Source organism: Pseudomonas sp. 13B_2.1_Bac1 (assembly GCF_025466155.1).
Lineage (GTDB): Bacteria > Pseudomonadota > Gammaproteobacteria > Pseudomonadales > Pseudomonadaceae > Aquipseudomonas > Aquipseudomonas aylmerensis.
Genome location: NZ_JANLOH010000085.1, coordinates 55,972 through 112,186 on the forward strand (window position 1 = coordinate 55,972; position 56,215 = coordinate 112,186).

The window sequence follows — 56,215 nt, forward strand, 5'->3', positions numbered from 1 at the left end:
TTTTCCGATCCATGGGCAAATCGCTGGTCATTGTGGAATCCCCGGCTAAGGCCAAGACCATCAACAAGTACTTGGGCAACGAGTACGTGGTGAAGTCGAGTATCGGCCATATCCGAGACCTGCCCACCAGCGGTTCGGCTAGCGCCAGCAAGGAGCCAGCCGCCAAGCGCGGCAAGGCAGCTGCGGGCGAAGGTCCGGTGCTCAGCCCTAAGGAGAAAGCGCGCAAGCAGCTGGTCTCGCGCATGGGTGTGGACCCGGAACATGGCTGGAAGGCCAAGTACGAAATCCTTCCAGGCAAGGAAAAGGTCATCGAAGAGCTGCGCCGGCTCGCCAAGGATGCTGACACCATCTATCTCGCGACGGACTTGGACCGCGAAGGGGAAGCCATTGCCTGGCACCTGCGGGAAGCCATCGGCGGCGACGACAGCCGCTACAAGCGCGTGGTGTTCAACGAAATCACCAAGAAAGCCATCCAGGAAGCCTTCTCCAAGCCGGGCGAGCTGGATATCGACCGCGTCAACGCCCAGCAGGCCCGGCGTTTCCTCGACCGCGTCGTCGGTTACATGGTTTCGCCGCTGCTGTGGGCCAAGATTGCCCGTGGCCTGTCCGCCGGCCGTGTGCAATCGGTCGCGGTAAAGCTGGTGGTGGAGCGTGAGCGCGAGATCCGTGCGTTCAACCCCGAAGAATACTGGGAAGTCCATGCCGACCTGGGGACTGCCAAGGGCGCCAATGTGCGCTTTGAAGTGGCCCGTGAGAAAGGCGAGGCCTTCAAGCCGCTGAACGAAGCCCAGGCCATGGCCGCGCTGGAGAAGCTCAAGGCCTCCAGCTACAGCATCGTCAAGCGCGAAGACAAACCGACCAGCAGCAAGCCGTCGGCGCCGTTCATCACCTCCACCCTGCAACAGGCCGCGAGTAACCGCCTGGGCTTCGGCGTGAAGAAAACCATGATGATGGCCCAGCGTCTGTACGAAGCCGGCTACATCACCTATATGCGTACCGACTCCACCAACCTCTCGGTGGACGCGGTTGCGATGGCGCGTACGTATATTGAAAGCGAATTCGGCAAGAAGTACCTGCCGGAGAAGCCAAACGTCTACAGCAGCAAAGAGGGCGCCCAAGAGGCTCACGAAGCGATTCGTCCTTCCGACGCGAACACCGAGCCGAGCAAGCTGAGCGGCATGGAGCGCGATGCCGAGCGGCTCTACGAGCTGATCTGGCGCCAGTTCCTGGCTTGCCAGATGCTGCCGGCGCAATACCTGTCCACCACCGTCAGCGTGGGTGCTGGTGACTTCGAGCTGCGTGCCAAGGGCCGTATCCTCAAGTTTGATGGTTACACCCGCGTCATGCCGCAGATCGCCAAGCCGGGCGACGACGATGTGCTGCCGGACATGGCCCAGGGCGACACGTTGAAGCTGATCAAGCTCGACCCGTCCCAGCACTTCACCAAGCCACCGGCGCGTTATTCGGAAGCCAGCCTGGTAAAAGAGATGGAAAAACGCGGTATCGGTCGTCCGTCGACCTACGCCGCGATCATTTCCACCATCCAGGACCGTGGCTACGTCGCGCTGCACAACCGTCGTTTCTATTCGGAAAAGATGGGCGATATCGTCACCGAGCGCCTGTCCGAGAGCTTCTCCAACCTGATGGACTACGGCTTCACCGCCGGCATGGAAGAGAACCTCGATGACGTGGCCCAGGGCGAGCGCGACTGGAAAAACGTGCTCGACGAGTTCTACGGCGACTTCAAGAAAAAACTCGAAGTGGCCGAAAGCCCCGAGAACGGCATGCGTGCCAACCAGCCGGTGATGACCGACATCCCGTGCCTGACATGCGGCCGCCCGATGCAGATTCGTACCGCGTCTACCGGTGTGTTCCTCGGTTGCTCGGGCTACAGCCTGCCGCCGAAAGAGCGCTGCAAGGCGACCGTCAACCTGGTACCGGGCGATGAAATCGCCGCCGACGACGAGGGTGAGTCCGAGTCGCTGGTATTGCGTGGCAAGCACCGCTGCCCGATCTGCAGCACGGCGATGGATGCCTACCTGCTCGACGAGAAGCACAAGTTGCACATCTGCGGTAACAACCCGGATTGCGACGGCTACGAGATCGAGGAAGGCAGCTACCGCATCAAGGGCTACGAAGGCCCTAGCCTGGAGTGCGACAAGTGCGGCAGCGAGATGCAGCTCAAGACTGGCCGCTTCGGCAAGTTCTTTGGTTGCACCAACCCGACGTGCAAGAACACCCGCAAACTGCTGAAAAGCGGTGACGCGGCGCCGCCGAAAATGGACCCGGTGAAGATGCCTGAACTCAAGTGCGAGAAGGTCAACGACACCTATATCCTGCGTGACGGCGCTTCGGGGCTGTTCCTGGCCGCCAGCCAGTTCCCGAAAAACCGCGAGACCCGAGCGCCGCTGGTGCTGGAGATCGTGCCGCACAAGGACGAGATCGATCCTAAGTACCACTTCCTGTGTGAAGCGCCGAAGAAGGATCCCGACGGTCGTCCGGCCGTGATCCGCTACAGCCGCAAGACCAAGGAGCAGTACGTGCAGTCCGAAGTGGACGGCAAGCCTACCGGCTGGAAAGCGTTCTACGACGGCGGTAAGTGGAAGGTCGAAGACAAGCGCCAGGGCGCTTGATCGACGTGGTCGAGTAATACGAAGGTCGCCTGAAACAGGCTGAAAGCAAATGCCCCGACTTGTCGGGGCATTTGCTTTTGTGGTTATGCAAAAGGACTTTCCATTCAAGACACGCAGGTTAGCTGTCAGAGAAATGAGTGACAGGTGACGGAACGTTCCCCATAAAGCTGACCCCCTATTAGCCGGGTATTAGCCCGTCAATTATCTATAGAGCGCCATGTGAATGGGATTGGAAACGCTGGTGATGCCTGCAATTAAGGGCGCTGATGAGAAAGAAGGTGTGCACCATCGTAGATAGTGTCTAAAGAGGGGGAGTGGTCCGCCCTCTACTCCACGCTTGCAGTGTGGGCGGTTGATCCGTGACACTGTTAAGCCAGCATCACGCTTTTTCGTTGTGGAGACTGCCGTTATGGCCAACGAACTCTATACCCGTACCAACCAGAAAATTTACTTCGCGGGCTTATCCCTGGAAGCCCTCGGCCGCGCCGAGGAAGGGAAGGAGATGAATGCCATCGCGCTGGTCCAGGCGGGGCGTGAGGCGGCGTTGTTCCACCTGTACGGCGCGTTGCTGGGGCTGTGCCATGAAATCGCCGGGTTCTATCGCTTACCTCAGGCGGGTTCGCCGCGCGCGGAAATGATCATGAACCGCGAAGTGCTGGAGGCCATGGCTATTCCTGAGCTGGCCGAGCTGGTGGAAATGGCCCAGAGCCCTGATAGCTGGGTGGCGCGCCTGCTCAAGGCGCATGCGGACATGTTCCAGCCACCGCGAATTCCCCACGTGCCCAAGGGTGACGTAACTCAGCCGTTGATCGTAGCGGTTGCGCTGGAAGAGGAAGAGCCCAAGCCCCTGAGCCGGGAAGAGCTGGAAGGCTGGCGCCAGGAGCTGAAAAAGATGGCCCTGCGCTTTCGTGAAGGCCTCAACGAGTGCTGAGGCGGCGTCACTGATTTACACCAGGGCGGGCTTGCTCGCGAAGGCGGAGTGCCAGGCGTTTATAGAGCACTGATACAGTGCCTTCGCGAGCAAGTCCGCTGCCGCATTTTAACCAAGGCATACCGGCACCATTCATCAAGCCGCAAAGAAACCTGGCCAGATCCTCAGCGATTCCGGGTGGATGACTGATATAATCCCGGCCTTTCGTGGAGAACAGACTTTTATGCCAACGTCCTTTCTGGAAATTGTTGAGTTGCCTGACGGCCGAATCGAGCTGCGCCGGGCTGAGGACGAGGGTTCTCTGGTTATTCTGGATTTTTCCGAGGACGCCAAGGTGTTCCTCCAAGGCCAGCACGTGGAAGTAGCTAAAGCCATGTTGAGCGTGGGCGTGCAGATGGCTGGTCGCCTGGCGGAAGGCGAGCCGGAGAAAGAAGACGGGCCGCGAGTGCTTCACTGAGTTCTGTTGTTAGCAGGCTTGTTGTGGCGGAGGCGGGTGTCTTGAGGGGCGCCAGATCTCTTGAGGTGAGTCAGGCTTGCTTTGGCGAGTAGGCTTGTTGAGGTGAATCGGCTTGCTGGTTAATCGGCGTGTTGTGGTGAGCTGGCTTGTGTGGCGAGCGGGCTTGCCCCGCGTTGGGCTGCGAAGCAGCCCTAGATGGATTCAACGCGATGTATCAGGTATTCCACGGTGCTTGGTTTGGGGCCGCTTCGCAGCCCAACGCGGGGCAAGCCCGCTCGCCACATATAAGCCCGCCCAGCACATATAAGCCTGGTTGCCACATAAGCCTGCTTGTCATAACAAGCCCGCCACTCATAGAGGCCGGCTCTTAAGATAGGCCCGCTCCTCACCAAGCTGGGTCTTCGTGTTATCCCAATCGAATATTCAAACTCTGCGCGTCGCCTGTGCGCGCTGCGCTGATCAGCTGTTGCTTGGCGGTGGCATTCAGTGGGTTCAGCCAGCTCACCACGGTGTGGCTGCGGCCCAAGCGCAAGGCTTCACAAGTCAGTTGCTGGGCGCTTTGCGTACCGCGTGGCTGCAATAACAGGATGCGCTCGCGGTTGAGGCCCGCGTCCCGCAGCCAGGCCTGGGTCAGGCTGGCGGGCGGGGCGATCAGGGTCAGCCAGCGCGCGTCCTGTTCTTCGCTCAATTCGCGAAGGATCGGCGCCAGCAGGCTCAGGCAGCTCCCAGCTGCACCGCGCAACGACAATTCACTGAACGCCTCGGGTTCGGCACTCCAGGGCGCCTCGACCGCTTCCTTGAGGATCGGTGCAAGGGGTTGGGCCATGAAGGCCTCGAACAGCGACAGTTGTGTGTGTTGGGGGGTGTGCACGAGCTGCATGATGCCTCCTTTAGCGGCGAATGACGCCGACACTCAAGCCTTCGATCACCAGGTCCTGATCTTTCAGGTTCACTTCAATCGGGGCGAACTCAGGGTTCTCGGCCAGGAGCCAGACCTTGCTGCCTTCGCGCTTGAAGCGTTTGACGGTGACTTCATCGCCGATACGGGCGACGACGATCTGGCCATTACGGGCTTCGCGGGTGGTGTGGACGGCGAGCAGGTCACCATCGAAAATACCCACGTCCTTCATGCTCATGCCGTGCACCCGCAGCAGGTAGTCGGCGCGAGGGTGGAAGAAGGTGGGGTTGATGTTGCAGGATTCCTCGACGTGCTGTTGCGCCAGGATCGGCGCACCGGCAGCGACGCGACCGATGATCGGCAGGGTCGATTCGTCGGCCTTGGCTTCGAAGCCAGGGATGCGAATGCCGCGCGAAGCACCCGGGGTCATCTCGATCGCGCCTTTGCGAGCGAGGGCCTTGAGGTGTTCCTCGGCGGCGTTGGGGGACTTGAACCCCAGTTCCAGCGCAATTTCCGCTCGTGTCGGCGGGTAGCCGTTGTCATCGAGGCAGCGCTTGATAAAAGCCAGAATCTCAGCTTGGCGTGGCGTCAGTTTTAGCATGTTGATCGCTCTGTCTTTTTATACAGTGACTGGGATTATATACAGTGAACTGCGCTTGGCAATCATCCTTTTCGGGCACTCCGCTGGACGGTCATTCGTCACCCGTCCTACAGGGCAGAGATAGCGCTGCCTACAGACAGGTAGGGATGTGATTAAATAGCGACGAAATAGATGACTGCCCGGCCGGAAAGCGGACCCGCAGGCTTGACAAGGCACACCCTGAAACGTATGTTTCAAACAAGTGTTTGTCAGGCGGAGTAGCCATGGCCCAGTCGGAAACCGTTGAACGCATTCTCGATGCTGCCGAGCAATTGTTCGCGGAAAAAGGATTTGCTGAAACTTCATTGCGGCTGATCACCAGCAAGGCTGGGGTCAACCTCGCCGCCGTGAACTACCATTTCGGCTCGAAAAAGGCCCTGATCCAGGCCGTGTTCTCGCGCTTCCTGGGGCCGTTCTGTGCCAGCCTCGACCGTGAGCTCGAGCGCCGTCAGGCCAAGGCCGATCACAAGCCAACCCTGGAAGACCTGCTGGAAATCCTGGTCGAGCAGGCCTTGGTGGTCCAGCCGCGCAGCGGCAACGACCTGTCGATCTTCATGCGCCTGCTGGGGCTGGCATTCAGCCAGAGCCAGGGCCACTTGCGGCGTTATCTGGAAGACATGTACGGCAAGGTGTTTCGTCGCTATATGTTGCTGGTCAACGAGGCCGCCCCGCGTATCCCGCCGATCGAACTGTTCTGGCGCGTGCACTTCATGCTCGGTGCGGCGGCGTTCAGCATGTCCGGGATCAAGGCCCTGCGTGCGATTGCCGAGACCGATTTCGGCGTCAACACGTCCATTGAGCAGGTCATGCGCCTGATGGTGCCTTTCCTGGCCGCCGGCATGCGCGCCGAAACCGGTGTGACCGACCCGACGATGGCCGCCGCGCAATTGCGCCCACGCAGCAAATCCGCGCCGACCGTCGCCAAGGTTTGACCGCTCCGGGTGTGCGTGGCCGCTTGCATCCGCTAAGCTAGCCGCCATGCCGAATTCAGCTATTTACTCGCAACCCGTTGAGCTCACCGCGCCAGTCGCGCCGCGTGAGGTCAATGGGTTGTGTGCGTTATTTAAGGAAGGATTATGAGTGTTGCGCTGCAAGGTTCTTTGATGGTCGACGTGGCCGGTACCTGGCTCACGGCCGAGGATCGCCAGTTGTTGCGCCAGCCCGAAGTGGGCGGCCTGATCATTTTTGCGCGCAATATCGAGCATCCACGCCAGGTGCGTGAGCTGAGCACGGCGATTCGTGCCGTGCGTCCGGATCTGCTGTTGGCGGTCGACCAGGAGGGTGGTCGTGTACAACGCCTGCGCCAGGGCTTTGTGCGCCTGCCGGCCATGCGAGCGTTGGCGGATAACCCCAACGCCGAGTACCTGGCCGAGCAATGCGGCTGGATCATGGCCACCGAGGTGCTGGCGGTCGGCCTCGACCTCAGCTTCGCCCCCGTACTGGACCTGGACTACCAGCGCAGCGCCGTGGTCGGCACCCGTGCGTTCGAAGGCGACCCCGAACGTGCTGCGGTACTTGCCGGGGCCTTTATCCGTGGCATGAACAGCGCCGGCATGGCCGCCACCGGTAAGCATTTTCCGGGTCACGGTTGGGCTGAGGCGGATTCCCACGTCGCGATTCCCAATGATGAACGCAGCCTGGAACAGATTCGTGCGAATGACCTGGTGCCTTTCGCACGCCTGAGCCAGCAATTGGCGGCGGTGATGCCCGCGCATGTCATCTACCCACAGGTTGACCCGCAGCCGGCCGGTTTCTCGCGTCGTTGGCTGCAGGACATTTTGCGCGGCGAGCTGCAGTTCGATGGAGTGATTTTCAGCGATGACCTGTCGATGGCCGGGGCGCATGTGGTCGGTGATGCAGCCAGTCGCATCGAAGCGGCCCTGAGCGCCGGTTGCGACATGGGCCTGGTGTGCAATGACCGCGGGGCGGCGGAGCTGGCGCTGAGTGCGGCGCAGCGCATGAAGGTGACGCCGTCGGCGCGGATTGCGCGGATGCGTGGGCAGGCGTTTGCTTCGACGGACTACAAGCAGGATCCACGTTGGTTGGCGGCGCTGAGTGCGCTGCGGGATGCTCAGTTGATTGATTGAGACAGCCGGCTTGCCGGCGATGGTCATCTGACCGTCAACGCTTCTCTTGCTTGTTGGGCAACGGCGCAAACAGCGCCTCGATGTCCTCGTTGCCCAGCTGCCAATCCCCGGTCGTACGCCCATCCAGCACGCCCGCCGCCAGGTCGGATTTCTCCTTCTGCAGGTGTTGGATTTTCTCCTCTACCGTGCCCCGCGCGATCATCTTGTACACGAACACCGGCTTCTCCTGGCCGATCCGATACGCACGGTCGGTGGCCTGGTTTTCTGTGGCCGGGTTCCACCAAGGGTCATAGTGGATCACGGTGTCGGCTTCGGTCAGGTTCAAGCCCACGCCACCAGCCTTCAGGCTGATCAGAAAAATCTGCAGTTTGCCGCTCTGGAAATCCTTCACCGGTGTGCGCCGATCACGGGTCTGGCCGGTCAGCAGTGCGTAGGCAACACCGCGCTTTTGCAGTTCGACTTCAATCAGGCTCAGCATTGAGGTGAACTGGGAAAACAGCAGGATCCGCCGGCCCTCGGCAAACAATTCCTCGAGCATCTCCACCAGGCTGTCCAGCTTGCCCGAGCTGCTGCCACGCGCGGGCAGGGTGGCGTCGTTGACCAGGCGCAGGTCGCAGCACACCTGGCGCAACTTGAGCAGTGCTTCAAGAATGATGATCTGGCTGCGTGCCACACCTTTGCGGGTGATCTCGTCACGGACCTTTTTATCCATGGCCAGGCGCATGGTTTCGTACACGTCGCGCTGGGCCTCGTTGAGGTCGACCCAGTGGATGATCTCGGTCTTGGGTGGCAACTCGGTCGCCACCTGTTCCTTGGTGCGGCGCAGCAGGAACGGCTTGATCCGACCGTTGAGGTGCTGCAATCGCACATCACTGGCGCGTTTTTCGATCGGCACGCGGTAATCGCGATTGAAGCTTTTGACGTCACCCAGCCAGCCCGGCAACAGGAAGTGGAACAACGACCATAGCTCGCCCAGATGGTTTTCCAGCGGGGTGCCGCTCAGGCACAGGCGCTGCCGGGCATTCAGCTCGCGTGCCGCCTGGGCGGCCTTGCTCGTCGGGTTCTTGATGTACTGGGCTTCGTCCAGGATCAAGACGTGCAGGGGCAGGGCGGCGAGTATTTCGATGTCCTTGGGCAGCAGCGCATAGGTGGTCAATAGCAGGTCATAGTCCTGCAGGTTGGCGAAATGTTTCTTACGTCCGGCGCCGTACAACGCCAGCACTTTGAGCTGCGGGGTGAAGTGCGCCGCTTCGTCCAGCCAGTTGGGGATCAGGCTGGTGGGCATCACCACCATGCATGGCCGATCCAGGCGCCCGGCGGCTTTTTCAGTAAGAATATGCGCCAGGGTCTGCAGGGTTTTGCCGAGGCCCATGTCATCCGCAAGAATTCCGCCGACATCCAGCTGGCGCAGTGACTGCATCCAGCTCAAGCCTTCCAGCTGATAGGGCCGCAGCGTGGCGTTTAACCCTGCAGGCGCGACGCTGGTGAAATCCTTGATGTCGCGCAGGCGCTGGGCAAAATTGCGGATCTTTTCACCGCCTTGCCACTGCAGCGGCAAGTCATCCAGCGGGTTGAGGCGGATCGCATCGGCCTTGGCCAGGCGCAGCGTGGTGGTGCCGGGTTCCTGCAGATAAAACTCGCCGAGGGTGGCCAGGACCGGTTTCAACCGGCCATAGGGCAATGCCACTTGCAGTGGGCCATGGCCGCCATTCGGCAAACCGGGGATATTCACCAGGATCAGTTCATCATCGCGGCGCCGCGCGAGTTTCTCCGGGTTGAGGATTTCGGTGTGGGAGCGCATCAGGTTGAGCAGGATCGGCAGCAGGCTCAGGCGCTCGCCATTGACGATGATCCCCAGTTCGAGGTCGAACCAATCGCGTTCGGGCCCTTCGTCGACGGTGGCATACCAGTCGTCCACCGGGCTCAGGTCGAAGCCGAAATCTTCATCGATCTGCAGCTCCCAGCCCTCGGCGCGCAGGGTGGGCGAGGCGTTGAGGGTGAAGTTCAGCCAGGCGCTGTCATTGACCATCTCGAACAGTTCGCCGGCGCTTTCCGGCAAGGCCTTGCTCTGGCGCGTGGCGATCTTGAAGCCCAGCAGGCGCAGTTGCTCGCGATAGGGTTGCTCCAGCTCGGGATGGCGCTTGATGCGCAGGCTCTGGGTTTCCTGGCGCACGATGATGTCGGCGTTCTTCTGCCCGCTGACATAGTTGCCCAGGTAATTGAACGACAGCGCCGCGCGGTGCTGGATATAGCGCTGCATTTTGCCGTTGCGCGGTTCAAACGCGCTGAACTCGACACTCGCCAGCCACAGGCGTGGCACCGGCGGCACGTCTTCCATCACCACCTGCGGTACCACCACGCGGTTATCCAGCACGGCCTGCAGCTTCTCGAGCAGCTCGGCATCCTGGGCGGCGGCCGGGTAGGCGAGGGTTTCCTGGACCTTGAGCAGTACTGCCGCGATGTGTTTGCAATTGGTGTGCACCGGGCAGGTACAGCGGCTGTCGACCAGGATCAATGTACCCTTGGCCGATTCGCGCAACGAGATGGTCTGCCGATACACGTTGCCGCCCGAGCCTTCGCAACTGGCCACGATGGTGCTGTCGCCGGACTCGACGATGCGCACGCGGTTCTCCAGCGCATAACGCCGCCCGCGCTCCAGGCTCTGCTCTTTGAAGCGGTTGGCCCACGAAGGGGCCAGGGGTTTGGTCAACGACGACGTCAGGGGCATGGCGCTGGATCAGTCCTGAATGTCGGGCGGCGGCGGGCTGGGGGGCTTGGCGGTCAGCGAGGTGATCTTGATCAGCAGCGCCAGGTGGCCGCCGTCGAGGTAGTTGAGTTGGTTGTTCTTGGTGCGCACGTCGTGCTGGCTCAGGTGTTCGCTGGCAATCACGCTGCCGTTGGCGTCGAATTGATTGATCCAGAAATCCGCGTCTATATCGGTGAAACGCCCCAGTTGCAGGTTCAGCACGCCCTCGATGGGAAACTGGCCGAACTGCTCCTGGCCGTCGCTGATCGCGATCTTCACGGGCTGCTCGCCGAGGTTCTGCTCCCAGGCCTTGTGCGCGAGCACGGTGTAGCTTGAGTCGGCGCTGAGCTTGTCGACGATATTGCCCAGGCGTGGCGGGCTCATCCGCTCACCCAGCCGCGCGGCGCCGGCATCCCAGTTTTCCGGCGCGGGGCGGCTGTTGATCACCGGCTCGGCGTTCTGTCGCACCAGGATCATTTCCACCAGGTACGGGCTGTCGGCAAACGCCGAAGGTGCGAGTACCACCAACAACAGGCTCAGAATGCGGAACAGGCGCATGGGGGCGTCCTTCAAGCAGATTTCGGGATGAGGCGCTCAAACAGCGCCTCCAGGGTATTGAAGCGTTCTTCGGCACGTTCCATCGGCACCATGAACTTGAACAGCGTAGCCCCTTCGAACTTGTAGCGGTTGGGCTGGCCCTGGATCAGCTTGATCAGTACCAGCGGGTCGACCGGCGTCTGCGCCTCGAACTCGATACGCCCGCCCTGCGGCCCGGCGTCGACCTTCTTGATGCCCAACTGCTCAGCCTGCAATTTGAGCAGGGTCAGGCGCACCAGGTTCTTGGTCGGTTCGGGCAACAGGCCGAAGCGGTCGATCATCTCTACCTGCAGGTCCTTGAGGCCTTCTTCGTCGGTGGCCGAGGCGATGCGCTTGTACAGGATCAGCCGTGCATGCACATCCGGCAGGTAGTCCTCGGGAATCAGCGCCGGCAAGCGCAGGTTGATTTCCGGACCGCCGCCCAGGGGTTGGTCGAGGTTCGGTTGTTCGCCTTTGCGGATGGCTTTCACCGCGCGCTCGAGCATCTCCATATAGAGGGTGAAGCCCACGGCCTGGATCTGCCCGCTCTGGCCGTCGCCGAGCAATTCACCGGCGCCACGGATTTCCAGGTCGTTGGTCGCGAGCACAAAGCCGGCGCCGAGGTCCTGGGTGTTGGCGATGGCTTCCAGGCGCTTTTCGGCGTCGCCGGTAATTTGCTGGCGCGGTGGCGTCAGCAAGTAGGCATAGGCCTGGTGGTGACTGCGCCCGACCCGGCCGCGCAACTGGTGCAGCTGCGCCAGGCCGAACTTGTCGGCACGCTCGATGATGATGGTGTTGGCGCTCGGGACGTCGATGCCGGTCTCGATGATGGTCGAGGCAATCAGCACGTTGAAGCGCTTGTGGTAGAAGTCGCTCATCACCTGTTCGAGTTCGCGTTCGCGCATCTGCCCGTGGCCGATGGCGATACGCGCCTCCGGCACCAGTTCGGCGAGGTCGGCGGCGCATTTCTCGATGGTCTTCACGTCGTTGTGCAGGTAGTACACCTGGCCGCCGCGGAGCAATTCGCGCAGCAGTGCTTCCTTGACCGTGCTTTTGTTCTGCTCCATCACGAAGGTGCGCACAGACAGTCGGCGCGCCGGCGGCGTGGCGATGATCGACAGGTCGCGCATGCCCGACACGGCCATGTTCAGCGTGCGCGGAATCGGCGTGGCGGTGAGGGTGAGGATGTCGACTTCACTGCGCAGGGCCTTCAGCTGTTCTTTCTGGCGCACGCCGAAGCGGTGTTCTTCGTCGATGATCACCAGGCCCAGGTTCTTGATCTTCACATCGTCGGACAGCAGCTTGTGCGTTCCGATCACGATGTCGATCTTGCCTTCGGCGAGGTCGGCGACGGCGGCATTCACTTCCTTGGCGGACTTGAAGCGGCTCATCACCTCCACGGTCACCGGCCAGTCGGCAAAGCGGTCGCGGAAGCTGTTGTAGTGTTGCTGGGCGAGCAGGGTGGTCGGCACCAGGATCGCCACTTGCTTGCCGCCGTGCACCGCGATGAAGGCGGCGCGCATCGCCACTTCGGTCTTGCCGAAGCCGACGTCGCCGCACACCAGGCGGTCCATCGGCTTGGGCGCGAGCATGTCGGCGCGCACCGCTTCGATGGTGGTTTGCTGGTCCGGGGTTTCTTCGAAGGCGAAGCCGGCGCTGAAGGTGGCGTAGTCGGCCTTCGGATCGGCGAAGGCGTAGCCCTCGCGTGCGGCGCGGCGTGCATAGATGTCGAGCAACTCGGCGGCGACATCGCGCACCTGTTCCGCGGCCTTGCGCTTGGCTTTCTGCCAGGTCTCGGAGCCCAGGCGGTGCAACGGCGCCAGCGCGTCGTCGCTGCCGGTGTAGCGCGCGATCAGGTGCAGGTTGGCCACCGGCACGTAGAGCTTGGCGCCCTCGGCGTATTCCAGGGTGAGGAACTCGGCAGCCTGGTTGTCGATCTCCAGCGTCTGCAGGCCCAGGTAGCGGCCGACACCGTGGTCGATATGCACCACCGGCGCGCCTTCACGCAGCTCGGTGAGGTTCTTGATCACGGCGTCGTTGTTGGCGTCGGCGCGTTTTTCACGGCGCCGACGCTGCATCACGCGCTGGCCGAACAGTGGGCTCTCGGCGATCAGTGCCAGGGCTGGGTCATCCAGCAGCAAGCCTTCATCCAGCGGGGCGATGGTGATCGCCAGGCGGTCTTTGCCGGCGACGAAGTCTGGCCAGCTGTCGACGGTTTTCGGCCGCAGCTTCAAGCGTTCCAGCAGCTCCAGCAGCACTTCGCGACGCCCGGCGGATTCGGCGGTGAACAGCACGCGGCCGGGGAAATCACCGAGGAAGTTGGACAGCGCCTCCAGTGGTTGCGTGGCTTTGGCCTGGATCGCCAGATCCGGCAGCGTGCCTGCGGGGAAACGCTCGCGGCCACTGCCGGCGTCCACGTCCTGTTGGCTGGCGACCACGCGCGGCCAGTTTTTCAGGCGCGCGAAGCAGTCTTCTACCGGCAGGAACAGTTCGGCAGGCGGTAATAAAGGACGGGAAGGGTCGACGCGGCGCTCTTCATAGCGGTTGCGCACGTCGTTCCAGAAATTCTCGGCGGCCTGCTCGATGCCGGGCAGCGAGAACACTTGAGTGTCCTGGGGCAGGTAATCGAACAGGGTCGAGGTTTCGTCGAAGAACAACGGCAGGTAGTACTCGATACCGGCCGGGGTAATCCCGCTGCTCAGGTCCTGGAAGATCGGGCAGCGGCGGAAGTCGACGTCGAAGCGTTCACGAAAGCGCGCCTTGAAGCGCGTGACCGCATCTTTTTGCAAGGGGAATTCACGCGCCGGCAGCAGCTTGATCGACTCGACTTTATCGATGGAGCGCTGGTTTTCCGGATCGAAGGTACGCAGGGTTTCGATTTCGTCATCGAACAGGTCGATGCGATACGGCAACTTGCTGCCCATCGGAAACAGATCGATCAGCGCGCCCCGCACGGCAAACTCGCCGTGCTCGTACACCGTATCGACGCAGCGATAGCCGCTGGCTTCCAGGCGCGTGCGCATCTGCTCGACATCGAGCTTCTGGCCGATATCCAGCACCAGGCTGCTGCCCAGCAGGAACTTGGTCGGCGCCAGGCGATGCAGGGCCGTGGTGATCGGCACCACCAGCACGCCGTGGGCCAGTTCCGGCAGGCGGTAAAGGCTGGCGATGCGCTGGGAAATGATGTCCTGGTGCGGCGAGAACAGATCGTAGGGCAGGGTTTCCCAGTCGGGAAAATGCAGCACCGGCAAATCGGGGGCGAAGAAGCTCAGCTCCTGCTCGAGTCGCTCGGCACTTTGGCTGTCGGCGGTGAGCAGCAGGGTAAAGCGCTTGGCTGCGCTGGCAGCCTCGGCAATGGCCAGGCTCAGGGCGGCACCGGGCAGGTTGCCCCAGTGCTGTTTACCTGCCGCGGCAGGGAGAAGCGGTAGACGCAGAACGGGCACGGAAGGTTGAGCTCCAAGCGTTGCGACAAAGTCGGTAATTGTAACGGCCCGAGGTGCCGCCTGTCAGTTGCTGACTGAGCCTATTACGGTTTGTAGGAAATGTAGTGGCTAAGACAAACAATGGCGTGTTTTGACTCAATATGTAGTGCCATTTCGCGCGTATGTTTCGGAGGGTTACGGACAAGTCGGCGTTGCCGGCGAATAGGTGGCCTTCTGGAACCCGCGTATTTACTGGGCTGCAGCGCGGTGTTGGTTTTTGGCAAGCACTTTTTGTTGCCGGGCGCGCATTGCTCCGAGGGCGGTCGGGCGGCATAATGTAGCCCCTTTTTTCTGCCCCTACATGTGGAAGGTTCCCGTGACTCAGAAGCCCGACCAGTGTCTTGGTGAATGGATCGACCGTGAAGCACTCGCTGAAGCGATGATTCCGCTTATCGGTCAGCTGTACCGCAATAACAATGTGGTGAGCTCGATCTATGGCCGCAGCCTGATCAACCAATCAGTCATCGCGATTCTCAAGGCGCATCGCTTTGCTCGCCATCGCTCTGCCGACGACAGCGAACTCTCCGTCCACGAAACATTCCCCCTGCTCAAGGCCATGAGCGAGCTCAAGCTCGGCGCGGCTTCGGTAGACCTGGGCAAGCTGGCCTATAAATTCCGCAAGGAAGGTGCCGGCCGCAGCGCCGAGCAGTTCGTGCGTGAAGAAATGGCCGAAGTGGTTGGCCAGCAAAACGCCGCAGCCCGCAAAGGCACCGACGTCGTGCTGTACGGCTTCGGTCGTATCGGCCGCCTGCTGGCGCGCATCCTGATCGAAAAAACCGGTGGCGGCGACGGCCTGCGCCTGCGTGCCATCGTCGTGCGCAAAGGCGCGGAGAACGACCTGACCAAGCGCGCAAGCCTGTTGCGTCGTGATTCGGTACACGGTCCGTTCAACGGCACCATCGTCATCGACGAAGAAAACAACACCATCACCGCCAACGGTAACCTGATCCAGGTGATCTACGCGAAGAACCCGTCCGAGGTGGACTACACCCAATACGGCATCAAGGACGCCCTGCTGGTGGACAACACCGGTGTCTGGCGTGATGCCGAGGGCCTGGGCCAGCACCTGGCCTGCCCGGGTATCGATCGCGTCGTCCTGACCGCTCCGGGCAAGGGCAAGCTGAAGAACATCGTTCACGGCATCAACCACGCTGAAATCACCGCTGACGACAAGATCGTTTCCGCCGCTTCCTGCACCACCAACGCCATCGTGCCGGTGCTGAAGGCTGTGAATGACAAGTTCGGCATCGTCAACGGTCACGTCGAAACCGTTCACTCGTACACCAACGACCAGAACCTGATCGACAACTTCCACAAGGGCGATCGCCGTGGCCGTAGCGCCGCGTTGAACATGGTGATCACCGAGACCGGTGCTGCCACCGCTGCTGCCAAGGCCCTGCCTGAGCTGGCCGGCAAGCTGACCGGTAACGCGATCCGTGTGCCGACGCCGAACGTGTCGATGGCGATTCTCAACCTGAACCTTGAGAAAGCCGCCACCCGTGAAGAGATGAACGAGTACCTGCGCTACATGGCGCTGCACTCCGACCTGCATAAGCAGATCGACTTCGTCAATTCGCAGGAAGTGGTGTCCACCGACTTCGTCGGCTCGCGCCACGCCGGTGTGGTGGACGCGGAAGCGACCATTACCCAGGACAACCGCGTTGTGCTGTACGTGTGGTACGACAACGAGTTCGGCTACAGCTGCCAGGTGGTTCGCGTGATGGAAGACATGGCTGGGGTCAACCCGCCTGCATTCCCGCGCTAAGCCTGTGCGCTGAATGAAAAAGCCCCGACTGGTTCGGGGCTTTTTTGTGCCTGCGAGGGCCTCTTCGCGAGCAAGCCCGCTCGCACATTCGACCGGGCGTCTTCAGGGCGCGCGCGGTTAAATGTGGGAGCGGGCTTGCTCGCGAAGGCAGTCGTTCAGCCAGCGCAAATCTTCAATTGAGCAACTGGGTACGCAAGCGTTCTGACAGCCCGTTGGGCGCCAGCCAGAGGCTCAGGTAAGCCCTCGCCAGCTCATCATTACCACTGCTGAACACCACCTGCCCATTGATCTCCAGGTTCAAGCCTCGCCCCGGACGAAAATCCAGGGCATACCGATCGCCGCTGCGGATATCGCGAAAACTGGCGTGCAGTTTGTCTATCTCGGGCTTCAGTCGGGCGCTGGCCTGCTGGCGCTGCAGCGTGGCAGTCGCGGCTTTGATCACGTCGTTGCGGTCGATGTCGCGAAAGTAATACAGCGTCAGGCGCAACGCTTTTTGTTGTGACCAGGCCTGCTTGGCGCTCAGGTCGGACGGTGCATATAGCGCCGCCGCGTAGACATCCGCCCACAGGTAGGTAAGCACCGCCTGGTTTTTCAGCGCCAGTTCATGGGATTGCAGCGGAAAATCGGCTTGCCGGAGCCGATCCGCCTCACTCGCCTGCGCCGCCAGCGAAAAAATCATCATTAAACAGAAAACGACATGCCGCATAATGGCTCGTCCTGCAAAGGTGCGTGCCAGCAGTGTAATGCCTGTTTCGTGTTTCTGTAGTAAAGGCAAGACTGGCCTACGACGCGACCAAGGGTTAATGTGCGCGGCGTTGAGCCTTATATAGACTGTGCCCCGGTTCACACACTTGAGCCAAATTGTCCTTCATGACCGCTGGCCGCGGCATGATTTAGCCAGGCGTTCAACCGTGCGCCTGGCCTGTTCTGAGGAGTACGCATGGCTGTCTACAACTACGACGTGGTGGTACTGGGTTCCGGCCCGGCTGGAGAAGGTGCGGCGATGAACGCCGCGAAGGCAGGGCGCAAGGTGGCGATGGTCGATAGCCGTCGCCAGGTCGGCGGTAACTGCACCCACCTGGGTACCATCCCGTCCAAGGCCTTGCGTCACTCGGTGCGCCAGATCATGCAGTTCAACACCAACCCGATGTTCCGGGCGATTGGTGAGCCGCGTTGGTTCTCGTTCCCGGACGTGCTGAAAAGCGCCGAGAAGGTGATCTCCAAGCAAGTGGCTTCGCGCACCGGTTACTACGCCCGCAACCGTGTCGACCTGTTCTTCGGTACCGGCAGCTTCGCCGACGAGCAAACCATCGAGGTGGTATGCCCCAACGGCGTGGTCGAGAAGCTGGTGGCCAAGCACATCATCATCGCCACCGGTTCGCGCCCGTATCGCCCGGCGGATATCGATTTCCACCACCCGCGTATCTACGATAGCGACACCATCCTCAGCCTGGGCCACACCCCGCGCAAATTGATCATCTACGGCGCCGGCGTGATCGGCTGTGAATACGCCTCGATCTTCAGCGGCCTGGGTGTACTGGTAGAACTGGTCGACAACCGCGACCAACTGCTGAGCTTCCTCGACTCGGAAATTTCCCAGGCGTTGAGCTACCACTTCAGCAACAACAACATCACTGTGCGTCACAACGAAGAGTACGAGCGGGTCGAAGGCCTGGACAACGGGGTGATCCTGCACCTCAAGTCCGGCAAGAAGATCAAGGCCGACGCCTTGCTGTGGTGCAACGGCCGTACCGGCAACACCGACAAGCTGGGCATGGAAAATATCGGGGTCAAGGTCAACAGCCGTGGCCAGATCGAGGTGGACGAGAACTACCGCACCTGCGTGGCGAACATCTATGGCGCCGGTGACGTGATCGGCTGGCCAAGCCTGGCCAGTGCCGCGCACGACCAGGGCCGTTCGGCCGCTGGCAGCATCGTCGACAATGGCAGCTGGCGTTATGTGAACGACGTGCCGACCGGGATCTACACGATTCCCGAGATCAGCTCGATCGGCAAGAACGAACATGAGCTGACCAAGGCCAAGGTGCCTTACGAAGTGGGCAAGGCGTTCTTCAAGAGCATGGCGCGTGCGCAGATCGCCGGTGAGCCGCAAGGCATGCTAAAGATCCTGTTCCACCGCGAGACCCTTGAGGTGCTCGGCGTGCACTGCTTCGGCTATCAGGCGTCGGAGATCGTCCACATCGGCCAGGCCATCATGAACCAGCCGGGTGAACTCAATACCCTCAAGTATTTCGTCAACACCACGTTCAACTACCCGACCATGGCCGAAGCCTATCGGGTAGCGGCCTACGACGGCCTCAACCGGCTTTTTTGAGCGGCTCCGGCCGGTGGCCTGAGCCGGCCGGGGAGACCGATTTCAGTAATTCTCGAGGGTGGCAGTGGCCAAACCGGGAAAGTCTGTAATCAGGCTATCTACGCCGAAGTCGGCGAGCCTGCGCATCAGCGCGGGTTCGTTGACTGTCCACACGGACACGTGCAAGCCCTGGCGCTGGGCTTTTTCCAGACGCTCAGGGGTGCACAACGTCCAGTTCAATGCCAGAAACTCACAGCCATAGTTCTGCGCGACCTTCAGCGGGTCGAGCCAGGCGTATTCGGCGACCAGGCCGCGTGACAGGTCCGGGGTCAGTTCAACCGCTGCCTTCAGCACTTCCCGCGAGCTTGAGGTCACGGTGACCTTGTCCATCAGGCCAAAGCGCACCGCCATTTCGCGGATGGCCAGTACGGTGGTTGCGGCGCGGGTGCGCGAGGCACTTTTGACTTCCAGTTGCCAGTGGTCGAAGTCGCACTGCTCGAACAGCTCTTCCAGGCGTGGGATCGGGCACGGCTTGACCCAGCCGGGGCCGCCTTTGCGCGCGTCCATCTTCACCAGGTCCGCCGCCGAATACTCGACGACCTTGCCGCGCCGGTCAGTGGTGCGCTTGAGCGTCGGGTCGTGGATGACCATCAGCTCGCCGTCCATGGACAGGTGCAAATCCAGTTCGCAGCGGCGTACACCGTGCTTGAGGCACTCCTGGAAGCTGGTCAGGGTGTTTTCCGGTGCTTCGCCTTTGGCACCGCGGTGGCCGTAAATCAGGGTCACAGTTGCTCCTATGCGCCAGGTCTGCTGGCGGGGTGATACGAATTCAGGTGTCTTGGGCGTCGCTCTGTTCCCGCGCCAGGCGCCGTTCCTGGGCTTGTTTCTGCAGGATATAGCGCGCGAGCAGCTGGCGTTGGGCATCGGTCATGGACTCGAATTCCGTGCCCACATCAAAACCTGCGCCCTTGGGATCGCAATGGGTGACCCGCGCGCGTAGCAACAGGCCGAGCGCCTGGGGCATCAGCACCAGCTTGACCGCCAGGTGCGCGCCGGTCGGCAGGGGCGTGGGGTGCTGGAAGTCGATGCCGCCTTCGGAAATGATCACCGGCTGCGGCGCGCCGACTTCATCCAGCAGGCCGCGCGCCATGATCTGGCTGAGCAGGTCCAGGCGTTTGTTCTGCACGCGCAGGAAGGCGGCGAGGGTGCGGTCTTTCTCGCTGAGCTGGCGTAACAGGTGCTGGGCTTCGAACTCGCTCAGGTGCAGTTCACTGAGCAGATTGAACAGCGGGGAATCATCCAGCAACACTTCTTTGCTCGCCGCTTCGGGGGCAGACAGGCTTTTGATTTGAAGTGCGATCATGTCGTCGATACGGTAGTATTCGCGGCGCTCTTCTTCATCTAATGTCGACATGGCGAACCCCAGGTAACGGTAATGGTCTGAGTGTAAAGCTGCTTACCAGACCCCGCCACCGGGACGTCTTCTTTTCCTCCGAACAAGCCCCGACATGTTCAGACCTCTCTTCGTATTTATCGGCACGCGTTATACCCGTGCAAAGCGTCGCAATCATTTTGTGTCGTTCATTTCCCTGACCTCGATGATCGGGCTCGCCTTGGGCGTGGTCGTGATGATCGTGGTGTTGTCGGTGATGAACGGCTTCGATCATGAGATGCGCACCCGCGTGCTGGGCATGGTGCCCCACGCGACCATCGAGGGCGATGCGCCCATCAGCGACTGGCAAAGCCTGGCCGCCAAGGTCAAGCAGAACCCCAAGGTGGTGGCCGTAGCGCCGTTTACCCAGATGCAGGGGCTGCTGACCAATGACGGCAAGGTGCAGAAAATCCTGCTCAATGCCATCGACCCGGTCCAGGAGCGCAACGTCTCGATCATCGACAAGTTCATGCTGCTGGGCAAACTCGACGACCTCGCGCCCGGCAGCTTCGGCATCGTCATCGGTGACAAGGCCGCGGCGAAGCTCGGCGTCGGCCTCGGCGACAAGCTGACCTTCGTCGCCCCGGAAGTCACCGTGACCCCGGCCGGGATGTTCCCGCGCATGAAGCGCTTCACCGTGGTCGGCACCTTCCACGTCGGCGCCGGCGAGATCGACGGCTACCTCGGCCTGACCAACCTCACCGACCTGGCGCGCCTGCACCGCTGGCAGCCGGACCAGGTGCAGGGCCTGCGCCTGAAGTTCAACGACCTGTTCGACGCCCCGCGCGGAGCCTGGGAAATTGCCCAGCACCTGGGCGAATCCCAGTACTACGCCCGCGACTGGACTCGCACCCACGGCAACCTGTACCAGGCCATCCGCATGGAAAAAGCCATGATCGGCCTGCTGTTGCTGCTGATCGTTGCCGTCGCTGCCTTCAACATCATCTCCACGCTGGTGATGGTGGTGAATGACAAGAAAGGCGATATCGCCATCCTGCGCACCCTGGGCGCCACGCCGGGGCAGATCATGGCGATCTTCATGGTGCAGGGCACCGTGATCGGCGTGGTCGGCACCTTGATCGGCACGGCCGTGGGAATCCTGGCCGCACTGAATGTGAGTGCGGCGATCGCCGGCCTCGAAACCCTGATCGGCCACAAGTTTCTCAACGCCGACGTCTACTTCATCGATTACCTGCCGTCCCAGGTGCAAACCCAGGACGTGCTGATGGTGGGTGGCGCCGCGTTGGTCCTGAGTTTCCTTGCCACCCTGTATCCAGCCTGGCGCGCGGCACGTACCCAGCCAGCACAGGCCTTACGTTATGAGTGAATCGGGCATGAGTGAAAAAGCAATCCTGAGCTGCCGCAACCTGGGCAAATCCTATGAGGAAGGCCCGGAATCGGTGGTGGTGCTGTCCAACCTGCAACTTGAACTGCATCCGGGCGAGCGCGTGGCGATCGTCGGCAGTTCCGGCTCCGGCAAAAGTACCTTGCTCAACCTGCTGGGCGGCCTCGATACGCCGTCCCAGGGCAGCGTCTGGCTGGCCGGTGAAGAGCTGTCGGCCCTGGGTGAAAAAGCCCGTGGCCAGTTGCGCAACCGTTCGCTGGGCTTTGTGTACCAGTTTCACCACCTGTTGCCGGAATTCACTGCGCTGGAAAACGTGTGCATGCCGCTGCTGATCGGCAAGACTGCGATCCCGCAGGCGCGCGAGCGTGCCAAGGCGTTGCTGGAGCGCGTCGGCCTTGGCCATCGCCTGGAGCACAAGCCGGCCGAATTGTCCGGCGGCGAGCGCCAGCGTGTGGCGATTGCCCGTGCCCTGGTGAACAACCCGGGCCTGGTGATGCTCGATGAGCCGACCGGCAACCTCGACTCCCACACCGCCCAGGGCATCAAGGACTTGATGCTGGAACTGAGCACCCAGATGCGCACCGCGTTCCTGGTGGTGACCCATGACATGAGCATGGCCCGCCAGATGGACCGTGTGCTGCACCTGCAGGAAGGTCACTTGGTCGCCATCTGACCCGTTTCAAGCCCGGTGCCTATAGCGCCGGGTTTTTTCATTTTTTCAACGGTGCCCGCGAATGTTCAGACCGTTATCGATTTTCATCGGCACGCGCTATACCCGCGCCAAGCGCCGCAACCGTTTTGTTTCGTTTATCTCGATGACCTCGATGATCGGCCTCGCCCTGGGCGTGCTGGCAATGATTGTGGTGCTGTCGGTGATGAACGGCTTCCAGCGCGAAATGAGCTCGCGCATCCTCGGCATGGTGCCCCACGCGACCATCGTCGGCGTGAACCCGATCGATGATTGGCAGCCGGTAGCTGCGGCGGCGATGAAAAATCCAGAAGTCACCGCCGCTGTTCCGTTCACGCAGATGGACGGCATGTTCTCCTACAAGGGCGCGATGCAGCCGATCGAGATCAGCGGCGTCGATCCGGCGCAGGAAGGCAAGGTGTCGATCGTGGCCCAGCACATCGTGCAGGGCAAACTCGACGACCTGAAGCCCGGCGAGTTCGGCGTGGTCGTCGGTGAAATCACCGCGCGGCGTTTTCGCCTGAGTGTGGGCGACAAGCTGACCCTGATCGTGCCGGAAATCAGCAGCGCTCCGGGCGGTATCACCCCACGCATGCAGCGCTTGAATGTGGTCGGCATCTTCAAGGTCGGCGCCGAGCTGGATGGCTCCATGGCCCTGATCCATATGGCTGACGCTGCCGAGATACAGCATTGGCAGCCGAACCAGGTGCAGAGCGTGCGCCTGGCGGTGAAGGACCTGTACGCAGCGCCCAAGGTCTCGACGGACATCGCCGGCAGCCTCGGTGCAGCCTACAAGGCGGACGACTGGACCCACACCCAGGGCAGCCTGTTCAGCGCGATGAAGATGGAAAAGACCATGATCGGCCTGCTGTTGCTGATGATCGTCGCCGTGGCGGCGTTCAACATCATCGCGACCTTGATCATGGTGGTGAACGACAAGGGCGCAGACATCGCGATCCTGCGCACCATCGGTGCCACGCCTCGGCAGATCATGGCGATCTTCATGGTGCAGGGCACGGTGATCGGCATCGTCGGCACCTTGATCGGCGGCGTGCTGGGGGTGATTGCGGCGCTGAATGTCAGTGAGCTGGTGGGCTGGCTGGAGCGCGTGACCGGGCAGCATATCTTCAGTTCGGATGTGTATTTTGTCAGCAACCTGCCGTCGGAGCTGCAGGGTGGGGATGTGTTGCTGATTTGCTCGGCGGGGTTTGTGTTGAGCTTCTTGGCGACCATCTACCCGGCGTATCGCGCAGCGAAGATTGAGCCGGCGCATGCCCTCAGATATTCGTAGCCGTTAACACCGCGATCGCAGGCAAGCCAGCTCCCACATTTGAATGTATTCACAAGCTGGCTTGCCTGCGATAGGGTCCGCCAGCTTGCCTCAATCCTCCTGCGGCAACTCAATCACAAACCGCGTCCATTCTGCCTGCGACTCACAATAAATCCTTCCGCCATGCGCTCGCACGATCGACTGGGTAATCGCCAGCCCCAGCCCCGCATGCTCGCTGCTGCCTTCGCGGCGCGCCGGGTCGACTCGATAGAAGCGATCAAACAGGCGCGGTAACAGCGCCGGTGCAATACCTTCACCGCTGTTCTCCACGGTCAGCGTCACCCCGCGAGCACCTTCTGTCATCCGTACCCGGACTTCGCCACCCGCCGGGGTAAACCGCAGCGCGTTATCCAGCAGGTTCGACAAGGCCCGGCGCAGCATGCTGCGATCGCCGCGTGTATGGGCAGCGCCTGCGCACACCAGGCTGACCTGCGCGTCTTCGGCCAGCAGCGTGAAGAACTCCAGTAACGCGTCGACTTCCTCCGCCAGCGCCAGCGGTTCGCGCGTGGGCACCAGCAAGCCGTGGTCGGCCTTGGCCAGGTAGAGCATGTCGTTGACCAGTTGCGCCATCCATTGCAGCTCTTCCAGGTTGCTGTGCAGCGCCTCGCGGTAGTCCTCCAGCGGGCGCGGCTGGGTGAGGATGACCTGGGTGTGGGTCAATAGGTTCGACAGCGGCGTGCGCAGTTCGTGGGCGATATCGGCGGAGAAAGCCGAAAGGCGCTGGAACGCGTCATCCAGGCGACCGAGCATCGCGTTGAAGACCTGCGCCAGTTCCGCCAGCTCTGGCGGCATGTGCTGTTCGGGCAGGCGCTGGGTCAGGGAATGCGCGGAGACGCTGGCCGCCACATCGCCCATGCGTCGCAAGGGCCGCAACCCACTGCGCGCTGCCCAGGCGCCGAGCAATGCGGTGGCCAGGGCCGAGAGGCCGACGGTCAACCAGATCAGGTGCTGCATGCGCTGCAGGAAGTGCTGGTGGTGAGTGATGTCGAGTATCAGGCTCAGTTGCGGGGAGTCCGGTTGGCTTGGCGCCAGTGGCACGTTGTACACGCGGTAGTCGGTGCCGGCGTTCTGCAGGCGGTGCAAGCCCGGTGCCTCGGGCAAGCTCATGCCCGCCGCGCCGTCAAACCAGCGCTGGTCAGCGGCGCTGATGCGCAGCGTCAGGTCGGGTTGGCGAGTGAGTTCGGTGCGCAGTTGCGCTTCGCGCTGGGCAAACAGCTGCGGCGTGTCGACGCCTTGCAAGGTACTGCGCAAGGCGACTAGTTTGCCGTCGAGCAGTTGCTGGTCCAGCTCGATAAAGTGCGTTTCGCTGGCATGATTGAACAGCACGCCGGCCAGCAGCGACACCACCGCAGTACAGCCGGCAAACAGCAAGGCCAGGCGGCTGGCCAGGGACAGGCGCGAGATCAATTGCACCGTGCCTCCAGCACATAACCCATGCCGCGCACGGTGTGGATCAGCTTGGTGGGGTAGTTGTCGTCGACTTTCAGGCGCAACCGGCGGATCGCCACTTCGATGATGTTGGTGTCGCTGTCGAAATTCATGTCCCAGACCTGGGAGGCAATCAGCGACTTGGGCAGCACTTCGCCCTGGCGGCGCAGCAACAGTTCCAGCAGCGAGAACTCCTTGGCGGTGAGATCGATGCGCTGGCCGTCCCGTTCGACACGGCGGCGAATCAAATCCAGGCGCAGGTCGGCCAACTGCAAGGCGGTTTCCTGCGGGGCACTGCTGCCACGGCGCAACAGGCTGCGCACGCGTGCCAGCAGTTCGGAAAAGGCGAAGGGTTTGACCAGGTAGTCGTCGGCGCCGAGTTCCAGGCCGTGCACGCGGTCTTCCACGGCGTCCCGGGCGGTCAGGAACAGCACCGGAATATCCAGGCCGGCGCCGCGCACCGCTTGCAGGATTTGCCAGCCGTCGCGGCCGGGCAGCATCACATCGAGGATCAGCAGGTCGTAGTCGCCGGTCAACGCCAGGTGCTGACCGCTGGCGCCGTCGGCCACCCATTCGGTGGTAAAGCCAGCCTCGGCCAGGCCCTGGCGCAGGTATTGGCCGGTTTTGGGTTGGTCTTCGACAATCAACAGTTTCATGGGCAGCTCTTGGCAAACAGGGCACGACCGGCTTTATACCGTGGGGGCCGGGGTAAGGGCGCAACCTGACAAAGTTGTAATCTAGCAGTCAGCTGGCTGGCAGCGGCGTCATCTTAGAGTGCTGATCCTGCGGTTTACATAGTTTCGGAGAAGAGAGATGGCGTTGCGTACTCCCCTGATGTTGGCAAGCTGCCTGTTGGCGCTGAGTTTCGGTGCGGCGGCTGACCCGGCTCACACTTACGCGTTCGGCCAGCCGGCGCCGGCGAACCAGGCCACGCGCACCGTGCAAGTCACGCTGCAGGATATTTCCTTTTCACCCAAGTCCTTGGACGTCAAGGCTGGTGAGACGGTGCGCTTTGTACTCGTCAACAAAGGCCAGTTGCTCCATGAATTCAACCTGGGTGACGCGGCGATGCATGCCGAGCACCAGAAGGAAATGTTGCAGATGCAAGCCAGCGGCATGCTTACCGCCACCGGTATGGGCAAGATGGATCACAGTGCGATGGGCCATGGCGACATGGGCGGCATGAAGCACGACGACCCCAACAGTGTGCTGGTGGAGCCGGGCAAAACCGCCGAGCTGACCTGGACCTTTACCAGGGCTACCGGGCTTGAATTCGCGTGCAACCTGCCGGGGCATTACCAGGCGGGGATGGTCGGCAAGCTGACCGTCGAGTAAGGCGGTTCTTAGAGGCGGGATCAAAGGCTGGTAGACTGGCGGGGTTTATTTAGCCAGGTTTCCGCCATGCATCCCGCAGCCGAACATTCGCCGCTGGGCAAGTCCAGTGAATACATCTCCACCTACACCCCCTCGTTGCTGTTCCCGATTCCGCGCGCCGCCAAATGGGCCGAGCTGGGCCTGAGCGCCGAGACCCTGCCTTATAAAGGCGTGGATTTCTGGAATTGCTTCGAATTGTCCTGGTTGTTGCCATCGGGCAAGCCGGTGGTGGCCATCGGTGAATTCAGCATTCCGGCCGATTCGCCGAACATCATCGAATCCAAGTCATTCAAGCTGTACCTCAATTCGCTCAACCAGAGCGCGTTTGCCGACGTACACAGCCTGGAAGCCACCCTGCGCACCGACCTCAGCGCGGCTGCCGGCAAGCCTGTGAGCGTGCGCGTGCGCAGCCTGGCCGAGGTTGAAGCCGAAGGCGTGCAGGCTTTGCCGGGTGTGTGCATCGACGATCTGGATATCAGCGTCAGCAACTACGAACACCCGCGCCCCGAACTCTTGCGCTGCGATGCTTCGCGTGTGGTCGAGGAGAGCGTGCACAGCCACTTGCTCAAATCCAACTGCCCGGTGACCAGCCAGCCAGACTGGGGCAGCGTGGTGGTGGACTATCGCGGGGCAGCACTCGATCACGCCAGTTTGCTCGAATACCTGGTGAGCTTTCGCCAGCATTCGGACTTCCATGAGCAGTGCGTGGAGCGCATCTTCCTGGACCTGCAGCGCTTGCTCAAGCCAGAGAAACTGACGGTGTATGCGCGGTATGTGCGGCGTGGCGGGCTGGATATCAATCCGTACCGCAGCACCGAGGATGTGGCGTTCCAGAACGTGCGCCTGGCTCGCCAGTAGCTATCACGCCAATCAAATGTGGGAGCTGGCTTGCCTGCGACGGCGGTGTATCAGTCACCTTATGGATGACTGAATGATCGCGATCGCAGGCAAGCCAGCTCCCACATGGGTTTCTGCGCTTGCCTTGGGGCTTGGTTCAGATCCCGATGTTGCCCAGGGTGATCATGATATTGCGCAATGTCCCGGAAATGACCGGATGATCGGCATCGAACTCTATGGCCGCTTGGTTCACATCATCGGAAATACTCGGCGTCTGAGTCGCCGGTTCAAGTTCAAGTTGTAATTCAAACTTGGCAATCAAGGCTTCCAGCGCTTCGCGTTTTTCTTCCGGCAGCGGCGGTTCCTGTTCCAACTGCCCGCGCAGGATCTCGACCTGTTCTTCCAGTTTTTTGCGATCAGGCATGACGTGGTTCCTTTTATCGATAGGCACTGCCATAGACCACGGCACGCCGAGAAAGGTCTACGAGCTGACCTGTAGATTAATCCACTGGCGCCCTCCGTGCATGATCTCGATCAGGGCTTCTCGCCCTTGAGCTGGCGCAGGCTGATGTCGGCCAGGCAACTGCCGAGCTCGCCCAGGTGGTCGATCACCGAGTGCACGCCCAGGCCATAAAGGGCGACGGTGGCCTTGCCGCGCTTGTACTCGCGTTCCTGCTCGCTCAGTGCCTGCCATTGCTCGGGGGCCATGCCGCACAGCGAGCCGCACGAGGCCAGACCGATGGTCCACAGGCCAGCGTTCAGCCCCGATTGCAGCAAACGCGGTTCGCCGCTGACCAGCACGCAGCCTTCCAGGCGTTCAATATTCAGTTCCATCAAGGCTTGCCAGCACGCGTGGGGCGCAGGCCAGCGGATGGAGGAGGGCGATGCAGCCTTGAGCCACTCGGGGAGTGAGGCCGACAGCGCGGTGGTCACCGGGGGTGGCAATTCATCCAGCCAGGCGCAGGGCACGCCTTGATCCTTCAGGCTGCGCAGGATTTTCAGGGCGCCGGGCGTGGCATGGGAGCCAAGCGGGGGGGAATCGGTGCGTGCCCGGGAACCGAAGTCCACCAGGCAGCCACTCAGGCCAAACAGAACTGCAGTCAAGGCAGGCGCGCTGGCGATGGCAATCTCGGCGTGAGGCATTTCAACATCCCTGAAATAGCCCTGACGCTAACGGGTCACGATGACAAGCCGATGACAGCAGGGTTAATTGTAGGAATTTTGTGCATTTCCCGTATGTCGTTTCCTGCATGCTGCCTAATTGGACACTTCCGTCATATACTGGCCGTCTTATTCAGGGCATAGCGCCCATGACAGACCATTCAAGGAGCAAAAGCTATGCGCTGGAGCCACTACTTCGCTCAGCTGTCGGTGTGTGCCACTGTGCTGCTGGCGCCGTTCGCCGCACAGGCCGCGTCCGAAGACGATCCATGGGAAAGCGTCAACCGCCCGATCTTCACCTTCAACGACACCGTGGATACCTACGCGCTCAAGCCGTTGGCCCAGGGCTATCAGTTTGTGACCCCGCAGTTCGTGCAGGACGGCGTGCACAACTTCTTCCGCAACATCGGCGATGTCGGCAACCTGGCCAACAACGTGCTGCAACTCAAGCCGCATGCGGCGGGTGTGGACACGGCTCGCCTGCTGATGAACACCACCTTCGGTGTGCTGGGCTTTATCGATGTCGGCACCAAAATGGGGCTGCAGCGCAGTGACGAAGACTTCGGCCAGACCCTCGGCTACTGGGGCGTCGGCAGCGGGCCTTACGTGATGCTGCCGTTGCTGGGCCCGAGCACCTTGCGTGACGCGCCGTCCAAGTACGTGGACAGCTACACTCAACCGTACCGCTACATGAACGATATCGGCTGGCGCAACAGCACCTTCGGCCTGAATATCGTGGACACCCGTGCCAGCCTGCTCGACAGCGAAAAGCTGATCACCGGCGACAAATACACGTTTATCCGCAACGCCTACCTGCAGAACCGTGAGTTCAAGGTCAAGGATGGCAAGGTCGTCGACGACTTCTAAGCCGTGACGTTTTGAAATGAAAAAAGGCGACCCTGGCGGTCGCCTTTTTTTGTGCGCACTTTTCAGTGCATTTTCAAGATCTTGAGGCCCAGTTGCTGCTCGTCACCGGTGGTCCTGGTCCAGACCACTTCGGTGTCCGCCTCCAACCCTTTGAGTGCGGCGTGCTCCGATTCGATGCGCACCGTCAGGTGATCGCCTGCGTTGAATTGGCGAGGCGCCTGGACCTGCATTCCGGCGCTTGAAAGGTCCACGCACACCCCGGCAATCTCCTGCCCGGCGTGGATAAGAGACACATCGGCATCCACGCGCATGCGGATGAAATCGCGTTTTTCGGCGTAGTCGCGCTCGTGTTCGCTCATGGGTTCCATCCTTACTTTGTGTTGTGGTCGTGCCCGTTCTTATAACTCCCGGTGATTTGCGGTGTAAAGACGCCCGGCGACCATCGGCATGAGCTTGAAACCCCTGGCGGATGGGAGTACCGTCTGCGCCTTAGAAGGGCACCTCTGCTTTACCGTTGTGCGTGGGCTAAAATCCCGTATGTTGTAGGACAGAGAGGCTAGAAAGCGAATCCAGTACGTGCGCCCGGCCATTGCCGAGCCACCTACGCCAACCTAATTCTGGCGCCGTTTGCCCACATGCAAAAAACCAGTGCCACGCTGCTGATAATCGATGACGACGAAGTAGTGCGCGCGAGCCTCGCGGCCTATTTGGAAGACAGTGGCTTCAGCGTCCTGCAGGCCAGCAATGGCCAACAGGGTCTCCAAGTGTTCGAGCGCGACAAGCCCGACCTCGTGATCTGCGACCTGCGCATGCCCCAGATGGGCGGCCTCGAGCTGATTCGCCAGGTGACCGAGCTTGCCCCGCAGACGCCGGTGATTGTCGTGTCCGGTGCCGGGGTGATGAACGATGCCGTCGAGGCCTTGCGCCTGGGCGCTGCCGACTACCTGATCAAGCCCCTGGAAGACCTGGCGGTGCTGGAGCACTCGGTACGTCGCGCCTTGGACCGTGCACGCCTGTTGTTGGAAAACCAGCGTTACCGCGAAAAGCTCGAAACCGCCAACCGCGAACTCGAAGCCAGCCTGAACCTGCTCCAGGAAGACCAGAATGCCGGTCGCCAGGTGCAGATGAACATGTTGCCGGTCAGCCCGTGGACCATCGACGAATTCCAGTTCGCTCACCAGATCATCCCGTCGTTGTACCTGTCGGGTGATTTCGTCGACTACTTCCGTGTTGATGAGCGGCGTGTCGCGTTTTACCTGGCCGATGTTTCCGGCCATGGCGCATCCTCTGCTTTTGTAACCGTGTTGTTGAAGTTCATGACCACACGGCTGTTGTTCGAATCCAAGCGCAATGGCACCTTGCCGGAGTTCACCCCCTCCGAGGTGTTGGGCCACATCAACCGGGGCTTGATCAGCTGCAAGCTGGGCAAGCACGTGACGATGGTAGGCGGCGTGATTGATGAAGAAACCGGTCTTTTGACCTACAGCATCGGCGGTCACCTGCCGATGCCGGTTTTGTACACTCCCGACAGTGTGCGCTACCTGGAAGGGCGTGGCCTGCCCGTAGGCTTGTTCAATGAAGCGACCTACGAAGACCACATCCTGGAGCTGCCGCCGACGTTCAGCTTGACGCTGATGTCCGATGGCATCCTGGACCTGCTTCCAGAGCCTACACTCAAAGAGAAAGAAGCCGCCTTGCCCCAAAAGGTCAAGTCGGCGGGCGGCAGCCTGGATGGCCTGCGGCAGGTTTTTGGATTGGCCACGCTAGGGGAGATGCCGGATGATATCGCCCTATTGGTGTTGAGCAGGAATCTTTGATGAGTACCGGAAGAATCCAATTCGCCGAGCAAGACGGGACCTTCGTCCTGAAATTTGTCGGTGAAGTGCGCCTGACCTTGTGTTCGGCGCTGGATGCGACGATTGAGCGGATTTTCACAGCGTTGAATTTTTCGGCGATCGTGATTGATCTGACCGAAACCCGCAGCATCGATAGCACCACCCTTGGGTTGTTGGCCAAGTTGTCCATTCTGTCTCGGCAGAAGGTCGGCCTGTTGCCGACGGTCGTCACCACCCATGAAGACATCACCCGTCTGCTGCAGTCCATGGGTTTTGACCAGGTGTTCAACATCGTTGATCGCCCGATCCCATGCCCAGAATGCCTGACCGACCTGCCTTCCCAGGATCAGTCCGAGGAAGTGGTGCGGGTCAAGGTGCTGGAAGCGCACAAGATCCTGATGGGCCTGAACGAGTCCAATCGCGAAGCGTTCCACGACCTCGTGAATGCCCTCGAACGCCACTGACCTGAATTCCAACGGTAGGCGCTGGCTTGCCAGCGATGGCGGCGCGTCAGTCAGCCTATCTGTTGCTGCCGCACCCGTGAGCAAGCGTGCTCCTGCAGCTTGAACGGTGGCCGGCTCAAGATCGATGAAACACAAAAAAGGGCGGTACCCGCGAGGGTGCCGCCCTTTTTGCTGCCGCCGCTTTTACAGCTTGGCAGTCAGCAACGCCTCCAGCTTCTCCTGGTCGCGAGCAAACTGACGAATCCCCTCGGCCAGCTTCTCGGTGGCCATCGCATCCTCGTTGGACTCCCAACGGAACTGCGCTTCTGTCAGATGCACACGGGTTTCACCGGCATGGCCTGGCGAAAGCTTGCGCTCCAGCTTGCCTTCATCGGCTGCCAGCTTCTCCAGCAGGTCCGGGCTGATGGTCAGGCGATCACACCCGGCCAGCTCTTCGATCTGGCTCAGATTGCGGAAGCTCGCTCCCATCACCACGGTCTTGTAGCCATTGGCCTTGTAGTAGTTGTAGATGCGCGTTACCGACTGCACCCCTGGGTCTTCGGCGCCGGTGTAGTCATTGCCATTGGCCTTCTTGTACCAGTCATAGATACGGCCCACGAACGGCGAGATCAGGAACACGCCGGCTTCTGCGCACGCTACGGCCTGGGCGAAGGAGAACAGCAGCGTCAGGTTGGTCTGGATGCCTTCTTTCTCGAGCTTCTCCGCCGCGCGGATACCTTCCCAGGTGGAGGCGATCTTGATCAGCACGCGATCACGGCCAACACCAGCCTTGTCGTACAGGTCGATCAGGCGATGCGCACGCTTGAGCACGGCGTCGGTATCGAATGACAGGCGCGCATCCACTTCGGTGGAGATGCGCCCAGGCACCACTTTCAGGATCTCCTGGCCGACGGCCACTGCAAACCGGTCGCTGGCCAGGCCGACATCACCGTTGCAGTCCTTCACGCACTCATCCAGCAGCTTGGCATAGCCTGGAATCGAGGCGGCCTTGAGCAGCAGGGAAGGGTTGGTGGTGGCGTCTTGCGGCTTGAGCTTGGCGAGGGTTGAGAAATCGCCGGTATCGGCTACGACAGTGGTGAATTGCTTGAGTTGTTCCAGCTTGGAAGTCATGGGCGTGCTCTGTCCTATGGGTCTGATGACATTACCCGAGCGCTGGCAGGCGCTCAAGGGCGCAAATGCGTTCGATCGTTTGCGAGGGTAACAACCTGAAAACAGCCGTTTGAATGACTGATCGAGCTGCTAAATAGGAGGGCAAAACGGCCGGCAGGTTCAACCCAACTGCCTTTCGGGCAGCGCAGCCAGTGGAAGCCGTCTCCCTGTGGCGAGCAGGCTTGCCCTGCGTTGGGTCGCGCAGCGCCCCTAAAACCTATGAACGCGTTCCAACTGAAAAATCGCATCAGTCCTACTGGGGGCGCTTCGCACCCCAACGCAGGGCAAGCCTGCTCGCCACAACAGTCCAGCCACTCAACAGTTCCCTGACACGCAGCCCATCAGCGCCCCTCCAACAACTCCCCAGCCTGGTCCAGCAACGCCAAAGGGGCCGTGGCTTTATGAATGTCCACCGACAACAACTGCCGAAACTTGCGCGCCCCGGGGAAACCCGTGCCGAGTCCCAGCACATGCCGCGTGATGTGATGCATCGAACCGCCCGTGGCCAAGTGCTGCGCAATATAAGGCCGCAACTGCGCCAGCGCCTCAGCCCGGCTGATCACCGGCTGCGAGCTGCCATACAACTGCTGATCCACCTCTGCCAGCAAATACGGATTGTGATAGGCCTCGCGGCCGAGCATTACGCCGTCAAATGTCTGCAAGTGCTCGTGGCACTGTTCCAGCGTCTTGATCCCGCCATTGAGGATAATCTCCAGCTCGGCAAAATCCTGCTTCAACTGCGCCGCCACGTCATAACGCAACGGTGGAATGTCCCGATTCTCCTTGGGCGACAACCCCTCCAGAATCGCAATCCGCGCATGCACGGTAAAACTGGTGCAGCCCGCGTCCTTGACCTGCCCGACGAAATCACACAGCTCGGCGTAACTGTCCCGGCCGTTGATCCCGATACGATGCTTCACAGTCACCGGAATCGACACCGCATCCCGCATCGCCTTCACGCAATCCGCCACCAACGCCGGGTGCGCCATCAGAATCGCGCCGATCATATTGTTCTGCACCCGGTCGCTCGGGCAGCCGACGTTCAGGTTCACCTCGTCATACCCCGCAGCCTCAGCCATGCGCGCGCACGCAGCCAGATCCGCCGGCACACTGCCGCCCAACTGCAACGCAAGCGGGTGCTCGGCTTCGTTGTGACGCAGGAAGCGTTCGTGATCGCCGTGCAGGATTGCGCCGGTGGTGACCATCTCGGTGTAAAGCAGGGCGTGCTTGGAGAGCAGGCGCAGGAAGTACCGGCAGTGGCGGTCGGTCCAATCCATCATAGGGGCGACGGAAAAGCGGCGGGACAAGGGTTGCGATAAAGCGCTGGTCAGGGACATTGGACAATCTGAGTGGGTAAGGCAGAGGGGGCGAGTTTATCAGGAATCAAGGGCAGGATTCGTGCTCTGCCTGCCCTGGTCCAGGATGCCCGGCTTCAATCACCCCGAAACGACAGTCCTTTATGAAAAATCTCGAGACTGGCGCGGCGGTGAAGGTTGCGCCTGCATGCCAGTCGACCGAAGAGAGGGGATCTCCTCGCCCCCGACACCGCAAAAAGTCATTGTGAAAAAAGAGTGGCGCAGTGCAGTAATGGCTCCAGGCTATCACCGTCATATGCTATGTATTAATCTCATCACCAACAAACGTGAATAATTCCTTTTTGTTCTGGTGGGTGTTTTTTGAATCGACTGCCCGCGTATTGATTGCAGCCTGAACCGCAGCTGTCATGTAGAGAAACTTCATGATGCCTGGCAACCCACAGGCATAGGATCACCCGCACGACACATTCGTTCACGCTTCAGCCGCCAGGGATCTGAAAAATGCGCTTGAACCTGATAAAAACCATGCTTATTGCCGGTGTTGTGCTGCTCAGTGGTTGCGCGGGCGTCAGCACCAGTACATGCCTTTCCGAAGGCTGCCAGTCGTTCGATGGTCATGGCGCCGCAAATGCGACCAAGGTGAACATTGGCGGGAGCGGGTTGGGCAGTAGTTTCAGCCAGTACAGCTCAGGCTTGCTGCACGATTAAACCCGTGATCGGGGCAGGGTCGCCTGCCCCTTTTTCGTTCAATGACCGCCCTGCATCCGTCGCGCGATCAGGTAAACGCCCAGCCCGACCAGCGCCGTGGCCGCGCCGATATAACCGGTGCTGGTCCATCCCAGCCCCGCTGTAATCGCCATGCCGCCAAACCACGGGCCCAGCGCGTTGGCCAGGTTGAACGCGGCATGGTTGGACGCAGCCGCCAGGCTCGGCGCTTCGTGCGCGATGTCCATCAGGCGGATTTGCAGCGGTGCCGCCAGTGACACCATGGTGCCGACCAGGCCGATGCCCAGCAGCACGCCCCAGAGCGACCCGGCGGCGAATGGGAAGAACAGCAGCACCGCCATCGACCACACCAGAATCAAACCCACCGCCCGAAATTGCAGGCGATCAAACAGTTTGCCGCCGGCAATGTTGCCGATAATTCCGCCGACGCCAAAGGCGGCCAGCCCGAACGGAATCCATTGCGGTGACACCTTGGTGACTTCAAGCATCGTCGGCGCCAGGTAGCTGAACACGCAGAACATCCCGGCAAAGCCGATGGCGCCAATGGCCAGGGCCATCCACACCTGGGGTTTGGTGAAGGCGCGCAGTTCCTTGCGCGGGTCGCTGCGCGGTTCATCGCGGCGATCGGGGACGTAGCGCCAGACCAGCGCAATCGTGCACACGGCGATGGCACTGACCAGTGCAAATGCCGAACGCCAGCCCAGATACTGGCCGAGGAAGGTGGCAATCGGGTTGCCCAGCAGCATCGCCAGGGTCAGCCCCATCATTACCCGCGCGACGGCGCCGGCGCGTTTGTCGGTGGGCACCATGCTGGAGGCGACAACGGCCGCGATGCCAAAGTAGGCGCCGTGGGGCAGGCCACTGATAAAGCGGAAAGCCACCAGTGAACCAAAGGTCGGGGTGAACGCCGTGGCCAGGTTGCCCAGGGCATACAGCCCCATCAACAACAGCAACATATGTTTGCGCAGCAGTTTGGCGCCGAGGATTGCCAGCAGTGGCGCGCCGACCATCACGCCCAGCGCATAGGCACTGATGGCGTGGCCGACCTGGGGTTCGCTGAGGTTGAGGTTGTGGGCAATGTCGGGCATCAGGCCCATGATGGCGAATTCGCCGGTACCGATAGCGAAAGCGCCCACGGCCATGGCCGCTTCCATTTTGGCGGCACTGCGCGCGGGCAGCACGTGCCCGGGAGTTTGGTGGATAGACATGGATCGCTCTGTTTGGATGAATGGCACGAAGGAGAGCCGCCGATGCTACGCAAGCAGCGACGAAGGTGTCTAGAACAGCCTTTTCCGGCAGAGTTCCATCGCCCTGGCTACCCTGTGACCCCACGTCGCGCCCATCGGGCTTGACAGTAAAGCGTTAAAACCCGCGTTTTAGAGCTGTCAATTGGCCAAACAGCGCATAACCGCTGTTTGGCGTGATATTCTGCGCGCCGTCTTGGTCTAGTCTTTCCCCGGTGCGTACACCCGTATACGTCCCGGTGATTGGCTGTCGCCCAGGTAGCTGAAGCCAATAATGATAAGAAGTCAGCGCAGAAGGGACATAAAAGTGAGGTCGACACGTCGGCCTTGTGTGCCCACCCTGCGGTCCCCGAATGAATGTGCACACCCCACGATGCGTTGCCTGGCGCAGCGTGATTGAGGGGTGCCCATGATCCGGATCGGCAGGGCGGATGGCGTTTTATCATAGGTGCTACTGATGTTTAAAAAAGTAAACACTGCCCTGCTGGGGCTGGCTTTGTCGCTGGGGATAACGTCCGTTCACGCGGAAGAGGCAAAGAAAGTCGATGTGCTGCTGATCGGCGGCGGCATCATGAGTGCGACCCTGGGTGTATGGCTCAATGAGCTGCAGCCGGACTGGTCGATGGAAATGGTCGAGCGCCTCGACGGCGTGGCCGAAGAAAGCTCCAACGGCTGGAACAACGCCGGTACCGGTCACTCGGCCCTGGCTGAGCTGAACTACACCCCCGAAGACAAGAACGGCAACGTTGAGATCCCTAAAGCGGTCGAAATCAACGAAGCGTTCCAGATCTCCCGTCAGTTCTGGTCCTGGCAGGTCCAGCAGGGCGTGCTGAAGAACCCGCGTTCGTTCATCAACTCCACGCCGCACATGAGCTTTGTGTGGGGCGATGACAACATCAAGTTCCTCAAGAAGCGTTACGAAGCACTGAAAGCCAGCCCGTTGTTCGCCGGCATGCAGTACTCCGAAGACCCGGCGCAGATCGCCAAGTGGGTTCCGCTGATGATGGAAGGGCGTGACCCGAACCAGAAAATCGCGGCCACCTGGACCCCGATCGGCACCGACGTGAACTTCGGCGAGATCACCCGCCAGTTCGTCGCTCACCTGCAAACCACGCCGAAGTTTGATCTGAAACTGTCGAGCGAGGTGCAGGACATCACCAAGAACGCCGACGGTTCGTGGCGCGTCAGCTACAAAAACCTGAAAGACGGTACCAAGACTGAAACCGACGCCAAGTTCGTGTTCATCGGCGCTGGCGGCGGTGCCTTGCACCTGCTGCAGAAGTCGGGTATCCCGGAAGCCAAGGAATACGCCGGCTTCCCAGTGGGTGGTTCGTTCCTGGTGACTGATAACCCAGCCATCGCCGAGCAGCACTTGGCCAAGGCCTACGGCAAGGCTTCGGTTGGCGCGCCACCGATGTCGGTTCCGCACCTGGACACCCGCGTGCTTGATGGCAAGCGCGTCATCCTGTTTGGCCCATTCGCGACCTTCTCGACCAAGTTCCTGAAAGAAGGCTCGTACCTGGACCTGCTGACCAGCACCACCACCCACAACATCTGGCCAATGACCAAAGTCGGTATTCGCGAATACCCACTGGTCGAGTACCTTGCCGGCCAACTGATGCTGTCGGATGACGACCGCTACAACGCGCTGAAAGAGTACTTCCCGAACGCCAAGAAAGAAGACTGGCGCCTGTGGCAAGCCGGTCAGCGCGTGCAGATCATCAAGCGTGACGAAGAGCAGGGCGGCGTCCTGAAACTCGGTACCGAAGTGGTCAGCTCCGCCGACAACACCATCGCAGGCCTGTTGGGTGCATCGCCAGGCGCGTCCACCGCGGCTCCGATCATGCTGACCGTGCTGCAGAAAGTGTTCAAGGACAAGGTCGCGACCCCTGAGTGGCAGGAAAAACTGCACCAGATCGTACCGAGCTACGGCACCAAGCTGAACGACAGTCCTGAGGCTGTTGCCAAGGAATGGGCGTACACCGCCGGTATCCTGCAACTGACCCCACCGCCTGCGATTCCGCAGCTCACCGCTCCAAAGGCCACCGAGGCTGCCAAGCCTGCGGCTGAGCCGACCAAGCCGGCTTCTGACCTGGCGCTGTAAGCCAAGTACCGAGCCTGTGTAAAAAGCCCGCTGAACCGGTAACGGTCAGCGGGCTTTTTTATGCGCAGTGCTACACCTTGAAGTGCCTGACCTGCTCATGCAGGTGCAACGCCAATGCATTGCCGGTATCGCAGAGGAGGTACAGGTGCTGCGCCGACAGCGGCGGCAGTTCCGTCACGTGTTTCAACCCTTCGCCCATGCGGCTTTTTTCCATCAGGCCTACCGCCACGCCACTGCGCACACAGGCTTCAACCGCTGATGAGTTGGGGCTCTCCAGCAACACACGGTGGTAAACCCCGTGATCCTTCAACGCCTGCAAGGCCGCCGCGCGGTAGGGGCAGCCGGCGACAGGCACGGTGATCGGCAATGCCCCGTTCGACGCACAGCTAAAGCCCTCGGCCGCAACCCACAACGGTTGAACCGACCCCAGGCGTTCACCCTGTGCCAGCGGTTGTGCGCTCACGGTAATGGCCAGGTCCAGCTGGTTTGCCATGAATAAATTCAGCAGTTCACCACTGGTACGTGCTTCTACTTCCAGTTCGAGCAGCGGGTTGTCGGCGATCAAGTCGGGCAGGAATTCCTGCATGAATGCCGGTGCGTAGGTGTCGGGAATGCCCAGGCGGATTTTGCCCTGCATGCGCTGGGGCATCAGCGTGATCAGCAGGCGGTCGTGGCTCTTGAGAAATTCGGTGGTTTCGCCGAGGAGTTTCAGGCCGTACAGCGTCAGCTCCACACCCTGGTTGCTGCGGCTGAACAAGCGTTGGCCGACTTGGTCTTCGAGTTTTTGAATCTGCGTGGTCACGGTCGACGCGCTGCGGTGCACATGTTCGGCCGCCTCGTTGAAGCGCCGAAAGCGCGCCACGGCGTGGAAGGTGCGTAACAAGTCGATATTCAATTGTCTGGCCATGATTCCACTATTGCGGATTGATAGTGCAGGTTATTCAAATATACAGAATCATGCGTGGCCCTTAGCCTTTCAGTCAACGTGCACTGACCGGAGGCTTCATGACGCGATCAACCTTAAAGCGGCTGCTGTTGCAGGTGGCGTTCGTGCTGTCGTGGAGCTCAGGCTATATCGGCGCCAAATTGGGCACGCAGGGTAGTGGTGCGTTCAACTTGCTGTTCTGGCGTTTTCTGTTGGTCTCGGTGTGCCTGGGACTGTTCCTCAACGTGAGGTTGTTGCGGGTCTCGTGGGCACAGGTTCGCCATTACGCCGTGATCGGATTTCTCTCGCAGTTCCTGTATCTGAGTTGTCTCTACGTCGCGATCCAGAATGGCTTGCCTCCCGGCATCGCGGCGATCATCGCCGCGTTGCAGCCGTTGATGACGGCGGCATTGTCGACCGGCAGCGCTACCGAGCGCAGTGGGGGCTGGCAGTGGATCGGCCTGATGATCAGCTTCGCTGGGGTTTCCATCGTGATAGCTGGGCAGCATGGCAGTGATGCAGGCAGCGTCGGCTGGGTCATGTACGTGTTGCCACTCGCCGCGGCGCTGGGGCTGACGCTGGCGACCCTGTATGAGCGCCGCACGGTGCAGAAAACGGACGCTGGGTTGGTGTTGCCGCTGTTCATCCAGTCGCTGCTGACCTTGATCGGCTTTACCGGCGCCGTGCTCTACACCGACACGCTGAGTATTCCCCACGACCCTGACGTGTTGATCTCAATCGTCTGGCTCACCGTGTTCTCGACCTTCGTCGCCTATTTGAGCCTGTGGATGCTGCTGCGCGTGATGACCGCGACCCACGTGGCCGCGCTGGTCTATCTGGAGCCGCCGGTCACCCTGGTGTGGGCGGCACTGATGTTTGGCGACGTGATCCATGCGCCGACCTACGCCGGCATTGCCGTGGTCGCCGCCGGGCTGCTGTTGGTGCGCTTGAAACGACCGACCGTCGCGTGCAGCGCTTGAGGGCGGCGGGTTCAGCAAGCTGACAGACATCACCTGTTAAAAAGTACCCAGGGCCAAGCAGGAGCGTGGCTGCAACAAGGGGGCATTTTTCAGCGATGCAGGTACTGGGCGCCAGCGCCCGAGGATTGTTTATGTGGCTACGTTATGCGGCACTGGCGGCCATGGTCGTCGCGGCATCCGGGTGTGTGCAAGAACGCGTTGTGCATGAGCGCAGGCCGGTGCAACGTGAGTATGTCGAAGTCGTCGCGCCGCAACCGCCGCCGGTGCAGGTGATTGAAGTCGAGCCGCCGGTTCGCTACGGCTATATCTGGTCACGCGGTTACTGGCGTTGGGAAGGCGGGCGCTACGTCGCGGTGCACGGCCACTGGGAGCCGGTGCGCGAAGGTTATCGCTATGTGCATCCGCATTGGGTGCAGCGCAATGATGGGTATCACTGGCAGGCGGGTGGTTGGGTTCGCTGACCCCGGCTGAATCGGTAGCGTTTTTGCAGGCGTAAGCTTGCGCCTGCAAAAAACCTTAAATCGGCTTCTGGGTCCCCAGCAGCCGAACTTCCCGCAACAGCGCCGCGCCCAATTGATCGGTGCCCAACTCCCTATAACCCACCGCCTTGACCTCGCCATTCTCCTCTGCCTGGATGAGGATCACTGGGGTTTCCTTGCCGGTGGCTTCGTCGATGTGCATGGCGTACTGGGGAATATCCAGCTTGATCGGTGTACCCGCCGCCTGGCCTTTCACGTTGATCAGGAAGGCGGCGCAACCGGTATCGACATCCATGCTGGTGGCGGAGCGGCCGCTGACAAAGCAGCTCTTCGGCAGGTCGGGCCAGGTGATGGTGTCGGCCAGGACGAGGGTCGGGGCTATGGCCAGGGCGGCGAGTAGAAACGTGCGCACGTCAGTCTTTCTCTCGAAAGGTAAAAGCGGTTTGTACCAAAGCCCGCCCGCAGTCGCAACGCTGTGGTTCAGCCCAGGCGTTTCATGCCCGTTGTCTTGATCGCGTTGAGATCGAAGGTGGCCGTGTACTTGCAACCGGCGGCATGGGCGCAGCGTTCGATCAGGCAGTCTGCAAAATCGGCCTTGTTCGCCACAAACTTGCGCAGTGCCTGCCAGATGATCTCCCCATGCGCCACGGTCAATTCGCGGGTCCGTAGCAGGGTTTCCAGTACCGTCACCACATCGCTCTTGGCCGACTGGTAGCAGCTTTGCAGCACCCACACCAATTCCACGATCGACACCATGCTGACAAAGCCGGGCGAGGCGGTGGTCAGCGATTCGATCAGCTCGGATGCCTTGGCGGATTGAACCGGATCATCCTGGGTGACGTAGCGCACCAGCACATTGGTATCCAGTCCGATCATCCGGCTTTTGCCCCCTGTGCTGCGATGGCCTGGTTCATCTCCTCGATGGAAACGGCCTTGGCAGGTTTGCGGATCAAGCCCTTGAGGTCCTGAACCCTGTGGCTCGCGGCAATGATGTAAAACTGCCCGTTTTCCATTTCAACAAACTCGACCCGGTCGCCTGTTTCCAGGCCAAGGGCTGTCCTGACTTGGACAGGAATGGTGATTTGACCTTTCGAGGTCAGTGTGGCGGTCGCCATAGTGAAGATCTCCATCGTTATATTCCTTACCTTAGGGTAAGGAGTGACAGAGGACAATATCCGTTGGTCCATAGGTCGCTCATCTGGTGTGGGTTAGTCGGAACAGGTAAAACACTAGTCCGAACTGTTCCCGCCCACAGGGTTTAAAGAGATACAAACCATGACCGACCGCTTTCTCATCATTCCCCCTTCCATGCACCCCATCGTCGAGCGCGCCGGCTACGTGCCCGCGGTCAAAGTCGGCAAGACGTTGTACTGCGCAGGCCAGGTCGGGCGGACGGCTGCATTGGCGGTGATCGAGGACCCCGAGGCGCAGTTCGTCGCGGCCTGGGAGAATCTGCGGGAGGTTCTGGAGGAGGGCGGCTGCACCTTCGATGACGTGGTGGACATGACCACCTACCACGTCAACATGAGCCAGCACATGGCGGTTTTTCGCGAGGTGAAAAACCGTCTGTTCCCACGCGGGCATTGCGCCTGGACCACGATCGGAGTGTCGGAACTGGCACACCCCGGTCTGCTGGTGGAAATCAAATGTGTGGCGGTACAACGCTAATTCATTGCACCACGCGGTAGCACGGTACGTACGCCGCGCCGCCCGGTAACTTCATGCGGTGCTGGGCGACGAAAGCCTGCAACAGCTCGTCCAGCGGTTTCATGATGGCCGGGTCGCCGTGGATTTCATACGGACCGTGCTGCTCGATCAGGCGGATGCCCTTGTCCTTGACGTTGCCTGCCACGATCCCCGAGAACGCGCGGCGCAAGTTGGCGGCGAGTTCGTGGGGCGGCAGCGCGTGGCTCAGTTGCAGGCTGGCCATGTTGGCGTGGGTCGGGTCGAACGGGCGCTGGAAACCTTCGTCGATTTTCAGCAGCCAGTTGAAATGGAACGCGTCATTGCGCTCGCGACGGAACTGTTTCACCGCCTTGAGACCCGCGGTCATCTGCCGCGCCACTTCGGCCGGGTCGTCGATGATGATCTGGTAGTGCGCCTGTGCGGCCTCGCCCAATGTAGCGCCGACGAAGGCATGCAGTTGTTGCAGGTACGGCGCGGCGTGCTTCGGCCCGGTGAGGATGACCGGGAACGGCAGGTCGCGGTTGTCCGGGTGCATGAGGATGCCCAGCAGGTACAGGAACTCTTCGGCCGTGCCGGCGCCGCCCGGGAAGATGATGATGCCGTGGCCGACACGCACGAACGCTTCCAGGCGCTTCTCGATGTCCGGCAGGATCACCAGTTCATTGACGATCGGGTTCGGCGCTTCGGCGGCGATGATGCCCGGCTCGGTCAGGCCCAGGTAGCGGCCGCCGGTAATTCGTTGTTTGGCGTGGGAAATGGTCGCGCCTTTCATCGGACCTTTCATCACGCCAGGGCCGCAACCGGTGCACACATCCAGGCTGCGCAGGCCGAGTTCGTGGCCGACTTTCTTGGTGTATTTGTATTCTTCGGTATTGATCGAGTGCCCGCCCCAGCACACCACGATTTTCGGCTCGACACCCGGGCGCAGCGTGCGCGCATTGCGCAGCAGGTGGAACACGTAGTCGGTGATGCCCTGGGAGTTGCTCAGGTCGATGCGCTGGCTGTCCAGCTCGTTCTCGGTGTAGACGATGTCGCGCAGTGCGCTGAACAGCATCTCGCGGGTACTGGCGATCATCTCGCCATCGACGAAAGCGTCGGCCGGTGCGTTCAGCAGCTCCAGGCGCACGCCGCGATCCTGCTGGTGGATGCGTACTTCAAAGTCTTTGTAGGCGTCGAGGATGGTCTTGGCGTTGTCGATATGCGCGCCGGTGTTGAGGATCGCCAGGGCGCATTGGCGGAAGAGGGTGTAGATGCTGCCGGTACCGGCTTCGCTCAGTTGCTGGACTTCACGTTGCGACAGGGTTTCGAGGCTGCCCTTGGGGCTGACGGAGGCATTGATGACTTGACGTTGGGGCATTCTGATTCCTTGAAAGCACAGCCACCGCGCCCGATAGAACTACGCGATGGCTTGAGAATGATGGGCGCCGAAAACGGTCGCACGAGACGATTATTTACCTCAGGCATGCCGCCGAGTGCAAACACCGTCCAGCACCATCATGCCGCAGAAGTTACTGAATCAGCTTCCAGTTTTTGTAGAAAACCCGACGCAGGGTAAAGACCAGCCCGGCAAACCCCGCGATCACGGCGTTCAATACTGAAGGCAGCGGAGTCGGCCGTACGATATCGATAAACAGGCAATAGCGTTTTGCATCATTCTTGTTAAAGGACGCGTGCATCAGCGTGTCATCGAAGATAAACAGCGGGTCGTCGTGCCAGTAGTGTTTGTGCGTGCCCACCTGGATGTAGACGCCGTCGTGGTGGGGCGCCGGTGCCATGTTGTAGAGCACGCGAAACATCATACGCAGCGGGCCGAAGTGGAAGGAGGTCGAACGGTTTTCGTTGAACACCGATACGCCGATAGTCTTCACGAACGGCAGCTTCTCCCGCAGTTGCGGAATGTTCAGCGTGGTTTCGATCGGCCGTCCGTACCATTGGAAAAACAGCATGCCGCGCTTCTTCTCGGCCATGCGTTCATCCAGGTAACCGATGATTTCATCCTTGTGAGCCATGGCATCACTGATCACCTGCTGCAGGTCTGCGCGCCAGGCGGGCGGCAGGTCGGCCATCGTATACACATGACGGTTGCGCGAACTCAGCAGGTCGAACAGCGTGTTGAACGGCGCCAGCAGCCAGGTGTTACGACCGCTGCCGATAAAGTATTTCCTGATGGTGGGCGCGTCATACAAGCCATTGCGCAGGAAATCGTAGATGCCGCAGACCAGCACCAGGCCGAGAAACACCAGGGTGGTTTCGGGGAAGAGCGCAATAATCAGCAGTACGCCCAATACCCAGGCGATCGATACGGCCTTTTTATGCAACGCAGACTTGTTCATGACACTCAGCTCCAGCAGGACGCCATTCGACAGGTCCGGATCCGTGGCCGCGAGTGGTGGGGGTTTGAAACATATTGAAACAACTACGTCATGATAAGGCGTTCAGTGCCGGAGAGGCGTTTTAAATCGTGCAAAATTGTGAAGGCTCTACACCGTTTTTAACCTTTGCCACGCGTGAGTGGATTGGATTTTGTAAACGGAAGATTTGCGACTATCGTGACGCTTCGGTTTTTCAGGCGTCATAGACCGGTACGATTGAAGTTGAATGGCCACCATTGGCCTTCGGCACCTTGGAAGAGGCAGAAATTTTATGATCATCAAACCGCGGGTTCGTGGCTTTATCTGTGTGACCGCTCACCCTGTTGGCTGTGAGGCGAACGTCAAGGAACAGATCGACTACGTCACCCAACACGGCGCCATCGAAGGCGGCCCGAAGAAGGTGCTGGTCCTCGGCGCTTCCACCGGCTACGGCCTGGCCGCGCGCATCAGTGCTGCGTTTGGCTGCGGCGCCGATACCCTGGGCGTGTTTTTTGAAAAAGAAGGCGAAGAAGGCAAGCTCAGCTCTGCCGGCTGGTACAACAGCGCCGCATTCGAGAAGTTTGCCGTCGAAAAAGGCCTGTACGCCAAGAGCATCAATGGCGATGCGTTCTCCGACGAGATCAAGCGCCTGACCATCGAAACCATCAAGAAAGACCTGGGCAAGATCGACCTGGTCGTCTACAGCCTGGCCGCGCCACGTCGCACCGACCCGCAGGGCGTGGTGCACAACTCCACCCTCAAGCCGATCGGCAAGGCCGTGACCCTGCGCGGGATCAACACCGACAAGGGCGTTGTGGTCGACACCACGCTTGAGCCGGCGACCCAGGAAGAAATCGACGGCACCGTGAAAGTCATGGGTGGCGAAGACTGGCAGCTGTGGATCGACGCCCTGCGTGACGCCGACGTGCTGGCCGAAGGCGCCAAGACCACCGCGTTCACCTACCTTGGCGAGAAGCTGACCCAGGATATCTACTGGAACGGCTCCATTGGCGAAGCCAAGAAAGACCTCGACAAGAAAGTCCTGACCCTGCGCGACAACCTCGCCGCACTGAAGGGCGACGCCCGCGTTTCGGTGCTCAAGGCCGTGGTCACCCAGGCCAGTTCCGCGATCCCGATCATGCCGCTGTACCTGTCGTTGCTGTTCAAGGTGATGAAAGAGCAGGGCACCCACGAAGGTTGCATCGAGCAGGTCTACGGCCTGTTCAAGGACAGCCTGTACGGCGCCGAGCCTAAGCTGGACGCCGACGGTCGCCTGCGCGCCGACCTGGCCGAGTTGGAGCCAAAGGTCCAGGACGCGGTAGCCGCCCTGTGGAACCAGGTTACCGACGACAATGTCAACGAGATCAGCGATTTTGCCGGCTACAAGGCTGAATTCCTGCGCTTGTTCGGCTTCGAGATCGATGGCGTGGACTACGACGCCGATGTAAACCCTACCGTGAAGATCAACGGCTTGATCCAAGCCTGAAACACGCGCTAGACATCTAAGAGCTGGTTAATGTGGGAGTCGGGCTTGCCCGCGATAGCATCACCGCGGTGTAACGCATACACCGAAGTGATTGCATCGCAGGCAAGCCAGCTCCCACATTTTTTTGCGCCACGCCTTCCTTCTAGGAACCCTCCTACAAGACATCGTGCTCCCGCGACGGCCCTTAATCTGCCAGACTCCTGCGGCTATCGAACCACGCAAACGGAGGATCAGATGACCATTCGTGCAGTAGTTTTTGATTTCGGCGGAGTCCTGTTCGACTGGAACCCGCAGCACCTCTACCGCCAGCTGATTGCCGATGATCACGAGCGGCAGCACTTTCTCGACACTGTCTGCACCCAGGCCTGGAACACCGAGCAGGACGCCGGCCGCAGCCTGGCAGAAGGCACTCGCCACCTGGTCGAGCAATACCCCGAACACGAACCCTTGATCCAGGCCTATTACGCCCGTTGGCACGAGATGCTGCGTGGCTCGTTGCCAGAATGCGTGGCGATTCTCGAAGCGCTGCATGCCGCCGATATGCCGCTGTTCGGACTCACCAACTGGTCCGCCGAGACCTTCCCTTATGCGCGGGCCAACTATCCGTTCCTGCAACGTCTGCGCGATATCGTGGTGTCGGGAGAGCTGAAGCTGATCAAGCCGGATGCAGCCATTTATCACGCGAGCTTCGCCCAGGTGCGGGCGCATCTCCCGGATATCCAGCCCGGTGAGGTAGTGTTTATCGACGATGTTGCCAGCAATATCGACGCTGCGGTCGCCTTGGGCTGGCAGGGTATTCACCATGTGTCGGCCGAGCGCACAGCAGCGCGCCTGCGCGAGTTGGGCGTGAGCTTCTAGCGCGCCCATTTTTCCATGGCGAAATCCACAAAGGCGCGCAGTTTGGGCAGGCGGTAGCGATCCTGTCTGTAGAGCAGGTGCATGGGGCGCGAGGGCAGTTGGTAGCCGGGTAACAGGGCCACCAGCTTGCCGCTCTCCAGGTCCGGTTGTACCAGCGCGTCGGCCAGCATGATGATGCCCATGCCGTTGACGGCGGCCTGGCGCAAGCCTTGCGAGCTGTTGATGGTCAACGAGCCGGACACCGGCACCTCCACCTCGCCTTCCGCACCGGTCATGCGCCAGAGTTTGTCGGTGTCTCGCCAGTTGTCGCTGGCCGGGTAGGCGAACGCCAGGCAGTCGTGCTGCTGCAGGTCTGCGGGTGTCTGCGGCGTGCCGCGACGCGCCAGGTACGCAGGTGATGCACACAGCGTGAGGGTGTAGGCCTGCAGGGGCCTGGCGATCAGGCTGGAGGTTTCCAGCTCGCCGAGGCGGATCGCCACGTCGAAGCCGCTGTCGACCAGGTCCATGCGCTCGTTGCTCAGCACCACGTACAGGTTGATCAGCGGGTAACGTTGGGCAAACTCGCTCAGGGCGGGCGTCAGGCGTTCGGTGCCGAACACCGGTGGCGCAGTGATGCGCAGGCTGCCTTTGGGGATTTCGCTGTGGGCCTGCTCCGCCAGTAGCTCGGAGTCGGCCACCAGGCCCAGCACCTCCAGGCAGCGCTGGTAATACTGGCCGCCAAATTCCGTGAGGCTTTGCTTGCGGGTGGTGCGCTTGAGCAGGCTGACGCCCAGCCGCTGCTCGAGGGCGCGCAGGTGATTGCCGACCATGGTGGTCGACATCCCGCATTCGTGCGCGGCGGCCGTCATGCTGCCGGTCTCCACCACTTTCACGTACACCGACATTGCCTGGAACAGATCCATTATCAAGCCCTGGTTTAAAGTTATTGCAGAGTTGCGCAGTTTATCCAGCTCAGATGGCTAACGATACTGCAGGCATCCCAACGATGCACTGGAGCCCGCCACCATGACTGCCGCCTGCCTGATGACCACCTACCAACCCATGGCCCTGAGTTTTACCCGCGGCCTGGGTACGCGCCTGTGGGACCAGCAGGGCCGCGAATACCTGGACGCGGTGGCGGGTGTGGCAGTGACCAATGTCGGGCATTCCCACCCCAGGTTGGTGGCGGCCATCAGCGAGCAGGCCGGTTTGCTCTTACACACGTCCAACCTCTACAGCATCGACTGGCAACAACGCCTGGCCCAGCGCCTGACCCAGCTGTCGGGTCTGGATCGCGCGTTCTTCAACAACTCCGGCGCCGAAGCCAACGAGACAGCGCTGAAGCTGGCGCGGTTGCACGGGTGGAAAAAAGGCATTGAAGAGCCGCTGGTGGTGGTGATGGAGAACGCTTTTCACGGCCGTACGCTGGGGACCATGGCCGCGAGCGATGGTCCGTCGGTGCGCTTGGGTTTTCAGCGTTTACCGGGAGATTTCCTCAAGGTGGGCTTTGGGGACCTGGCGGCGCTGGAGGCGATCACCCGGACGTTTGGGGCGCGTATCGCGGCGGTCCTGCTCGAGCCGATCCAGGGCGAAAGTGGCGTACTGCCGGCTCCCACCGGCTATCTGCAAGCCCTGCGTGATCACTGCACACGCCATGGCTGGCTGATGATGCTCGACGAAATCCAGACCGGCATCGGCCGCACTGGTGCCTGGTTTGCGTTCCAGCATGAAGGCATCGTGCCCGATGTCATGACCCTGGCCAAAGGTCTCGGCAACGGAGTGCCCATCGGCGCCTGCCTGGCCCGCACCGCAGTGGCCCAGCTGTTTACCCCGGGCAGTCACGGCAGCACGTTTGGTGGCAATCCACTGGCCTGCCGGGTGGGCTGCACCGTGCTGGACATCATCGAAGAGCAGGGGTTGCTGCAGAACGCCGCACTTCAGGGCGAACGCTTGCTGGCACGGTTGCGCGTGGAGTTGAGTGAACACCCGCAGGTGCTGGCGATTCGTGGGCAGGGCTTGATGATCGGGATCGAATTGGCGACCCCGTATCGCGACCTGTCGCAGCGGGCGGCCCAGGAGCATGGCCTGCTGATCAATGTCACGCGGGGCAAGGTCATTCGCCTGCTGCCGCCGCTGACGCTGGACGCCAAGGAGGTCGAGATGATCGTGCGCGCCATCAGGCGGCTATTGGATTGAAACGAGATCCGCTCTTTTAGGAGCGGGATCTTCATCATCCTCAGAGGTCGTTTCCGTTCAGCCACTCCTGGTTCATCGTTTCGGTATCTCCCAGGTATTCCAGCAACCAGGCCATGGCCGGCGACAGCTTGCCCTGTGCCCAGGCCACGCACGACGGGCTGGCCGGGAAGGGCCGCGACAGGTGCAGCGCCACCAATTCACCCCGTTCGATCCACGGCAGTACCTGATGCGCGGGTGCCATGCCGACGCAGAGGCCGTCGCGCAGGCAATCAATGGCGGAGGCCCAGTTGGGCACCACCAGGCGGCGTTGGTTATCCAGGGTCCAGGTGTCGCGCTTGGGCAGGTTGCGAGAAGTGTCGGTCATGCACAATGAGGCGAATGGGCGCAGTTGGTCGTCATTGAGCAACCCTTGCATGGCCGCCAATGGATGTTTCGCGCTGACCACACACAGCCAGTTCAACAAGCCCATGTCGCGAAAGGTGAAGTGACTGGCCACCGGCACCGCGCTGGTGGCACCGATGACGATATCGGTGCGCTCATCCGCCAGGGCATCCCACACGCCGTTGTACACCTCGTACTCCAGCAGCAATTCCACTTCAGGAAATTGCCGGTAGAAGTCCAGTACCAGTTGCCGACAACGCTGGGGTTTGACGATGGAGTCCACGGCCACCTTCAACTGGCCGCTCCAGCCATTGGCAACCTGCTGGCACAAACGCCGGGTGCCGAGCATTTTTTTCATCACGCCGCGAGCTTCGTCGATAAACAGGCGGCCGGCGGGGGTCAGCTCGACGTCACGGTGACGCCGTACAAACAAAGGGACTGCCAGCCACTCCTCAAGCTGACGCACCGTATAGCTGATGGCCGACGGCACGCGGTGCAGTTCCTGGGCGGCGGCACTGAAGCTGCCGTGGCGCGCTACGGCATCGACCACATCCAGGGAATATTCGGACCACATGGTGGTTGCCTTCAAAAATATTGATAAGAGTGTCCAATTATTATCGCTTCACACAAAAACTGTCAGCTTCATAATGGGCGCCAGTCAGCAAATAGTTTGATGGCAGGACCTACAAGGCTTCAATGAAAAATTCTTTTGGTTTTACCGGGTATCTGGCGGGGCTGAGCATGCTCGGCTATCTGGCCATGGACATGTACCTGCCGGCGTTCGGCGCCATGGGCGAGCAGCTGCAGATCAGCGCAGGCGCGGTCGGCGCCAGCTTGAGTATTTTCCTCGCGGGCTTTGCGCTGGGGCAATTATTGTGGGGGCCGTTGTCCGATCGGCTGGGGCGCAAGCCGATCCTGCTCGCGGGCCTGAGCCTGTTCGTGCTCGGCTGTGCGGGGATGTTCTGGGTCGAAACGGCGCCGCAGTTGCTGGCCTTGCGGTTTATGCAAGCGGTGGGTGTGTGCGCCGCTGCCGTCAGTTGGCAGGCGCTGGTGATCGACCGCTACCCGGCCGACAAGGCTCACCGCGTGTTCGCCAGCGTCATGCCGCTGATGTCGCTGTCGCCGGCCCTGGCGCCGCTGCTGGGTGCGATGGTACTGAATCACCTGGGGTGGCAGGCCATCTTCGGCGTATTGCTGGGGGTGTCGGTGTTGTTGCTGGTGCCGACCTTGTTCCTGCGCAGCCTGCCGGAACGTCCGATAGAAGAGGGCGAACCTACGCGTCTGGGGTATGGGCAATTGCTCACGTCCCGCGTGTTTACCGGCAATGTGATGATCTTTGCTGCGTGCTCGGCCAGCTTCTTCGCCTGGCTGACCGCTTCGCCGTTCATCCTTGGGGGCATGGGCTACAGCCCGAACGATATCGGCCTGAGCTACGTGCTGCCGACCCTTGCGTTCCTGATCGGCGGCTACAGCTGCCGCAGCGCCCTGCAACGCTTCCAGGGCAAGACGCTGTTGCCGTGGCTGCTGCTGGCTTATTGCATCAGCATGGTCGCGTTGTACCTGGTCGCGACATTCACCGTGCCGACCCTCACCACGTTGCTGATTCCATTCTGCCTGATGGCGCTGGTCAACGGTGCCAGCTACCCGATTGTGGTAGCGAATGCGCTGATGCCGTTTGCGGAAAACTCCGGCAAGGCGGCGGCCCTGCAAAACACCCTGCAACTGGGCCTGTGCTTTCTCAGCAGCCTGCTGGTGTCGTCGATGATCGATGAGCCGCTGATGATCACCGTGATCGTAATGCTGGCGACCGCACCGTTGGCGGTGCTGGGTTACTGGCTGGCGCGGCCGAAAACCGTCCATTCAGCGCTGGCGCCGGATCTGGAGTGACACCCCGGTCAAGCTGTAGGCGCTGGCTTGCCTGCAATGCGGACGACTGGGTGTATCAGGTACACCGAGCCGATGCGGTCGCAGGCAGGCCAGCGCCTGCCGTCAGAAGGTGATTTCCAGATTCACCGTCGGCGTTGACGTGCGGCTGCCCCGGCCGCCGTCCACGCCGAACTTGTTATGCCAGTACTCGTAACCCACCCCGAGGTACAGGTTCGGCTTCACGCTTTTGCCCGGTCGCACCGCCACCATCAGTGCAGTGCGCATCAGCGCTTCCGGTGCCGTGTCACGGCCATGGTAGTCCTCGCCTTTTTCCCCGACGTAATTGATGAACCCCTGGAATTTCGCCGCGTGGTTGGCGATCTCGAAAGGACGCATCCACGTCAGGTTGAGCATGTAGGTGTCATCGAAGGTGTGGTTGGACTCCTGCGCGCCGGGGATGCCGGTGTGATTGCGTTCCTTGTAGTACATCAAGCTCAGGTCCAGCACCCCCACGGTGTTGAATTTCAGGGTCGGGCCGATCACCAGCGCACGTTTTTTCGCCGACGCGAAGTTGTTGTTGCGGTTGGCGTCGAAGCCCAGGGTCAGCGCGTAGTCCTTGATCAGGCCAGTGCCCAGCGGCCTATCGAACACCCGTGATGCATACAACTGGTGCCGGTACACGGCGTACACCTCGCTGCCCCCGTGGTCGGTACCCTTGCGCGGGTCGCGGCTGTCGGACAAGAACACATCCAGGTTCAGAAAATTACTGCCATACGTGTAGCCGCTGGCATGGGTAAAGCTGTAGATGCGCTTGCTGAATTCGTCGGGGTTATTCGGGTTGGTGAACTGCTGGCCGTAGCGAAATCCTACGCTGTTGTTCATCCATTCCACCGCGACAGCCTCCCCGCCGCCGAGGAGGGTGAGTGCGACGGTTGCTCCCTGTAGTGCTTTTTTCATTGTTATCGGTCCTTGGGCGTTCTGGCTCATCACGGCCGGATTATTTTTGTAACGCCGATGGAGGGTATCTTGTTCGGCGGATTGTATACAACTCTATGGACATCCACTCCAAAGATTGCATACAGTGTCCGCACAACAAAAACAGAGAACCCCTCACCATGACTATCCCGAAGGCGTCACCGCAGCGGCCAGAAGATGAGAATCTCGGCGTCGCCGCCAACATGGCTTACGGCCTGCAGCATGTGCTCACCATGTACGGCGGCATCGTCGCGGTACCGTTGATCGTCGGCCAGGCAGCCGGGTTGTCGCCGGCAGATATCGGTCTGTTGATCGCTGCATCGCTGTTTGCCGGCGGCCTCGCAACGCTGCTGCAAACCCTGGGGCTGCCGTTTTTTGGCTGTCAGTTGCCGCTGGTGCAGGGCGTGTCGTTTGCTGGCGTGGCAACCATGGTTGCGATTGTCGGCAGCGACGGCGCCGGCGGGGTACCGGCGATTCTCGGCGCGGTGATGGCCGCGTCATTGATAGGCCTGCTGATCACCCCGGTGTTCTCACGGATAACCCAGTTTTTCCCGCCGCTGGTCACAGGCATCGTGATCACCACCATCGGCTTGACGCTGATGCCGGTGGCGGCGCGCTGGGCCATGGGCGGCAACAGCCGCGCGGCGGATTTCGGCAGCATGCCCAATATCGGCCTGGCGGCACTGACATTGGTGCTGGTGTTGTTGCTGAGCAAGATCGGCAGCGCGACCATCTCGCGCCTGTCGATCCTGCTGGCGATGGTGATCGGCACCGTGATTGCGGTGTTCCTCGGCATGGCCGACTTCTCCGGTGTTACCCAAGGGCCGATGTTCGGCTTCCCCACGCCTTTCCATTTCGGCATGCCGACGTTCCATGTGGCCGCGATCATTTCGATGTGCATCGTGGTGATGGTGACCCTGGTGGAAACCTCGGCAGATATCCTGGCGGTGGGTGAGATCATCGACACTAAGGTCGACTCCAAGCGCCTGGGCAACGGCCTGCGCGCCGACATGCTGTCGAGCATGTTTGCGCCGATCTTCGGTTCGTTTACCCAGAGCGCGTTTGCCCAGAACGTCGGCCTGGTGGCGGTCACCGGGGTGAAAAGCCGCTTTGTGGTGGCCACCGGCGGGCTGTTCCTGGTGATCCTCGGCCTGCTGCCCTTCATGGGGCGGGTGATCGCCGCGGTGCCGACTTCAGTGCTGGGCGGTGCCGGGATTGTGCTGTTCGGCACGGTGGCGGCCAGTGGCATTCGCACCCTGTCGAAGGTCGATTACCGCAACAATATGAACCTGATCATCGTCGCCACGAGCATCGGTTTCGGCATGATCCCGATTGCCGCGCCGAGTTTCTACGATCACTTCCCCACCTGGTTCGCGACCATTTTTCACTCAGGCATCAGTTCGTCGGCAATCATGGCGATCTTGCTGAACCTGGCGTTCAACCATTTCACCGCAGGCAACTCCGACCAGCAGTCGGTGTTCGTGGCGGGGACTGAGCGCAGCCTGTGCTTCCACGACGTGGCCGCCTTGCGCGAGGGGGATTACTTCAGCGGCGGCAAGTTGTTCGATGCCGAGGGCAAGGAGATTCCGATGGTGGCGGATGTGCCGAGGAAAATCACAAAGCCCGAAACCAGCCACGTTTAACCCTGTGGAAGCGGGCTTGCTCGCGAATGCGGTGGATCAGTCGAAACATAGGCCGGCTGACAGACCGCATTCGCGAGCAAGCCCGCTCTCACATGGAGATTCAACTGGCCTTGAGTACTTGGTGCGAACACACCTCATCCAGAAACTTCACCACCGTGCCCATGCACGCCTGGCGCTCTTCCACATGGGGCATGTGGCTGGAGTCTTCAAACAGCGCCCAGCGCACATCGGCGATTTCATCCAGGAACGGCTTGACCACCAGCGGGGTGGCCTCGTCATGCCGGCCGGAAATCACCAGGGTCGGGACATTGATTGCCGACAGGCGGCCAATCGACTTCCAGTCCTTCAAACTGCCGATCACGTGGAATTCGGTCGGGCCGCTCATGGCGTGGTACACCGTGGGGTCCGAATCGACTTGGGCGAAGGTGCGCGCGACTTCTTCCGGCCATGGGTTGACCCGGCACACGTGGTGGTCATAGAACACCCGCGAGGCGGCGAGGTATTCCGGGTCCTGATAAGTGCCGGCGGCTTCATGCTTGAGCAGGGTTTCATGCACACCTTCGGGTAACAGCTTGCGCAGGCGGTTGGCCTCGCTGACCCAGGTGCGCATGCACGTCGGCGAGTTGGCCGGGATAAACGCCCGCAGGCCCTTGGGTTGCAGGATCGCGTGTTCACTGCCGAGCATGCCGCCCCAGGACTGGCCGAGGATCGCGTAGTCGTCGCTGATCTGCAGGTGGTCCAAGAGGTTGTTCAGCTCTGCGAGAAACAGGTCGACCGTCCAGAAAGAGCGGTCTTCGTCGGGCAGGTGGGTCGAGCGGCCGTTACCCAGTTGGTCGTAGTGGATGACGGCGTGGCCGCTGGCGGCGACATCCTTGAACGCGTCTACGTAGTCATGGGTGCAGCCGGGACCGCCGTGAATGACCACCAGCGGGGTGAGGCCGCTGGAGAGGTTGCCGGTGACGCGGTACCAGGTCTGGTAGGCACCAAACGCCGCATAGCCTTCGCGGATTTTTTCGATGAATTCCATTTCGTACCCTGCTCTCTTTGAAAAAGGATCAGGGACACGATAATGCGTGCGCGAAATTTAAGTAACTAGCAAAACAGCTAGGTTTTGCCCAGGGATCAATCTTCGAGCAGGCGGTAATGGGTGGCACGCACCACCGCCTGCACACGGTTCTTGGCCCCCAGCTTGTGCATCGCCGAGGCCAGGTGCAGGGTAACCACGGCCAGTGAGCGGCTCAGTTGCGTGGCGATTTCGGCGGCGGTCAGGCCTTCGGCTGCCCATTTGAGGCACTCGCGCTCGCGCTTGGTCAGATGAATATGCGGGTAAGTGCGCAGTTCCTTGCTGAACAACGGGTAGGCCGCTTCCTGCAATGCGTGGGAAATCAGGCTGAAGTCCGACAGGGTCTGCTGCGCATCCTGCAACACGGAATGTGCTGTGCCGGTCCGCAGGCCTGTGAGCGAGGCGAAGCCGCCACGGGGCAGGTGGATCGGCACGCTGACACCGCAGGTCAGTTGCTGGTCGTGCAGGTAGGACGAAACGGGGGCGTGGCAGGGGTCGATGATGGTTTGCAGGGCGGTGTCGGCCTTGGCTTCGTAGGACCACACGAACGCCGACACCGTGCGCAAGGCCAGGTGTTGCACCGGGTCGATCTGGTAAAACCCTTTGCTGCACCACAACGCATGCCAGTCGGGCGGGGTGTTGCGCAGTTCCAGCACGGAGGGGGTGATCAGTGCACCATCCTGGTCAATCGGCACCGGGGTGTAGTCATACACCAGCGCGTCGAAACCCAGCTGTTGGGCGAGGATAAAAGTGTTGTCCATCTGCTCGTCCAGGCTCCTGCCCGGCATCAGACGCTGATTGAAGGCAGTTAGCTTGGCCAGCATCCGTTCTGCTCCCGAATTCATTTGAATCTCGACTTGCTGCAAGTAGAATGCCACGCCCCGGCGAAGGACAGCCAGGCCAAACCTATAAGAAATGCTAGGTTATGGACGCGCGGCATCCTCGGTAGTGTTGGCCCGACAAAAGGCCGCTACCTGCCAGGCCGACACAACACAAGGAATGTATGCATGTGGCGTGAAATTGCCCCCGACCAGCAGTACAACGTGCAAGTCGACGGCCATAACCTCGTGGCCTACAGCTTTGGCGAAGGCGATGAGGTGCTGCTGTGCCTCAATGGCGGCCCGGGCCTGCCGTGTGACTACTTGCGCGACGCCCATGGCTGGCTCAAGGAGCAAGGCCTGCGAGTGGTTGCATTCGACCAGCTTGGCACGGGCGCATCAGCCAGACCGACCGATGTTTCGCTGTGGGAAATCCGCCGTTATGTCGAAGAAGTTGAAACCGTGCGCCAAGCCCTGGGGCTGGGACGCGTGCACCTGCTCGGGCATTCCTGGGGCGGCTGGCTCGGTATCGAATACGCCATCCATTACCCCGACGCCCTGAAAAGCCTGATCCTCGAGAACACCGTCGGCGACATTCCTCACCTGTCCCAGGAACTCGAACGCCTGCGCGGCGCGCTCGGCAGCGAAACCGTGGCCATGATGCAGCGCCATGAGGCCATGGGCACCCTTGACCACCCGC

General features: G+C 61.0%; 53 protein-coding genes (1 of these 53 cut by a window edge). 26 read left to right on the forward strand and 27 right to left on the reverse strand.

Annotated features, from left to right (window positions below; translation table 11 throughout):
- The first annotated feature begins 11 nt into the window (after positions 1-11).
- The 3 genes from topA (at position 12) to NTD80_RS19670 (ending at position 4,021) form a co-directional block, all read left to right on the forward strand.
- Positions 12-2,633: a type I DNA topoisomerase gene (gene topA / locus NTD80_RS19660; RefSeq protein WP_065902010.1), complete on the forward strand. Its 2,622-nt coding sequence runs from the start codon at positions 12-14 to the stop codon at positions 2,631-2,633.
- 409 nt (positions 2,634-3,042) lie between these two features.
- Entirely contained in the window at positions 3,043-3,564 is a 522-nt protein-coding gene (locus NTD80_RS19665; RefSeq protein ID WP_201143746.1) for a DUF6586 family protein, read from the forward strand.
- A gap of 223 nt (positions 3,565-3,787) precedes the next feature.
- Positions 3,788-4,021: a hypothetical protein gene (locus NTD80_RS19670; protein WP_010212068.1), complete on the forward strand. Its 234-nt coding sequence runs from the start codon at positions 3,788-3,790 to the stop codon at positions 4,019-4,021.
- Positions 4,022-4,427: 406 nt separating this feature from the next.
- Here the strand turns inward: NTD80_RS19670 and sulA are convergent, their stop codons facing one another.
- Both sulA and lexA read right to left on the reverse strand, forming a co-directional pair.
- Positions 4,428-4,901, reverse strand: coding sequence for an SOS-induced cell division inhibitor SulA (gene sulA, locus NTD80_RS19675; RefSeq protein WP_065902006.1), 474 nt, complete (start codon positions 4,899-4,901; stop codon positions 4,428-4,430).
- A gap of 10 nt (positions 4,902-4,911) precedes the next feature.
- On the reverse strand, positions 4,912-5,520 hold the full coding sequence (lexA, locus tag NTD80_RS19680) for a transcriptional repressor LexA (RefSeq protein WP_003172575.1): 609 nt from the start codon (positions 5,518-5,520) through the stop codon (positions 4,912-4,914).
- A gap of 263 nt (positions 5,521-5,783) precedes the next feature.
- Here lexA and NTD80_RS19685 point away from each other — a divergent pair, with 263 nt between their 5' ends.
- On the forward strand, positions 5,784-6,491 hold the full coding sequence (locus tag NTD80_RS19685) for a TetR/AcrR family transcriptional regulator (protein WP_065902004.1): 708 nt from the start codon (positions 5,784-5,786) through the stop codon (positions 6,489-6,491).
- A 156-nt stretch (positions 6,492-6,647) separates the two neighbouring features.
- Positions 6,648-7,646: a beta-N-acetylhexosaminidase gene (nagZ, locus tag NTD80_RS19690; protein WP_262134669.1), complete on the forward strand. Its 999-nt coding sequence runs from the start codon at positions 6,648-6,650 to the stop codon at positions 7,644-7,646.
- A gap of 34 nt (positions 7,647-7,680) precedes the next feature.
- Here nagZ and NTD80_RS19695 read toward each other — a convergent pair whose 3' ends face one another.
- Genes NTD80_RS19695 through mfd form a run of 3 tightly spaced genes read right to left on the reverse strand, consistent with a single transcriptional unit; the run spans position 7,681 to position 14,411 of the window.
- The gene (locus NTD80_RS19695; RefSeq protein ID WP_262134626.1) at positions 7,681-10,374 is read right to left on the reverse strand and encodes a DEAD/DEAH box helicase; all 2,694 of its coding nucleotides are present in this window, start codon (positions 10,372-10,374) and stop codon (positions 7,681-7,683) included.
- 9 nt (positions 10,375-10,383) lie between these two features.
- The gene (locus NTD80_RS19700) at positions 10,384-10,950 is read right to left on the reverse strand and encodes a peptidoglycan binding protein CsiV (RefSeq protein WP_262134627.1); all 567 of its coding nucleotides are present in this window, start codon (positions 10,948-10,950) and stop codon (positions 10,384-10,386) included.
- 11 nt (positions 10,951-10,961) lie between these two features.
- Entirely contained in the window at positions 10,962-14,411 is a 3,450-nt protein-coding gene (gene mfd, locus NTD80_RS19705; protein WP_106804813.1) for a transcription-repair coupling factor, read from the reverse strand.
- 340 nt (positions 14,412-14,751) lie between these two features.
- On the opposite strand from mfd, the gene NTD80_RS19710 reads away from it, so the two are divergent.
- On the forward strand, positions 14,752-16,215 hold the full coding sequence (locus NTD80_RS19710; protein ID WP_106804812.1) for a glyceraldehyde-3-phosphate dehydrogenase: 1,464 nt from the start codon (positions 14,752-14,754) through the stop codon (positions 16,213-16,215).
- A 172-nt stretch (positions 16,216-16,387) separates the two neighbouring features.
- Here NTD80_RS19710 and NTD80_RS19715 read toward each other — a convergent pair whose 3' ends face one another.
- Positions 16,388-16,921 (reverse strand): chalcone isomerase family protein, encoded by a 534-nt coding sequence (locus NTD80_RS19715; RefSeq protein ID WP_262134629.1) that lies wholly within the window; start codon positions 16,919-16,921, stop codon positions 16,388-16,390.
- 234 nt (positions 16,922-17,155) lie between these two features.
- Between NTD80_RS19715 and sthA the strand changes: the two genes are divergently transcribed.
- The gene (gene sthA / locus NTD80_RS19720) at positions 17,156-18,550 is read left to right on the forward strand and encodes a Si-specific NAD(P)(+) transhydrogenase (RefSeq protein WP_016975273.1); all 1,395 of its coding nucleotides are present in this window, start codon (positions 17,156-17,158) and stop codon (positions 18,548-18,550) included.
- A 42-nt stretch (positions 18,551-18,592) separates the two neighbouring features.
- Here sthA and NTD80_RS19725 read toward each other — a convergent pair whose 3' ends face one another.
- Positions 18,593-19,315, reverse strand: coding sequence for a glycerophosphodiester phosphodiesterase (locus NTD80_RS19725; RefSeq protein WP_065901990.1), 723 nt, complete (start codon positions 19,313-19,315; stop codon positions 18,593-18,595).
- Positions 19,316-19,358: 43 nt separating this feature from the next.
- The gene (locus NTD80_RS19730) at positions 19,359-19,943 is read right to left on the reverse strand and encodes a PilZ domain-containing protein (RefSeq protein WP_065901988.1); all 585 of its coding nucleotides are present in this window, start codon (positions 19,941-19,943) and stop codon (positions 19,359-19,361) included.
- Between the two features lie 94 nt (positions 19,944-20,037).
- On the opposite strand from NTD80_RS19730, the gene NTD80_RS19735 reads away from it, so the two are divergent.
- From NTD80_RS19735 to NTD80_RS19745, 3 genes are all read left to right on the forward strand, one after another.
- On the forward strand, positions 20,038-21,288 hold the full coding sequence (locus NTD80_RS19735) for a lipoprotein-releasing ABC transporter permease subunit (protein WP_262134630.1): 1,251 nt from the start codon (positions 20,038-20,040) through the stop codon (positions 21,286-21,288).
- Between the two features lie 7 nt (positions 21,289-21,295).
- The gene (gene lolD / locus NTD80_RS19740) at positions 21,296-21,979 is read left to right on the forward strand and encodes a lipoprotein-releasing ABC transporter ATP-binding protein LolD (protein WP_162946070.1); all 684 of its coding nucleotides are present in this window, start codon (positions 21,296-21,298) and stop codon (positions 21,977-21,979) included.
- 61 nt (positions 21,980-22,040) lie between these two features.
- Positions 22,041-23,285, forward strand: a complete 1,245-nt coding sequence (locus NTD80_RS19745) for a lipoprotein-releasing ABC transporter permease subunit (RefSeq protein ID WP_065901983.1) — start codon at positions 22,041-22,043, stop codon at positions 23,283-23,285.
- 90 nt (positions 23,286-23,375) lie between these two features.
- On the opposite strand, the gene NTD80_RS19750 is transcribed toward NTD80_RS19745, so the two are convergent.
- Positions 23,376-24,731, reverse strand: a complete 1,356-nt coding sequence (locus tag NTD80_RS19750) for a heavy metal sensor histidine kinase (RefSeq protein WP_262134670.1) — start codon at positions 24,729-24,731, stop codon at positions 23,376-23,378.
- Positions 24,728-25,408, reverse strand: coding sequence for a heavy metal response regulator transcription factor (locus NTD80_RS19755; protein WP_262134632.1), 681 nt, complete (start codon positions 25,406-25,408; stop codon positions 24,728-24,730). The genes NTD80_RS19750 and NTD80_RS19755 overlap by 4 nt, the downstream gene beginning before the upstream one ends.
- A 157-nt stretch (positions 25,409-25,565) precedes the next feature.
- Here NTD80_RS19755 and NTD80_RS19760 point away from each other — a divergent pair, with 157 nt between their 5' ends.
- Both NTD80_RS19760 and queF read left to right on the forward strand, forming a co-directional pair.
- Positions 25,566-26,087 carry a cupredoxin family protein gene (locus NTD80_RS19760; RefSeq protein ID WP_262134633.1) on the forward strand — a complete coding sequence of 174 codons (522 nt, stop codon included), beginning with the start codon at positions 25,566-25,568 and terminating at the stop codon, positions 26,085-26,087.
- Between the two features lie 66 nt (positions 26,088-26,153).
- Positions 26,154-26,984 carry an NADPH-dependent 7-cyano-7-deazaguanine reductase QueF gene (gene queF / locus NTD80_RS19765; RefSeq protein ID WP_065901974.1) on the forward strand — a complete coding sequence of 277 codons (831 nt, stop codon included), beginning with the start codon at positions 26,154-26,156 and terminating at the stop codon, positions 26,982-26,984.
- A gap of 136 nt (positions 26,985-27,120) precedes the next feature.
- On the opposite strand, the gene NTD80_RS19770 is transcribed toward queF, so the two are convergent.
- Positions 27,121-27,387 carry a DUF4404 family protein gene (locus NTD80_RS19770; protein ID WP_065901972.1) on the reverse strand — a complete coding sequence of 89 codons (267 nt, stop codon included), beginning with the start codon at positions 27,385-27,387 and terminating at the stop codon, positions 27,121-27,123.
- 110 nt (positions 27,388-27,497) lie between these two features.
- Positions 27,498-28,106, reverse strand: coding sequence for an HAD family phosphatase (locus tag NTD80_RS19775; protein WP_262134634.1), 609 nt, complete (start codon positions 28,104-28,106; stop codon positions 27,498-27,500).
- Positions 28,107-28,301: 195 nt separating this feature from the next.
- Here NTD80_RS19775 and NTD80_RS19780 point away from each other — a divergent pair, with 195 nt between their 5' ends.
- On the forward strand, positions 28,302-28,991 hold the full coding sequence (locus NTD80_RS19780) for a VacJ family lipoprotein (RefSeq protein WP_065901968.1): 690 nt from the start codon (positions 28,302-28,304) through the stop codon (positions 28,989-28,991).
- 62 nt (positions 28,992-29,053) lie between these two features.
- Here NTD80_RS19780 and NTD80_RS19785 read toward each other — a convergent pair whose 3' ends face one another.
- Positions 29,054-29,350, reverse strand: coding sequence for a PilZ domain-containing protein (locus NTD80_RS19785; RefSeq protein ID WP_262134635.1), 297 nt, complete (start codon positions 29,348-29,350; stop codon positions 29,054-29,056).
- A gap of 276 nt (positions 29,351-29,626) precedes the next feature.
- Here NTD80_RS19785 and rssB point away from each other — a divergent pair, with 276 nt between their 5' ends.
- Together rssB and rssC are read left to right on the forward strand one after the other, a co-directional pair.
- Positions 29,627-30,808, forward strand: a complete 1,182-nt coding sequence (gene rssB, locus NTD80_RS19790) for a two-component system response regulator RssB (RefSeq protein ID WP_017737359.1) — start codon at positions 29,627-29,629, stop codon at positions 30,806-30,808.
- Entirely contained in the window at positions 30,808-31,290 is a 483-nt protein-coding gene (rssC, locus tag NTD80_RS19795; RefSeq protein WP_003172602.1) for an anti-sigma factor antagonist RssC, read from the forward strand. The genes rssB and rssC overlap by 1 nt, the downstream gene beginning before the upstream one ends.
- Positions 31,291-31,473: 183 nt before the next feature.
- On the opposite strand, the gene tal is transcribed toward rssC, so the two are convergent.
- Both tal and dusA read right to left on the reverse strand, forming a co-directional pair.
- Entirely contained in the window at positions 31,474-32,400 is a 927-nt protein-coding gene (gene tal, locus NTD80_RS19800; RefSeq protein WP_262134637.1) for a transaldolase, read from the reverse strand.
- Between the two features lie 380 nt (positions 32,401-32,780).
- Complete coding sequence (gene dusA, locus NTD80_RS19805; RefSeq protein WP_262134638.1) at positions 32,781-33,776, reverse strand: tRNA dihydrouridine(20/20a) synthase DusA; 996 nt, start codon at positions 33,774-33,776, stop codon at positions 32,781-32,783.
- Positions 33,777-34,256: 480 nt separating this feature from the next.
- Between dusA and NTD80_RS19810 the strand changes: the two genes are divergently transcribed.
- Positions 34,257-34,463, forward strand: a complete 207-nt coding sequence (locus NTD80_RS19810; protein ID WP_262134639.1) for a hypothetical protein — start codon at positions 34,257-34,259, stop codon at positions 34,461-34,463.
- A 38-nt stretch (positions 34,464-34,501) separates the two neighbouring features.
- On the opposite strand, the gene NTD80_RS19815 is transcribed toward NTD80_RS19810, so the two are convergent.
- Positions 34,502-35,689 carry an MFS transporter gene (locus tag NTD80_RS19815; protein ID WP_106804803.1) on the reverse strand — a complete coding sequence of 396 codons (1,188 nt, stop codon included), beginning with the start codon at positions 35,687-35,689 and terminating at the stop codon, positions 34,502-34,504.
- A 493-nt stretch (positions 35,690-36,182) separates the two neighbouring features.
- Between NTD80_RS19815 and mqo the strand changes: the two genes are divergently transcribed.
- Complete coding sequence (gene mqo / locus NTD80_RS19820) at positions 36,183-37,829, forward strand: malate dehydrogenase (quinone) (protein ID WP_262134640.1); 1,647 nt, start codon at positions 36,183-36,185, stop codon at positions 37,827-37,829.
- 70 nt (positions 37,830-37,899) lie between these two features.
- Here the strand turns inward: mqo and NTD80_RS19825 are convergent, their stop codons facing one another.
- Positions 37,900-38,736, reverse strand: a complete 837-nt coding sequence (locus tag NTD80_RS19825; RefSeq protein WP_262134641.1) for a LysR substrate-binding domain-containing protein — start codon at positions 38,734-38,736, stop codon at positions 37,900-37,902.
- Positions 38,737-38,834: 98 nt separating this feature from the next.
- Between NTD80_RS19825 and NTD80_RS19830 the strand changes: the two genes are divergently transcribed.
- Complete coding sequence (locus NTD80_RS19830) at positions 38,835-39,734, forward strand: DMT family transporter (protein WP_262134642.1); 900 nt, start codon at positions 38,835-38,837, stop codon at positions 39,732-39,734.
- 131 nt (positions 39,735-39,865) lie between these two features.
- Entirely contained in the window at positions 39,866-40,195 is a 330-nt protein-coding gene (locus NTD80_RS19835) for a YXWGXW repeat-containing protein (RefSeq protein ID WP_157955096.1), read from the forward strand.
- 55 nt (positions 40,196-40,250) lie between these two features.
- On the opposite strand, the gene NTD80_RS19840 is transcribed toward NTD80_RS19835, so the two are convergent.
- The 3 genes from NTD80_RS19840 to NTD80_RS19850 all read right to left on the reverse strand — a co-directional run bounded on the left by NTD80_RS19840 (position 40,251) and on the right by NTD80_RS19850 (position 41,343).
- Entirely contained in the window at positions 40,251-40,625 is a 375-nt protein-coding gene (locus NTD80_RS19840) for a hypothetical protein (protein WP_262134646.1), read from the reverse strand.
- A 68-nt stretch (positions 40,626-40,693) separates the two neighbouring features.
- A complete protein-coding gene (locus NTD80_RS19845; protein WP_262134647.1) occupies positions 40,694-41,089 on the reverse strand; it encodes a PIN domain-containing protein in 396 nt (131 codons plus the stop codon).
- Entirely contained in the window at positions 41,086-41,343 is a 258-nt protein-coding gene (locus NTD80_RS19850) for an AbrB/MazE/SpoVT family DNA-binding domain-containing protein (RefSeq protein ID WP_262134648.1), read from the reverse strand. The genes NTD80_RS19845 and NTD80_RS19850 overlap by 4 nt, the downstream gene beginning before the upstream one ends.
- Positions 41,344-41,488: 145 nt before the next feature.
- On the opposite strand from NTD80_RS19850, the gene NTD80_RS19855 reads away from it, so the two are divergent.
- Positions 41,489-41,881, forward strand: a complete 393-nt coding sequence (locus NTD80_RS19855) for a RidA family protein (protein WP_065901888.1) — start codon at positions 41,489-41,491, stop codon at positions 41,879-41,881.
- A 1-nt stretch (position 41,882) separates the two neighbouring features.
- On the opposite strand, the gene ppnN is transcribed toward NTD80_RS19855, so the two are convergent.
- Together ppnN and NTD80_RS19865 are read right to left on the reverse strand one after the other, a co-directional pair.
- On the reverse strand, positions 41,883-43,256 hold the full coding sequence (ppnN, locus tag NTD80_RS19860) for a nucleotide 5'-monophosphate nucleosidase PpnN (protein ID WP_065901886.1): 1,374 nt from the start codon (positions 43,254-43,256) through the stop codon (positions 41,883-41,885).
- A 151-nt stretch (positions 43,257-43,407) separates the two neighbouring features.
- Complete coding sequence (locus NTD80_RS19865; protein WP_262134650.1) at positions 43,408-44,232, reverse strand: aspartyl/asparaginyl beta-hydroxylase domain-containing protein; 825 nt, start codon at positions 44,230-44,232, stop codon at positions 43,408-43,410.
- 310 nt (positions 44,233-44,542) lie between these two features.
- Between NTD80_RS19865 and fabV the strand changes: the two genes are divergently transcribed.
- Positions 44,543-45,736, forward strand: coding sequence for an enoyl-ACP reductase FabV (fabV, locus tag NTD80_RS19870; RefSeq protein WP_262134651.1), 1,194 nt, complete (start codon positions 44,543-44,545; stop codon positions 45,734-45,736).
- A 234-nt stretch (positions 45,737-45,970) separates the two neighbouring features.
- The gene (locus NTD80_RS19875) at positions 45,971-46,594 is read left to right on the forward strand and encodes an HAD family hydrolase (protein WP_262134652.1); all 624 of its coding nucleotides are present in this window, start codon (positions 45,971-45,973) and stop codon (positions 46,592-46,594) included.
- Here the strand turns inward: NTD80_RS19875 and NTD80_RS19880 are convergent.
- The gene (locus NTD80_RS19880; RefSeq protein ID WP_262134654.1) at positions 46,591-47,496 is read right to left on the reverse strand and encodes a LysR family transcriptional regulator; all 906 of its coding nucleotides are present in this window, start codon (positions 47,494-47,496) and stop codon (positions 46,591-46,593) included. The genes NTD80_RS19875 and NTD80_RS19880 overlap by 4 nt on opposite strands.
- Positions 47,497-47,599: 103 nt before the next feature.
- Between NTD80_RS19880 and NTD80_RS19885 the strand changes: the two genes are divergently transcribed.
- Entirely contained in the window at positions 47,600-48,769 is a 1,170-nt protein-coding gene (locus NTD80_RS19885; RefSeq protein ID WP_262134656.1) for an aspartate aminotransferase family protein, read from the forward strand.
- A gap of 40 nt (positions 48,770-48,809) precedes the next feature.
- Here NTD80_RS19885 and punR read toward each other — a convergent pair whose 3' ends face one another.
- A complete protein-coding gene (gene punR / locus NTD80_RS19890; RefSeq protein WP_065901871.1) occupies positions 48,810-49,724 on the reverse strand; it encodes a DNA-binding transcriptional activator PunR in 915 nt (304 codons plus the stop codon).
- A gap of 122 nt (positions 49,725-49,846) precedes the next feature.
- On the opposite strand from punR, the gene punC reads away from it, so the two are divergent.
- A complete protein-coding gene (gene punC / locus NTD80_RS19895) occupies positions 49,847-51,037 on the forward strand; it encodes a purine nucleoside transporter PunC (RefSeq protein ID WP_262134658.1) in 1,191 nt (396 codons plus the stop codon).
- A 102-nt stretch (positions 51,038-51,139) separates the two neighbouring features.
- On the opposite strand, the gene NTD80_RS19900 is transcribed toward punC, so the two are convergent.
- Positions 51,140-51,973, reverse strand: a complete 834-nt coding sequence (locus NTD80_RS19900; protein ID WP_065901867.1) for a nucleoside-binding protein — start codon at positions 51,971-51,973, stop codon at positions 51,140-51,142.
- A 158-nt stretch (positions 51,974-52,131) separates the two neighbouring features.
- On the opposite strand from NTD80_RS19900, the gene NTD80_RS19905 reads away from it, so the two are divergent.
- Positions 52,132-53,634: a nucleobase:cation symporter-2 family protein gene (locus NTD80_RS19905; RefSeq protein ID WP_262134661.1), complete on the forward strand. Its 1,503-nt coding sequence runs from the start codon at positions 52,132-52,134 to the stop codon at positions 53,632-53,634.
- A 100-nt stretch (positions 53,635-53,734) separates the two neighbouring features.
- Here NTD80_RS19905 and NTD80_RS19910 read toward each other — a convergent pair whose 3' ends face one another.
- Together NTD80_RS19910 and NTD80_RS19915 are read right to left on the reverse strand one after the other, a co-directional pair.
- Entirely contained in the window at positions 53,735-54,661 is a 927-nt protein-coding gene (locus NTD80_RS19910; RefSeq protein WP_262134662.1) for a proline iminopeptidase-family hydrolase, read from the reverse strand.
- Positions 54,662-54,756: 95 nt separating this feature from the next.
- Entirely contained in the window at positions 54,757-55,521 is a 765-nt protein-coding gene (locus tag NTD80_RS19915) for a LuxR family transcriptional regulator (RefSeq protein ID WP_065901861.1), read from the reverse strand.
- Between the two features lie 183 nt (positions 55,522-55,704).
- On the opposite strand from NTD80_RS19915, the gene NTD80_RS19920 reads away from it, so the two are divergent.
- Positions 55,705-56,215 carry the 5' portion of a proline iminopeptidase-family hydrolase gene (locus NTD80_RS19920; RefSeq protein ID WP_120447919.1) on the forward strand. 377 nt of this gene lie beyond the right edge of the window, so only the first 511 of its 888 coding nucleotides appear in the window; it begins with the start codon at positions 55,705-55,707; its stop codon lies beyond the right edge, outside the window.

Coding starts and splice junctions, on each gene's coding strand:
- topA (WP_065902010.1), top strand. CDS start 12: ATGGGCAAATCGCTGGTCATTGTGGAATCCCCGGCTAAGGCCAAGACC.
- NTD80_RS19665 (WP_201143746.1), top strand. CDS start 3,043: ATGGCCAACGAACTCTATACCCGTACCAACCAGAAAATTTACTTCGCG.
- NTD80_RS19670 (WP_010212068.1), top strand. CDS start 3,788: ATGCCAACGTCCTTTCTGGAAATTGTTGAGTTGCCTGACGGCCGAATC.
- sulA (WP_065902006.1), bottom strand. CDS start 4,901: ATGCAGCTCGTGCACACCCCCCAACACACACAACTGTCGCTGTTCGAG.
- lexA (WP_003172575.1), bottom strand. CDS start 5,520: ATGCTAAAACTGACGCCACGCCAAGCTGAGATTCTGGCTTTTATCAAG.
- NTD80_RS19685 (WP_065902004.1), top strand. CDS start 5,784: ATGGCCCAGTCGGAAACCGTTGAACGCATTCTCGATGCTGCCGAGCAA.
- NTD80_RS19695 (WP_262134626.1), bottom strand. CDS start 10,374: ATGCCCCTGACGTCGTCGTTGACCAAACCCCTGGCCCCTTCGTGGGCC.
- NTD80_RS19700 (WP_262134627.1), bottom strand. CDS start 10,950: ATGCGCCTGTTCCGCATTCTGAGCCTGTTGTTGGTGGTACTCGCACCT.
- NTD80_RS19710 (WP_106804812.1), top strand. CDS start 14,752: ATGTGGAAGGTTCCCGTGACTCAGAAGCCCGACCAGTGTCTTGGTGAA.
- NTD80_RS19715 (WP_262134629.1), bottom strand. CDS start 16,921: ATGCGGCATGTCGTTTTCTGTTTAATGATGATTTTTTCGCTGGCGGCG.
- sthA (WP_016975273.1), top strand. CDS start 17,156: ATGGCTGTCTACAACTACGACGTGGTGGTACTGGGTTCCGGCCCGGCT.
- NTD80_RS19730 (WP_065901988.1), bottom strand. CDS start 19,943: ATGTCGACATTAGATGAAGAAGAGCGCCGCGAATACTACCGTATCGAC.
- NTD80_RS19735 (WP_262134630.1), top strand. CDS start 20,038: ATGTTCAGACCTCTCTTCGTATTTATCGGCACGCGTTATACCCGTGCA.
- lolD (WP_162946070.1), top strand. CDS start 21,296: ATGAGTGAAAAAGCAATCCTGAGCTGCCGCAACCTGGGCAAATCCTAT.
- NTD80_RS19745 (WP_065901983.1), top strand. CDS start 22,041: ATGTTCAGACCGTTATCGATTTTCATCGGCACGCGCTATACCCGCGCC.
- NTD80_RS19755 (WP_262134632.1), bottom strand. CDS start 25,408: ATGAAACTGTTGATTGTCGAAGACCAACCCAAAACCGGCCAATACCTG.
- NTD80_RS19760 (WP_262134633.1), top strand. CDS start 25,566: ATGGCGTTGCGTACTCCCCTGATGTTGGCAAGCTGCCTGTTGGCGCTG.
- queF (WP_065901974.1), top strand. CDS start 26,154: ATGCATCCCGCAGCCGAACATTCGCCGCTGGGCAAGTCCAGTGAATAC.
- NTD80_RS19770 (WP_065901972.1), bottom strand. CDS start 27,387: ATGCCTGATCGCAAAAAACTGGAAGAACAGGTCGAGATCCTGCGCGGG.
- NTD80_RS19775 (WP_262134634.1), bottom strand. CDS start 28,106: ATGCCTCACGCCGAGATTGCCATCGCCAGCGCGCCTGCCTTGACTGCA.
- NTD80_RS19780 (WP_065901968.1), top strand. CDS start 28,302: ATGCGCTGGAGCCACTACTTCGCTCAGCTGTCGGTGTGTGCCACTGTG.
- NTD80_RS19785 (WP_262134635.1), bottom strand. CDS start 29,350: ATGAGCGAACACGAGCGCGACTACGCCGAAAAACGCGATTTCATCCGC.
- rssB (WP_017737359.1), top strand. CDS start 29,627: ATGCAAAAAACCAGTGCCACGCTGCTGATAATCGATGACGACGAAGTA.
- rssC (WP_003172602.1), top strand. CDS start 30,808: ATGAGTACCGGAAGAATCCAATTCGCCGAGCAAGACGGGACCTTCGTC.
- tal (WP_262134637.1), bottom strand. CDS start 32,400: ATGACTTCCAAGCTGGAACAACTCAAGCAATTCACCACTGTCGTAGCC.
- dusA (WP_262134638.1), bottom strand. CDS start 33,776: ATGTCCCTGACCAGCGCTTTATCGCAACCCTTGTCCCGCCGCTTTTCC.
- NTD80_RS19810 (WP_262134639.1), top strand. CDS start 34,257: ATGCGCTTGAACCTGATAAAAACCATGCTTATTGCCGGTGTTGTGCTG.
- NTD80_RS19815 (WP_106804803.1), bottom strand. CDS start 35,689: ATGTCTATCCACCAAACTCCCGGGCACGTGCTGCCCGCGCGCAGTGCC.
- mqo (WP_262134640.1), top strand. CDS start 36,183: ATGTTTAAAAAAGTAAACACTGCCCTGCTGGGGCTGGCTTTGTCGCTG.
- NTD80_RS19825 (WP_262134641.1), bottom strand. CDS start 38,736: ATGGCCAGACAATTGAATATCGACTTGTTACGCACCTTCCACGCCGTG.
- NTD80_RS19830 (WP_262134642.1), top strand. CDS start 38,835: ATGACGCGATCAACCTTAAAGCGGCTGCTGTTGCAGGTGGCGTTCGTG.
- NTD80_RS19835 (WP_157955096.1), top strand. CDS start 39,866: ATGTGGCTACGTTATGCGGCACTGGCGGCCATGGTCGTCGCGGCATCC.
- NTD80_RS19845 (WP_262134647.1), bottom strand. CDS start 41,089: ATGATCGGACTGGATACCAATGTGCTGGTGCGCTACGTCACCCAGGAT.
- NTD80_RS19850 (WP_262134648.1), bottom strand. CDS start 41,343: ATGGAGATCTTCACTATGGCGACCGCCACACTGACCTCGAAAGGTCAA.
- NTD80_RS19855 (WP_065901888.1), top strand. CDS start 41,489: ATGACCGACCGCTTTCTCATCATTCCCCCTTCCATGCACCCCATCGTC.
- ppnN (WP_065901886.1), bottom strand. CDS start 43,256: ATGCCCCAACGTCAAGTCATCAATGCCTCCGTCAGCCCCAAGGGCAGC.
- NTD80_RS19865 (WP_262134650.1), bottom strand. CDS start 44,232: ATGAACAAGTCTGCGTTGCATAAAAAGGCCGTATCGATCGCCTGGGTA.
- fabV (WP_262134651.1), top strand. CDS start 44,543: ATGATCATCAAACCGCGGGTTCGTGGCTTTATCTGTGTGACCGCTCAC.
- NTD80_RS19875 (WP_262134652.1), top strand. CDS start 45,971: ATGACCATTCGTGCAGTAGTTTTTGATTTCGGCGGAGTCCTGTTCGAC.
- NTD80_RS19880 (WP_262134654.1), bottom strand. CDS start 47,496: ATGGATCTGTTCCAGGCAATGTCGGTGTACGTGAAAGTGGTGGAGACC.
- NTD80_RS19885 (WP_262134656.1), top strand. CDS start 47,600: ATGACTGCCGCCTGCCTGATGACCACCTACCAACCCATGGCCCTGAGT.
- punR (WP_065901871.1), bottom strand. CDS start 49,724: ATGTGGTCCGAATATTCCCTGGATGTGGTCGATGCCGTAGCGCGCCAC.
- punC (WP_262134658.1), top strand. CDS start 49,847: ATGAAAAATTCTTTTGGTTTTACCGGGTATCTGGCGGGGCTGAGCATG.
- NTD80_RS19900 (WP_065901867.1), bottom strand. CDS start 51,973: ATGAAAAAAGCACTACAGGGAGCAACCGTCGCACTCACCCTCCTCGGC.
- NTD80_RS19905 (WP_262134661.1), top strand. CDS start 52,132: ATGACTATCCCGAAGGCGTCACCGCAGCGGCCAGAAGATGAGAATCTC.
- NTD80_RS19910 (WP_262134662.1), bottom strand. CDS start 54,661: ATGGAATTCATCGAAAAAATCCGCGAAGGCTATGCGGCGTTTGGTGCC.
- NTD80_RS19915 (WP_065901861.1), bottom strand. CDS start 55,521: ATGCTGGCCAAGCTAACTGCCTTCAATCAGCGTCTGATGCCGGGCAGG.